This window comes from Foliimonas ilicis (assembly GCF_039939195.1).
Taxonomy (GTDB): domain Bacteria; phylum Pseudomonadota; class Alphaproteobacteria; order Rhizobiales; family Rhizobiaceae; genus Foliimonas; species Foliimonas ilicis.
In genome coordinates this window covers 57274-114944 of record NZ_JBDUUH010000016.1, presented here as the reverse complement: position 1 = coordinate 114944, position 57671 = coordinate 57274, and the positions used below count along the sequence as shown (strand labels likewise).

Here is a 57671-nt window from a genome sequence, read left to right as displayed (position 1 = left end):
GTTCTCACCGGAATCGTCACGCCGGAACGGATGCCGAAGTCCGAAGCATGTCGGAAGAAGTCCCGCTGCTCTTTGTCAAGGTGGCTCTTCTCTTCCTCGCTAGACCAGACGAATGCCCCGTTCAAGGATTTCCCACGCAGGACGATGGGATCGACGGTATGGTATTTTCTATCGAAGTATATGCCTTGCCCTTCAGGAGCATAGTTCGAAACCGCGATGGGCAGGAAGGCGTAGCCATCGAAACCGAGATTTTCGGTAAGACTGCCAAGCGCTCCCTTCAGCCTGGTCTCACTGGTTCCGATTGCAGTGACGTCGGTAAGCTTGTCCAGCCAGTCCTTCATGCGTTTTCCTCCTTAACGAACGATGACGATAGATGATACTCCCCGTGGCGGGTGTTTGTTGGGGGCCCTTTGCTCGGCTACTTTGCAAGCTCCGCGGCCCTGCTCATCGCGGCGGTGGTCACGACGAGGCTGGTTCCCCTCTTCAGCGCGCCGGTGGCGACGGTCGGGAACGAGACTGGCACGAGGCATCCGGCCAGCACGGAGGTCGAAAGCGCGCGCTCTGCCCGTCTGCTGGCCGCTGAAGTTCGATGGCGAACACCCGCTGGCCGGTCTGGCTGTTGCCCTGTTGCTGGCTGAAGGCGCAGCTCTTGCGATTGTCGACTATGGCGCAACTGACGCCACTCGCCGGGATGCGCTCTGCGCCTGGGATCGGCCGATAAACGGCGCTCCGCAAATCGGTTCTCCCAAGCCCGCACGATGCGTGCGGTAGTGTCGGGCGAAGCGTCGGAGCAGATCAGCCATGGACTCAATCGTCTTTGTCTTCGGGGACAGCCTCTCCCTCGGCGCGGCCCCTGCGCCAGTAAGCGACAGGCAGCACGTCTTTCTTGTCGAGCTTCAGTTTGTCCCGCCAATGGCGGCGGATTGCCTTGAACGCGGTGTATTCGACCCCCGCCATGGCATGGATGCGGGTGCCGGCCGGTGGCATCTCGACAGCCAGAACGGCATCGACGAGCAGGGACGTCGTTCCGGCCTCCGCCCCGTTGCGGTGCAGCCAGCGCAGCTCGATGTCGGCATCGAAATCGATAGATTGCTGTTCGCTCTCGTCCGCAACCTCGACGAGGGCGATACCCTTTGCGCTTGCCGGAAGGGATTCGAGGGTTCGCGCGATGACCGGCAACGCGGTCTCGTCGCCGACAAGCAGATACCAGTCCGCCTCCGGCACGGCTCGGCCGACCGGCCCTCGTACGCCGACGATATCGCCCGACTGCGCATTCAGCGCCCAGCGCGAGCCGACGCTGTGATCGCCATGCAGCACGAAATCCGCTTCGATGGTTCCGGCTGCCAGGTCGACGCTCCGCACGGTGTAGGTGCGAACCTTGGGACGCCTGTCATCGGCCGGCCAGACGGGCAATCCGTCCTCGCCGGGAACCGGCCATTCCGGTATGGCAATACCTTCTGGAGGCACAAACAGCTTGAAATGCTGGCCGCCGCTTACATATCGGTCAAGTCCCGGCCCGGATAATGTGATGCGGCGCATGTGCGGCGTGACATCGACGGCTCCCTCCACGGTCATCTCGTGCAGGTTCGGGAATTTTGTGATCCCGGCGCCGTCCCCTGTCCATGCGAAGCGCGGCCGCGCGCCCTCGACGAACTCGATCAGATGGCTTGCTGCTACCGTCTTCGTGCGCGCAAGCGTGGCCTCATCGTCAGCCGTCACGCTCATGGCGACCCCGTTCGGTCGCGCTTGCATGGAAATCTGGCCGAAGAAGAATGCAGCCGAGAAGCCGCGCTCAATGGACGTGATCTCAGCGTCGTGGTCCGCGAAATGATCGAACACCCGTTCAATGATGCGCTCCGGGTCCGCGATTGCGACTTCGGCTTCGGCCTGGAACGACGGTGTGGGCCGGGAATGTTCAGTTTGCATGACGTATCTCCGAAGGGTTTGCAGGCCCATCGACCATGATGTGGAGGCGGCCGCGCGAGCAGCGCTCGACGCGAGCCTCCACGCCGTAGACGGCCGAGAGGATGGATGGGGAAAGGGAATTCTCGGGCGTTCCTTCGGCGGCGACCGCGCCATGATCGAGCACGACGAGATGATCGGCCCATGTGGCGGCAAGCGTCAGATCATGCAGCACGACGACCACGATCCGGCCTTCGCGGGCGAGTGTCCGCACGATCGTCATCACGTCGAGTTGGTGACGCAGGTCGAGCGCGCTGGTCGGCTCGTCGAGCAGCAGCAGGTGCGGCGCACGCGCGATCGCCTGTGCCAGGCTGGCGAGCTGGCGCTGGCCGCCGGACAGGCGGCCGATGCCCTCCATCGCCAGGTCGAGGATACCGAGCCTGTCGAGCACGTCGACGGCGCGGTGCCGTGTCTCGGGGCCGCTGCCATCGAAATCCGCCAGCGGCGACGCCTTCAGCGCGCCGATCACGCCTTCGAGCACGGAGAGTTCCGCATTCTGTGGCAAGGTCTGCGGCATGTAGGCGACATGCTGCGCGCGTTCGGCCAAGGCCAGCGCTTCAAGATCAAGGTCGCCAAGCCGGATCGAGCCGGTCGCCCGAACCAAACCGGCTAGGCTGCGCAGCAGGGTGGACTTGCCCGCCGCGTTCGGCCCGACCAGCGCCGTAACTTTGCCGGGCTCGATCGGTGCGAGGCTCAAGTCGCGCAGGACAGGCCGGTTGCGATAGCCGGCCGACAGATTCGAGATCGTGAGCGCGCAGACAGCTTCCATCAAAGACGCTCCCGCCGCCGGAAGATCAGCGCGAAGAACACCGGCAGGCCGACCAGCGAGGTGACGATGCCGATGGGCACGATGACGCCCGGCGCGATGCTCTTGCTGGCGACATCGGCCAGCGACATCACGACCGCCCCCGTCAGCGCACTCGCCGGCAGGAAGAAGCGGTGATCCTCGCCAATCAGCAAACGGGCGATGTGGGGGCCGACCAGACCGATGAAGCCGATCGTACCGACGAAGGCGACCGAGGTTGCGGCGAGCAGGCTGATGCGGAACAGCGAGAAGAAACGCAGCCGGGCGACATCGACGCCAAAGCTTCGCGCCCGATCCTCGCCGAGACGCAGCGCCGTCAGCTTCCATGACGCCCGGAACGAGAACGGCAGCGTCAGCAGGATGACAAGACCGAGGATCGCGATCGACTCCCAGTTGGCCCGACCGAGACTCCCCATCCCCCAAAACACGAGTTGCTGGAGAGCGTCGGCCGAGGCGACGAACTGGATCAGGGCCACCAGCGCGTTGAAGGTGAAGACCAGCGCGATGCCGAACATGACGAGGCTGTCGGGGCCCGCCCCGCGCAGGCGCGTCAGGCTTTGCAAGAGCAGTACGGAGCCAAAGGCGAAGAGAAAGGCGTTGCCGGTGACGAGCCAGTTCGTTGACACATCGGGAATGCCGATGCCAAGCACGATGGCGAGTGCGGCCCCCAGCGATGCTGCCGACGACACTCCGAGCGTGAATGGGCTGGCCAGCGGGTTGTTTAGGATGGTCTGCATCTCCGCGCCGGCGAGCGACAGCGCAACGCCAACAAGCACCGCCATGATCGCCGCCGGCATGCGCACGTCCCAGACAATGACCAGCGTGCTTCGATCGGCAGCGCCCGGTGACAGGATCGCTCGTGCCGTGTCGGCAATGCCAAGGCTGGAAGGGCCGGTCGCGAGATCGACGAGGAAGGATGCGATAAGCACCGCGACGAGTCCGGCGACGACCACGATGCGGCGCAAGGTCTGCTGCTTATAAGCCGCGAGAACAGCTTCACGGCGGTCCGGAACCGGACCGTCCGATTTCACGACTTCCTCCGTCATGGGCGCTCGCCGGAGTGTCGGTCAGCATCCAGTTCGAGGCTTACCCAGAATGGCCCTTCCAGCGGCCTAGAAAGGAAGCGCCGGTTGATTTCGTCGAGCGTCTCCTGCGGGTCGATGTCAGCGAAAAGCTTGGGGTGAATCCATGTCGCCAAGGCCTCGAACGCCAGGATATTGAGCGGCGAGATCATAAGGTTATGAGTGATTGCATGGATGCGACGGCTGTGCATCGCTGAAAGATTACGAAAGCCGGGCTCCAGGCTTAGTTTCTCAAGAGAAGCGACGCCGTTCGCCAGAGTGCGGGGCTGTCCGAAAAGAGAATGTGGACCCACGGCTAAGTCATTGGCCACAAATATCTCCGGATCGCGCTCAATCACATATTCGAGGCTGAGCTGAACGGGTTGACCTGGTGTCGTGCCCTCGGCGATGTTGGTTACTCCGAGACCGCCAAAATATGTCGTCACCCCTCCGCTTGCCGACGAGAAGCAACACGGCAGATCCGGGCGACGAGACGTGATGAGAAGCTTTGGGCGGGCGGGATTGGCCGCTTTCAGCCGGTCCGTTATTCGGCTCACGCGCTCGCGGTAGAAATCCAAAAAATCGGCAGCCTTCTTCTCCTCGCCAATAGCCCGCCCGACAATTTCGATGCTCGGAGCAGTGTTCTTAGACGGGTCCGAGTGGAAGTCGATATAGATGATTGGAACACCGGCCTTCGCAAAAGCCTCCTCGATCAATGATGGCTGGCCACGTCCTGGCGGGGCTGCGATCAGCAGGTCGGCTTCAAGCTCAAGAGCCTTTTCGATAGAGAAGGTCCCAGCCCAGATGCTTCCAAGACGAGGTTTTTCGACCAGGTCTTGCAGCATTTCGATCTCGCTTCCGGCGTCGCGTCCGCTCGGCGCCGTACCGACACCAACGACCAGCTCGGCCGAGTTTTTGCTGAGCAGCGAAAGTACCGTGTAGTAGGCAGGCGCCATCAGCAGAATGCGCTTGGCCGGCGCCGGGAGTACAACGTTGCGCCCGGTTATATCTGTAAGCGATATCTCGGCGGATGAAATTTGGATGCTCGCCAGGAGGGCACAGAGGGACAGCACAAGCCGCAAGCAGAATGAGCGTGGTAAGGCGTGGAGGGTCTTCGGTTCCGTTGCTGTCTTTTTCGCAAATTCCTCGCGATGTAGATCACTCCGCATCAGAAATTTTCCACCTCTCAACATCAAAAGTTGAACGTGGTTGAAAGGCGGAAAGTACGGGGATTACTCCTGTAGATGTTTCCAACCACATGCATTACCTTCCAATAGCTTTCATCGAACACATTATCGACATCGAACCGTATGGTGACGGGTTTGGTGTTCCATGGTGAGTTGAAGGTATACCGGGCGCCGAGATCGACCTGTGTCCACGAAGGTACGGTAAGATCCGGTCTGCTGTTGGCGACCACCACATCGCTTGTGTAGGTGAGCCGTCCCGCCAGCGTGAGGCCTTCAATAAAAGACGTGTCCCATTCACCGCCTATCACCGCGCGAAATTCCGGCACGCCGGCGGCTCTCGTGCCGTCATAGGCGGCATTGCCAGTACTGGTCCGGCGCGCATCCAGGAAGGTAATGCCGCCAAGCAATCTGACACCGTCGAATAACTCGCCATAGGCGCTCAGTTCGATACCGCGGTTTCGTTGCTCACCGTCAAGCCTCATGGACGGTAGCCCTCCAGCAGCGTCGGGAACGGAAATAGTGCTCGGCTGGGCGATCTGGAACGCCGCCAAGGTCGTCGTCACAGTGCCCCAATCGACCTTGACACCCACTTCATACTGCTTACTCTTGTAGGGAGGGAATAACTCGCCAGTGTTCGTATAGCCACTGCCGACACTTGTGCCCGGCTGCAGATTCTCAATATAGTTGGCGTATAGAGAGACGTTGTCCCATGGCTTGGCGACTAGCGCGAAGGATGGGGACCAAGCTGATGCCTCATAGTTCGCAGTCTGGCCCACTATGCTGACCGAACCGCCGTAGTTTTGCGTCCTTATCTCTTGGTAGCGCGCGCCGGCGGTGAACTGGATGCGCTCATCCAGGAAGGACAGCGTGTCGGCGATACCGATGCTGGAGGCAGTGATCTTGTTGTTTTCGACAGGGCCTCCAGGATCGCCCGTCATCGGAACGATTGGAAAAACCGGGTTGTAGATGGTGCCTACAGGGACAATCGGGCCAACACCAGCACAGGCCCTGCATTGGTCCGTGAAACTGGCGGTGTATTCAAGCCGGGAAAGGTCGAGGCTGAGCGCATGAGCAATCGGGCCCGTATCCGCCGTGGCTCTGACGCCGCCCTGCATGGACAAGGCATCGAAGCGTTCGCGGTAATACTGTGATCGGAGACCGATCGCGCCGGACGAGTCGAGCAACGAAAGCGCTCCCGTATTGGCGTCGCTTTCGTATCTTTGTTTGCCGATAGCGCCATAGGCCGTCACATTGTCCAGAATGTCGACCTCGCCCTGCACCATGCCCAGTGTAATGTCGTGTGACGACCGCCCCCATGGGGGTGAAAAGGCAATGCTGTTGTTTGGTGCGTTTGGAACGTGGGTGAGATTTGGAAGGACGCCTGCGACGGCGCCAAGTCTCAGGGCGCCGTTGGGCGCAGTCAGATCTTGTGACTGATGTGCGAAATCGGCCGATAGACGGACGCGGTCGCCGCGGTAGTCAAGATTCAGCGCCCCCGTACCGAACTTCGCCCGCTGAGTGTCCACAGCGGTATCGCCGCGGTCGAGCGAGCCGTTGAAGCGGATGCCGAACTCTTTGTTGTCGCCGAAGCGCCGGCCAAAATCGACATGGGTGCCGAATTGCGAGTCCGACATATAACGGGTGGTCAATTGCGTCAGCGGCTCGTCACCAGCCTTCTTGGTGACGAGGTTGACGGAGCCTCCAAGAGCTCCGTGCCCCGCCAGGGACGCGCCCTTTAAAAGGGCGCCCGGTCCCCTCAGTACGTCAACGCGTTCTATATAGTCGGTGGAGGGAAATTGCATTGGCGACATGCCCTGCAATCCATTCAGACTGTGCCCACCCGTATAAGTCTGAGTCATAAATCCTCGAAAACTCCAAAACTCATTGGTGCCGCCCGTGGCACCGGAACTCATAACTACCGAAGGTTCATTGGCCAAGACGTCTGCAAGCGTTCGTGACTGCTGGTCTTTGATCGTCTTGTTCGTGTAGCTCGTCTGGCTGAACGGCGTGTTCATCACGTCACGGTTGCCGAGCATGCCGACTTGCCCGCCCGTCGCGACCTGCCCCCCGGCATAAGCTTCCGGCAGTTCCATCGTGGAATTGGGGTTGGCGCCTTGGATCGTGATCGTGTCGAGCACTAGCGAGCCGTCAGCGGCGGCGACGCTACCGTCATTCGCTGCGTTGGCGACGAGCGCTGCCGTTGAGGGGCCGGAAATCTGCGCATTCAGACCGGTTCCGGCGAGCAGGGTCTGCAAGGCTTGAGCGGGCGGCAGAGAGCCGTTGACCGCCGTCGAGCGCTTGCCCACGACAGTCGGCGAGTTGAAACCGACCTCCCAGCCGGTCGCGCGGATGAATGCGTTGATCGCCGAGGAAAGCGGTTGGGCCGGGATATTGAAATCGACCGTCTGGGCGGACCGCTGCTGCTGTGCATGGCCGATGGCGGGCATGTAGAGGCTGGCGGCGCCGAGGATAGTTGAAGCGATCAGAACGGAAAGAAGACGCCGTTTCTTCGCGCGCGTCGCCGTCAGTCTTGAATTATGCCCTGCGACAGCCTGCGCCTCGTGCCCCATCGGAAATCCCTCACTCGTCTAGATTCTGAGGGCCGCTGCGGTCGGATATGAACTCGGCCCCTATACTGTTGACGAATGGGCGATTCAAACCTCACAACGAAAGTTGAGTGTTTATCGCAGGATTAGGATTCCGCCCGGAATCCGGGTGACCGAGCCTCCGATCGTCGCGGCAAGCGAACGGATCGTCCGCTCGGGATTGTCGAGCCGATAGTTGCCGGTCACGCGCGCCCGGCCGACCCGATCGTTGGCGACGATGATCGAGTTGCCGTAATAGCGGCCGATTTCCTCAAGCACTTGCACGAACGGCTGGTTCTCGAACACCAGCCGGCCGTCGCGCCAGGATAACGCCGTCGCGGGATCCGCATTTCTCACCATCGAAAGTGCCGTTGCTGTCGCCGTAACGCTTTCTCCCGGTTGTAGGGCCGCCATGTCATTCCTCGCGGTGAGCCGCGTGACGTCGACAAGCCCGCGCTCGAGGACAACCGTATCCTTGTCCGAATCCGTCCGCACAGCGAAGGCGGTTCCCTTTACCTCGACCTTGGAGAAAGCTGCCGCAACGGTGAACGGTCTCGACGCGTCGGGAACCACATCGAAATATGCCTCCCCTTGCAGCAGCGTGACGGAGCGCATCTCGCCCTCGAAATCAAGCGAAACGGCTGACGCCGTGTTGAGCGTCATGAGCGAACCGTCTGGAAGGGTGATTTCCTCGCGTACGCCTGCCGCGGTCTGGTAGTCCGCGCGCCAGTTCAGCATCATGACGGGGTATTGCTGGATCCCGACGGCAACCATGATCACGGCGGCCGCCGCGATCATGGCGTGGGTCCACACATTGCGACGTGGCCGCGCGAACGGAACCAAAGCTCCGTCACCGGCGGTCAGAGGTCGGGCGACGGTGCTGCCGATGTCGTCCGCGATGACGTCGAGCTCCGCGAAGTCCCAGACGCCCGCGACTTCGGCGAAGGCCCGTGCGTTCGCAGGATCAGCTCGTCGCCATTTCTCGAAATCGGCCTTCAACTGCCTGTCGTCCGGATATCCTTGGAGCATCGCGAACCAGTTCAGCGCAGCATCCATCACCGGATTCGGAAGTGCAAATCCCTCGTCATTGTCGCTGGGGTCTGGTTTGTCGCTTTCCACTCAGGTCAGTCCGATAGGGTCATTCGCAATGCAGCGTCCTCATACATGAGACGTTCGGCAGGCGTGAATCTCACAAATAATCCCCTTCTTCGCCGGGATCGGGTCGTTGAACGTTTAAGGAGCATCCCTTGTCGGATCGAGCCGGATAGGCAGGGGACGCGAAGTGTTTCAGCTACGGTCGATCCTGGCCATCGCGGCAACGCAATGGCCGTGCGCGAGCTTGAAATCGTTGAAGACGGTATTCTGCGACACGCCCAGATGGCGGGCGATCTTCGGGTACGACCATTTCTCAACGCGGTTCAGATACCAGACCGTCTGCGCCCGTTCGGGAAGCTTCTTGATCGCCTCGTCCAGCAACCGAAGCCTCTCGGACTGGATGAGGCTTACTTCCGGGGAAGGCGTCGGCGCCGCAATATTTGCAACGTCTTCCTCCGGGACGTCATCGCGCTCGATGCTTCCATGCAGGTCCCGGCGGCGTCGGAAATCGATCGCGAGGTTGCGTGCGGTCTGGTGAAGAAAGGCCTCGATATGCTCGATCGGCCCGTGCTCCATCGCCTGGCGCGCCCGTATGAAAGTTTCCTGCGCGACATCTTCGGCGGTCTGCGGATCGCGCACGATGCGCATCACGCTCCAGACAAGGGACTTGCGCTTGCTCAGGAAGATGTTCGCGAGGGTTGCGGGCAATTCGCTACTCTCCCGGCTCGGCCTCAACACCGGAGAACCCCGAAGCGCACGCCGTTGGCCGGCTGCGCTGAAAGCAGCCAGTTATTTCCTTCGCGCTCATTCTGGTCGGTTCAGCTTCCAAGGTTGATGCACGTCCAAACTGCTATTCGCTCCGTGCTTAAACGGGCAGTATCCCTGTAGCAGATCGAAATTCCTATGCAAAGGCAATGAATTAGAAGAGCCCCAAAGTTTGCCGGCGAGGCCCGGTAAAGATGAGCAGGGAGAGCAAGTTTATGTTTGAATTCATTTGCGGACTCGCTGTCCGGCGACGGCCCGTCACGCCAGGGTCCTAATAGCGTTTCGCGGGTCTGCGTTGCAGATGTGCAACATCAGCCCGGCCAACTTGCCTCGCGGGGGTTGACGACGCGCCCGAGCGGATCAGTGATCGTGCTCATTTTCGGCGTCCTCAGTGTCTGCTCGTTGCCAGTAGGAGACGATGAGGCTTTCGTCCTTCTTCAGCATGCGCTCGTTTCGGGCGTAGGACCGGATCGCCTTGAAGGCGGCGAACTCGCACCCTCCCCATGCGAAAACCGACGATCCGTCCGACGGAAATTCGACGGCGCGCACCGCATCGATCAGCAGGGTCGTTGTCCCCGGTGCAGCGTCGTCGCGGTGCAGCCAGCGGATATCGATGCCCGTCCTGTTAATGATCGGCTGTTCCTCGGCGGCGTCCGCCACCTCGATCAGAGCGACGCCGCGCGCTGTCCTGGGAAGGGTTTCGAGGATGCGGGCGATTGCCGGCAATGCTGTCTCGTCGCCTGCCAGCAGATACCAGTCCCGGTCCGGTGGGGCGCAGCGACCGCCGGGGCCGCCCATGCCGATCACGGTACCAGGTTTGGCCCGGAACGCGAAATCGGAGCCGGGGCCGGCGTCTTCGTGCAGCACGAAATCCACGTCCAGCGTGCCGGCCGCAACGTCGATGCGGCGATAGGTGTATTTGCGGATCGCAAGAGTGTCTTCGGGCGGGTATTGCGTGACGCCATTCGGACTGACGCGCGGCCATTGCGGCGCGCCATCATCGTCGCGCGGAAACATCAGCCGCATATGGATGTCACCGAAGCCTGAGTAGCGGCCGAGGTCGCTGCCCTCGAACGTTATCCGTTGCATGTGAGGCGTCAGGCGCCGCGTCCCTACGACCGTCAGCAGGCAGAACCAGACAGGATGGGCCGGCTCGCCGGCGGCTCCCGACCAGACGATCCTGTCCGCGAGATCCGGGAAATGCTCGATAAAGTGCGAGGCGAGCGTCTCGGTCAAGACCGCAATGCCCGTCAGCGACGGAGCTTCGACCTTGAGCAAGGCATTGTCGCCCTCGACCGCGATCTCGCTCGTTCCGTGATACAAGGTCAGAACCGTGCGGTCGCCCGACCTGTCGATGGCAACCCCATGCGAACGAAGATGCTCGCACATGTCGTCGATGACGGCTCGCGCGCCCTTGAGCTCGAAACGAGCCTCTGCGGAAAATGTCGTCATAGCGATAAGCTTCTTCGTTTGTCCGTACGTTCCAAGGACCGCCCTTCGACCGCATCCGCAGGCCCGTCGACCATGATGTGGAGGCGGCCGCGCGAGCAGCGCTCGACGCGAGCCTCCACGCCGTAGACGGCCGAGAGGATGGATGGGGAAAGGGAATTCTCGGGCGTTCCTTCGGCGGCGACCGCGCCATGATCGAGCACGACGAGATGATCGGCCCATGTGGCGGCAAGCGTCAGATCATGCAGCACGACGACCACGATCCGGCCTTCGCGGGCGAGTGTCCGCACGATCGTCATCACGTCGAGTTGGTGACGCAGGTCGAGCGCGCTGGTCGGCTCGTCGAGCAGCAGCAGGTGCGGCGCACGCGCGATCGCCTGTGCCAGGCTGGCGAGCTGGCGCTGGCCGCCGGACAGGCGGCCGATGCCCTCCATCGCCAGGTCGAGGATACCGAGCCTGTCGAGCACGTCGACGGCGCGGTGCCGTGTCTCGGGGCCGCTGCCATCGAAATCCGCCAGCGGCGACGCCTTCAGCGCGCCGATCACGCCTTCGAGCACGGAGAGTTCCGCATTCTGTGGCAAGGTCTGCGGCATGTAGGCGACATGCTGCGCGCGTTCGGCCAAGGCCAGCGCTTCAAGATCAAGGTCGCCAAGCCGGATCGAGCCGGTCGCCCGAACCAAACCGGCTAGGCTGCGCAGCAGGGTGGACTTGCCCGCCGCGTTCGGCCCGACCAGCGCCGTAACTTTGCCGGGCTCGATCGGTGCGAGGCTCAAGTCGCGCAGGACAGGCCGGTTGCGATAGCCGGCCGACAGATTCGAGATCGTGAGCGCGCAGACAGCTTCCATCAAAGACGCTCCCGCCGCCGGAAGATCAGCGCGAAGAACACCGGCAGGCCGACCAGCGAGGTGACGATGCCGATGGGCACGATGACGCCCGGCGCGATGCTCTTGCTGGCGACATCGGCCAGCGACATCACGACCGCCCCCGTCAGCGCACTCGCCGGCAGGAAGAAGCGGTGATCCTCGCCAATCAGCAAACGGGCGATGTGGGGGCCGACCAGACCGATGAAGCCGATCGTACCGACGAAGGCGACCGAGGTTGCGGCGAGCAGGCTGATGCGGAACAGCGAGAAGAAACGCAGCCGGGCGACATCGACGCCAAAGCTTCGCGCCCGATCCTCGCCGAGACGCAGCGCCGTCAGCTTCCATGACGCCCGGAACGAGAACGGCAGCGTCAGCAGGATGACAAGACCGAGGATCGCGATCGACTCCCAGTTGGCCCGACCGAGACTCCCCATCCCCCAAAACACGAGTTGCTGGAGAGCGTCGGCCGAGGCGACGAACTGGATCAGGGCCACCAGCGCGTTGAAGGTGAAGACCAGCGCGATGCCGAACATGACGAGGCTGTCGGGGCCCGCCCCGCGCAGGCGCGTCAGGCTTTGCAAGAGCAGTACGGAGCCAAAGGCGAAGAGAAAGGCGTTGCCGGTGACGAGCCAGTTCGTTGACACATCGGGAATGCCGATGCCAAGCACGATGGCGAGTGCGGCCCCCAGCGATGCTGCCGACGACACTCCGAGCGTGAATGGGCTGGCCAGCGGGTTGTTTAGGATGGTCTGCATCTCCGCGCCGGCGAGCGACAGCGCAACGCCAACAAGCACCGCCATGATCGCCGCCGGCATGCGCACGTCCCAGACAATGACCAGCGTGCTTCGATCGGCAGCGCCCGGTGACAGGATCGCTCGTGCCGTGTCGGCAATGCCAAGGCTGGAAGGGCCGGTCGCGAGATCGACGAGGAAGGATGCGATAAGCACCGCGACGAGTCCGGCGACGACCACGATGCGGCGCAAGGTCTGCTGCTTATAAGCCGCGAGAACAGCTTCACGGCGGTCCGGAACCGGACCGTTTAACGAGAGCGCACCATCTTTCATGGGCGTCCACCGGACGGTGACTCGCCAGCATCAAGGCTCACCCAGAACGGCCCCTTGAGCGGTGACGACAGGAAGCGGTCATTGATTTCGTCCAACGTTGCCTGTGGATCGAGATCGGCGAAAAGTTTCGGATGGATCCACTTCGCGAAGACCTCGAGCGCGAGAATATTCAGAGGCGAATGCATCAGGTATGCATCCATGCCGTGAATGCGCCGGTTGCGTGTGGCGGTGAGATCCCGCAGGCCAGGCTCATTCGCCAATTCTTCCAGGACCGTCAAGCCATGAGCGACGGTTCTGGGATTGTCGAACAAGGAATTCGGGCCCATCGAATAATCGCCTGTAACGACGATCTCGGGATTGCTCCCGATGACGTATTCAATTCCGAGCTGACCGACAAAACCCGGAAGTGCAGCATCAGCGATATTGGTCACATGCAGCATATCGAAGTATTTGAGCATCCCCCATCGCGCCCACGACCAGCAGCACTTTTCGTTCACTCTGTGTGCGATCAACAAAAGTGCAGGCGGATCGGGCTTTGCCGCTTCCAGGCGATTGGCGACACGGCGCACTCGCTCACGATAAAAGTCGATGAACTCTTCGGCTCGCTTCTTTTCTCCAATAGCATCTCCGATAATTCCGATGCTGGCTTCGATGTTCGTGATCGGCTCGACGAAGAAATCGACATAGATGACGGGCACGCCTGCTTTCAGGAAGGCGGCCTCTACCGTTGCGCTCTGCTTCTGGCTCCCAAGGTTGGCAATCAGAAGATCGGGCTTCAGGGCCAAAGCGGATTCGATTGAGAAGGTTTGTGTATTCGTCCAGCCAAGTCGAGGCGTGTCCGCCAGAGATCCATAGGTTTCGGAGAAGCCGTCATTTGTTGTACCTCCCACCCCGATGACGATATTCTCGGCATCCCGGCTCAGAAGTGACAGCGCAAAGTAATGGTTCGGCATCTCCAGCAGAATACGCTTGGCCGGAGCAGCAATCGTGACTTTGCGGCCAGCAATGTCAGTCACCACAATCTCAGCCCGTGTCGGAAAACCTGTTGCAACCAACACTGCAAGTGACAACAGGATGAGGCCAAAAAGTCGACCCTGAAAGCGAGGGCAGGATTCTTTGCCTGCTCTTGGCTTTCGTGTCACATATTGCCGTTTACAAACCCACGACATCAGAAATCGAAAGTCGTGGAGAGACGGAATGTGCGTGGCGCGCTCAGGGAGAGGAAGGCGTAGTTATACGACCCTTTCCAATAACTCTCATTGAAGACGTTATCAACGTTGAAGTGTATCGTGATAGGCTTCTCGTTCCAGGGCGAGTCAAAGCTGTACCGGGCGCCAAGGTCGACTTGCGTCCAAGCCGGCAGTTTTAGATCCGGTCTGTCGTTGACTACCACCTGATCGCTCGTATAGGCGACGCGCCCGGTCAGCGTCAGACCTTCGACAAATGGCGTGTCCCATTCCGCCCCGATCACCGCGCGCACTTTCGGTACGCCAGCCGCTCTTTCGCCATCGAAGGCGCCGCTGGCCGTCTTGGTTTGACGAGCTTCGAGGAAGGTGACCCCGCCAAGCAGCCGTACACTGTCGAACACTTCGCCATAAGCATTTAGTTCGATGCCGCGATTCCGTTGCTCGCCATCAAGCGCCAGCGTCGGTAAGCCGCCGCCCGCGTCAGGCACACCTATCGCGCTCGGCTGCGCAACCTGAAATACGGCCAGGGTTGTCGTCACTGGACCCCAATCAACCTTCACCCCGGCTTCGTACTGCTTTGTGACGTAAGGTGCAAATACTTCGCCGGCATTGGCGTAGGTAGTTCCTACCGTAGTTCCCGGTTGTAGGCCTTCAATGTAGTTCGCATAGAGTGACACGTTCTCCCATGGCTTGACGACCACCCCGAAAGTTGGGGTCCAAGCATCGCTGTCGTAGCTCGATGTTTGCGCGCCGGTGATGTAATTGAAGCCCTCCGACTGAACCGTCTGATATCGAATACCAGCAGTTAGTTGGATCCGGTCGTCCAGGAAAGATAAAGTATCGGCTACGCCAATGCTCGTTACGCTTGTATCGGTAACCTTGTTCGGTTGGCCAGGGTCGACAAAGGAGGGAGCCGGTCCGAAGACCGGATTATAGATCGAGTCGACGATCGTACTGGAGCCAATCCAGATCGAGTATTTCTCGACATAACTTGTATGCGAAACATTCAGGCTGAAGTCGTGATCCACCGGACCCGTAGTAGCCGTCCCCCTGATCCCGCCTTGCGTGGAAAAGGTGTCGTATGTCGACTTCTGCGTCCATGGAGTTATGCTGTACCTGCCGGTGGCGTCGAGTAGGACCGCAGGAGCGGTGGCGTCGATGTCATCGCTAAATCGTTGCGCGCCGACGGCGGCGTAGGCCGTGAGGTTATCGTTAATGTCGAATTCGCCCCGAACCATCCCCAAGGTGCCGTAGCTACGCCCTTCATCCCAATATGGAAACAAGCTCGTGCGTGCGCTCGGCGCGCTTGGTACCACGGCGAGCGTTCCGAGAACCGGCCTGATTGAAAGCGTGCTCGATCGAGGGCTGAGGTCCTGAGACTGATGTGCGATGTCCGCCGACATGCGAAGGCGCTCGCCGCGGTAATCGAGATTGAGCGCAGCCAACTTATCCTTTGATGTCTGGATGTCTACTGGCGTATCGCCGCCGCTGAGAGATCCGTTGAAGCGGATGCCGAACTCATTGTTCGCGCCGAAGCGGCGGCCGATATCCGCATGGGCGCCAAATTGTGAATCCGAGATATAACGCGTGGTCAATCGCGTAATAGATTCATCGCTTGCCTGCTTGGTGATAAGATTGACCGAGCCACCAAGATTGCCGTTGCCTGCAGCCGACATCCCGTTGAGCAGGGCGCTCGGTCCCTTAAGCACTTCCACCCTTTCGATGTAATCGGTGGACGGAAAAAGCAACGGCGCCATGCCCGACAATCCGTTCAGGCTACGAACGCCGAAGTGGCCATAGGTCTGAAAGCCGCGAATGGTCTCCGCATCGCGATAAACGCCTTGGCTTGTGGCGATCACAGAGGGATCGTTGTCCATTACTTCATTAAGGGTCCGCGCCTGCTGATCACGGATCTTCTTGGCGGTATAGCTGGTCTGGCTGAACGGCATGTTCATCACGTCTCGATTGCCGAGCATGCCGACCTGTCCGCCGCGCGCCACCTGACCGCCGGCATAGACTTCAGGTACCTCGAACGTGGAATTTGGGTTCGCACCCTGGATCGTGATCGTGTCGAGTATGAGCGAGCCATCGGCAGCGACGCCACCATTTGCGCCTGCGGCGGTCGCATCGACTAACGCTGCGGAACCGGGTGCGCCGACCCGAACGGCGGCGCCGGTGCCCGCGACTAGCCGCTGCAGAGCGGTCTCGGGCGTCATCGATCCGGAAATTGCTGCGGAAGTCTTCCCGCGTGCAAGCGCCGAAGAATAGCTGATCTGCCAGCCGCTTTGCCGGATGAAAGCATTGAGCGCGGACGAGAGCGTTTGCGCCGGGATCTGGAAGTTCACCGTCTCGGATGCGCCGGCGGCGGGCCGGGCCTGGGCAGCCGTCGAGGCCAACGGAGACGCGCAGCCGAGGATGGTCGAGGCCAGCAGGATCGACGCGAGGCGCGTGTTCGCAGGCCGGCAAGTGGCGGATAATGTCTGCCCCGATTCCATTGTCGTCTAACCCTCTCTCAGAACTTGCGAGGGATCGGACGCATCGTGCTCAGCCGCACCCCTCTACTATCAAGGACGCGGCAGGGGCCCGGAGTCGGAAAAAAAAGTTGAGATGCTATCGCAGGATTATCAGACCGCCCGGAATCCGGGTCATTCCAACGCCGGCCGCATCGGCCAGGGTCCGGATCGCGCCCTCGACATTGTCGAGCCGGTAGTTTCCAGTGACGACCATGCGGTTCACGCGGTCGTCCATCACCACGATACGGCCGCTGTAGTAACGGCGCAGCTCGTCCAGAACGTCGCCGAGGCGGGCGGTCTCGAATGCGATGCGCCCTTCCCGCCATGCAAGCGTCTCGGAGCCCTCCTGCGCCCGGACAGGCGATACGGCGGATGCCGTCACGCTGACACCCTCACCCGGATGCAGTTCGACCTGATTGCTGCGGTCGCAGAGACAATAGACCTGCACCTTGCCGCGCTCGAGAAACACGTCGTCCTCCTTCGCGTCGGTGCGCACGGAAAATGCGGTGCCCCTGACCTCGACCTCCCCGAAGCTCGCCTTGACCACGAACGGTCGATGTAGATCGTGCTGCACGTCGAAGAACGCTTCCCCGCGCAGCAGCTGGACGCGTCGGCGCCCGTTCTCGAAATCGACGGCGACGGCGGAGGCGGTGTTCAGCATCATGGTCGAGCCGTCCGGAAGCTGAATCGTCGACTGATCCCCGGTCACGGTCACGTAGTCCGCTTGCCACGAGATGATCAGGGATGGGTACTGCCACACTCCGGCGGCAAGCAGCATGGCAGCGGCCGCGGCGGACCCGTGCATCGCCCACCGGCTGAAGCGGGGACGACGGATGCCGGGGTCGACCGGAAGCGACTTCACCGCCTTCAGGAAGGAGGACGACCCCCAGATCGCTTCGAGATTTCGGAATTCTTCTTCGTGCCGCGGGCTACGGTTCAGCCAGGATACGAATTCGCGCCGGGTGTCGCTATCGGACTCCCGATTGCGCAGCCGCGTAAACCAGTCCAACGCTTCATCGACGACCGGATCGTCGTGGACATAGTCGTCTTCCCGTTTCTCGCTGTCATCCGCGCCTTGGTGTCCCACTCAGCCTGTCCGTTCAAAAATGCATTGCGGGTTCCTATAACCTAGACGCACCAAGGCACGGAATCCGGCAAAAATGGTTTCGTGGCCCCGGCGGGCGCTGGGCGCCACGCTCGACAAGGCAATGGAAGTGGCGGAAGCCAGCGACGTCCGCGCCATCTTCCGGCCCTCACTTGCCGTCGAGGCGTGCCAGCGCGTCCCGGCAATGGGCCATGGCGAGCTTCAGGTCATTGAAGACCGTGCGCTCGGAAATGCCTAGATGCGTAGCGATCCTGACGTTCGACCATTCCTCGATCCGGCTCAGAACCATCACGGCCTGGGCGCGCTTCGGCAAACCGGAGAGCGCCTCGTTGAACCAGCAGAACGTCTGCCTCTCGATCAAGGCCTGCTCGATTGAGGGAACGTCAGCCGGGATTTCGTTGAGCGAAATGTCGTCGACCCCTTCGGCCTCGACCCTCGCCCTCGTGCTCTTCCGCCGAAGATGATCGAGCGCAAGGTTTCGGGCGGTCTGGTGAAGGAAACCCTCGAGATGCTCGATGGGACCGCTCTCGACCGCGCGCCGCGCCCGAAGGTAGGTTTCCTGAGCCAGATCCTCGGCCGTCTGCGGATCGCGCACGATGCGCATCACGCTCCAGAGCAGCGACCGGCGATGGATCTCGAAGATGGCGTTCAGCGCAGCCGGCATCGACCCCGCCTCCTCCGCCACCGCTTACATCCGAGATCGCGCGCAAGACCACCGGCGGATAACGCGGCGATGGCAGTCGTGCCGTCGTGCGTATTCGTGCGTGGTCGATCTACGGGCTTGTTCACTCTCTCGACGGTCCATAAGCGCAGTTTCTCTAGTCCGCCCTTATCTCAAGGCAAAAAGTCGTTCAAGGCCAATCGTTTAGAACCGGTCGAGGGTGATGTGCCACCGATCCGCTAAAACCTGACAATAGTGTACATGTTTCATGTTGATTTTGCTGTATTGTCTCAGGGCATGAACCCGTCGAGCCGACCGCAAATTCGTAGCACAATTCCGAGGCAGCGTTGCAGAAGTGCAACGATCTGGAATTTCATCTTCTTCGGAGTGCGTGACCAGAAACGCGAGATGAAGGACGGTCGAAAACAAAATAGCCGGCCGGTTTCGATCGAGCGGAACGGCGATATAGGTCGCGATCGAAAGCAGGTTCGGGGCCGAGGCTGTGTGAGAACTCACCGTCGCTCGTCGCGCAGGCTGCTGCCATGGCGCGCATTTGCTCCATTCATCCCGTTATTACTTTGAGGGTCGAGGCAACGCCGGCGACTGCGATGGCGCGTTTCATGTTGTAGGCCAGGATTGCCAAGCTGGCTTCGGTAGTGACGTTCCTGAGGCCACGCGTTCGGAAGTGGGTGCCGGACGTGCACAGGGGACGCGAGGGGCATGCGCTGCAGGCCTTCTGGTTGAAGTAGACGCTGATGAGCTTGCCGCCCTCCACTCGGGCGAAGCGCTTCTGCAACTGCTGGCCGGCGGGACACCGATAGGTGTCTGTCTCAGGCTCATGCACGAACATGGCCTTGCCCCAGAAGCCACGCGCCTGAGCTGGTGAGGTATTGGGCTTGGGAACCATCGCGATGATGCCAGCTTCGGCGCAGGAGCGAATCTGCTCGCCCTCGTAATAGCCGCGGTCAGCAAGGGCGATCATTTCTGGAGCGCCGGTCTCTGCCTGGGCGGCCTTGGCCATCTCCAGCAGGTGCGATCGGTCATGGCCCCGGTTCGTCACCGCATTGGCGACCACGATATGATGCTTGGTATCGACGGCTGCCTGCACGTTGTAGCCGACCACTCCGCGATGATCACTTCCGGTTGCCATGGCGCGCGCATCCGGGTCGGTGAGCGAGATCTGCTCATCTGGAGCGGCTTGCAGTTGCCGGCCAATCTCCTCGAGCTCACCAAGACGACCGCGCAGCGATGCCAGTCGCTCGGTGAGGTGATCGATGCGCGGCGTGGCTGGTCCGGTCTCCGCATAATCGGCTTCCTCAAGCTCGGCGAGATAGCGCGCAATGCTTTCCTCGACATGGGCCTTGCGACGCGCCAGCTTGCCCTTGGTGTAGTTCTTCTCGTGCGTGTTCACCGCCCGCATGCGTGACCCATCAATGACAACCATGCCACCGCCGACCAGACCAAGAGCGCGGCAGATGGCGACAAAGCGCTGACATGCGATCTGGATCGCATCGGCATTGTCGCGGCGGAAGTCGGCGATGGTCTTGAAGTCCGGCACCAGCTTGCCGATCAGCCACATTAGCTCGATATTGCGGCCAGCCTCGCGCTCAAGCTTCCGGCTCGACGTCAGCTGATGCAGATAGCCATAGACATAGAGCTTGAGCATCGTGCCGGGCGCATAGCCGGGTCTGCCGGTCGATGCCGGCTGCACGCGGGCAAAGCCGAGTTCGGCCAGCTCGAGTTCATCCACGAAGGCGTCAATGATGCGGACCGGGTTGTCAGCATCCACATAGTCTTCCAGACACGCCGGCAAAAAGCTCGCTTGGTCGCGGTCTGCAGCTTCAACGAAACGTCCCATGCGGCACCTCCGAAGCAGTGCCACATCATAGCATTATCAGGAGTTTTCACACAGCCTCGGCCCGCCAGCAGAAACAGCAGCCAAGTCTTTCGAGGCCTCCAGACCGCAATCAGCAATGTACAGGCCGCGAAGGCGGTGTTGAAAAGGTCGAGCACAATTCCCTTCTCCGTCCGGAGCAGCGTCGCTATCGATATCTTGCCGGAAACACGATGTCCTGATCGACGAGGACGTTGAACTTGTACCCCGGCGAATGTTTCCGCAAAATTCCGCCTCGCGGCGTCGGACGCAGTGTCTTGGGTGGCCAGCGTCGAGCCGTTGGGGAAGATGATATCGGTCCAGATGACGAGAACATGGGACCGGCCGAAGGAGACCTTGCTGTCGTAGCTGCCGAAGAGATTGGTCCCCTGCAGGGAGGAGGCGGTGGCCGGTGGCCGGTGGCACTGCCAAAGTCATTCTGGCTGACCTGCAGAGTGATGCGGCCGGGACGGTCGGAGTTGATGCCGGTGATGAGCGTCCCGGCGATCACCGAGCCGCGTTTGAGCTCGTAGGGTATTGCTGCGGCACGACTGGGTTCGGCAGATAGCCCAGGTCCCTATCGGCGTTGAAGAAGTCCTTCTTGGACTGGCCTTTCAGGTCGACGTTCTGTCCGCCGAGGTCGGCGCGAAGTGCTGCCGTGTTTGGTTCGGTCCGCTTTGCTACGACCAGGGAAATCGCTGCTCTCACTCGCACCGGGTCCAGTCTTCTGATCGACCGTGACGGGTGATCAAAAAACTGCTGTGCTATAATGGCTCGCCCCATCTGCTCACCATAGCGCCGACGCGAACGGGCTTGGGTGTTGGCACTATTATTCCTTCTAACCCCCAACCGCTCGGTGATCTGTATTGATGCCAAGAGTGAGAATGCAAAGATCGCCGGCCGCACCCGCGAAACGTTTGGATCCGTTCATATCCTCGATCCGCTCGGCGCGCATATCCGGACGGCCTCGATGTTGCCGAAGACGCTGGCACGCGCTGATACCCTCGTCCATGACGATCCCCGCACGGCGGCTGAGGCGCATTGGAACGAAGAAGCCAGGGCGCTTATTGCCGACTTGATCCTCCACATCGTCACCCATGAGCCAGGAAACAGGTGACACCCTCTCAACCTTGCGGGGGAAATCTGACTCTAGTGCCCGAAGCGTTTTTCGCCCTTCTGAAAGGGATAAAGCAGACAAATGTGCCAACGGACTGATCCCGCAAACCGCCATCTCGGAAAGCCCAACCGGGCGGCTTCATCGACATTCCTTTCGCTCACGGTCAGATTTCGTCATTAAATTTTCGTGATAATAATGCAGGTGTTGATGCAACAAAAAGAGCATTGCGAGAAAAAACCTACGTTATTTTAGCCCCACTATTGCGTCAACAGGCTATTTTTGTGGATTTTTCTGTTCGATTTGTAGATTGACGCAACATAACTTGCGCCGCATGAATAAGTCGTCGTGGATTGGAGAGCCTGCCTGCCACGTTCGCCGATGACACCTTTTCGTTTTCAATCGGTGGATTCTGAAGCTGGCATAACTTATTGATTTGAATGAACAGGAAATCGCCGGGATGCTCCAATCGATAATGAAATCCAGCCTCGACCATTTGCCGGAAAAAAAGCAGCGTGAGTTGGCGCGTATCCTGCAAATCCTGCTGGAGGAATTCGCAGATGTGCTCAAGGAGGGCTCTGCAGAATTCAAAAAGATGGGCAGAATCTTGAAAGTCATCCTGTTCGGATCATATGCACGCGGTGACTGGGTGGATGAGCCACATACAATGAAAGGTTACCGATCCGATTACGACCTGCTCATCATCGTCAACAACAAGAAGCTGACCGATTTCTCCACATATTGGTACAAAGCTGCTGACCGATTGTTACATGACCGGGGCGTCTCGACGCCGGTGAGTTTCATTGTCCACTCGCGGCGCGAGATAAACACCGCTCTCAGACAAGGACAATATTTCTTTTCCGATATCCGCCGTCAGGGCATCGCACTCTATGAGTTGGACGACGAGCCTCTTGCTGAACCCAAGCCAATGTCAGCTGCCGATGAATACAATGTGGCAAAGACGTATTTCGAAAAGCGGTTTCCGGCCGCAGCAGGATTTCTTGACACATCAAGATATGCGCTGAGCAAAGGTCGAAAAAGTGAGGCTGCGTTTCAGCTACATCAGTCAGTTGAACAATTTTACGCAGCTCTGCTGTTGGTTCTCACAAACTATAGCCCACCATCCCACAATCTCAAGTTTCTGCGCGCACTGGCCGAACAGCAAGACATGCGCCTTGTCGAGGCTTGGCCACGTGATCTCCAGCGCTACACCGCATGGTTTAACACCATCAATGAAGCCTATGTGAAAGCGCGCTATTCCGAACATTACGAAATCAGCGCTGAAGCTCTGGAATGGCTCGGAGGGCGTACATCTGCCCTCCAGGGGCTGGTTGCGGTTATCTGTCAGGAGCGTCTCAACGATCTCGCTGTCAAGGCAAAAATGGAATGAGCGATATTGGCGTCATCGCATTTGTTAGGTAGCTCCGAACTGGATTTTCTAACCGCCAGGGACCAGCACGAGTATCTAGACAAAGTTTGATCGTAATTCATGCTCCGTAAGCCAACGTCCGGCAAAAAATTTCAAACGCTGCATCGCATTTGCCGCTCGTTGCGAAGGTAAGGAAGACAATTATCGCTTCTGAATGAGCGTGTTCAAAAACGTCGCCGGAAAACGAACTGACGATTGTATTTACACTAATCCCGATGCCAAGCCTTAATCGTTCACCCGCTTCGGTGTCGGGCATCTTCATCAATTATTCAACGTGTGCTCATGTCTGGGAGCATTGTGTAATGCGTATGCATCGCGGTTCGGTTGATGGACAGCTAGCTGTGCGTCGACCCCGCTGGCTTCAATGGATGGAAACTCATGTCACAGACAACCGCGTTTTCGCTTGAGTTCAGCGTTGTCATTGTCAAGCCTCTCAGCAAGCAGCTTTTTCAAATGCTTATTCTCAGCCTCAAGCTCGTTGAGGTCTTAGTGCAGAACGTAAGGCGGCTCTTCGATCGAGCGGCTTGCCACTCACTGTCTACCGGTCACGTGGTTTGCTTTTCACGTCAGCGTGAGTCTTCGGCATCTCATCGGCATTCGTCGGATTTTGCATGCTTGCGACAGAGAGATCAACAATCTCGCTTGATGCCAAGAACCATTTCGTCGCGCGGCCTCACGGAAGACAGATGGAATTCGACTTAGATGAAGACTGGCAAAAAATGCCGTTGCCGAGGCTCTAGGAATTGATCCTGACACATTGGAACAACCTGATGATTAAGAAGGGACTGAAAACGCGGGAGACGACGGCCATTTTAGGATATTGCGTCACATTCTTAGAACCACTTTATGAACGAGGCAAGGTTGAGCGGTGTGCTTACATTCGTGCGGTTGCTCTCGCGGTTAGTGCTTGCCAACACGGACCCCGCCGGAGTAAGCACAAAAAGTGCCTATCAGCCCTTCGGAGCGACTTGCGCAGCAGACATGTCATTTGACACAGCAGAGTGCTGCGAATCATGAGATATTGTTTCGTGGCGTATTCGCTACAGGAGGCCCGGTACCTACTTAGCCCCCCAAAACCCGCCGGGCCTCACTAATTTCCCTCTTCCTAAATCTGCATGAGTATGCAATTTGGCGCGCGTTGCTTACCCGCAACACGAGGCCCGGTTCTACAGACCCACATCTCATGTGCTGGGCCTCACCTTAAGGCGTGCTGGCCGATTTTGTTTCATAAGATACGTCAAATTTTGTGTTCCCTTCCAAGAAGAAAAAAGACCGCCGAATATAACCATGCCTATGCATGCAGCAAAGCTCGGATTAACCCCATCTGGGATCATCGATACACCGCCAGTCGCTGCGCCTTTTCTCGTATTCTTCCCGAAGACACCTCCGGCCCGCCGAGCGAGCGAACTTCCTCCCTCTCCCTCTTGATTTCTCTTTCCATTCGATCGGCTTTAAGACACGCAAAGTTGATATACGACGAGTGAGTAGAACCGCCTAAATGGGCCGCTATAGTTGACTGAGGTCGCTCCCTTTGGGCTCAGCGCCCGGTCGTACGCTTCGCCTTCGACATGCCACCGTCCAATGCGGATCAACTCCCAGAAGGTGGCGTCACGACACGAAAGTGATGAATCTGTCCGACATTTGAGAACGCATGAAGAACTCACGCCGGTTTGACGGTGGGTGCGGCTCATTTTTCGGCTTTGAGGGCTTCGTAGAGCGCGGTCTTGCCGATTTTCACACGCGCGGCGGCTTCGCGAACATTGAGGCCGGCAGCCAGATGCTGGCGGGCCTTAGCGAGCTTCTCCGGCGTGACGACAGCTTGCCGGCCTCCGCGCCGACCGCTTTCCTCTGCTGCCTGTAGTCCGGCGCGGGTTCTTTCCCGGATGAGATCGCGTTCGAACTGGGCCAGAGCCCACGAACAGATGGAAGACCAGGCGACCGCCGGGTGTCGTGGTGTCGATGTTTTCGGTGATAGATCGGAAGCCGACACCTTTGGCCTCCAATTCCGTGACGATCTCGATCAGGTGCTTCATCGATCGGCCCAGGCGATCGAGCTTCCAGACCGTAAGCGTGTCGCCGTCTCGGGCATAGCGCACAGCTTCGGCGAGCCCCGGCCGATCGGTTTTCACACCCGATGCCTTGTCTTCGAACAGCTTCTCGCAGCCCGCCTTGCACAGCGCATCGAGTTGAAGCGCCGTATCCTGGTTGCCGGTGGATACCCTTGCGTAGCCGATCGAGGTCATGACGTGTGAAACATGGTGGTGCCAGGCAACAGCGCTCCCGGAGGACGAAAGAGAGATCGCCAAACATTACACGCTGGACCAGTCGGATCTCGATCTGATCATGCGGCAGAACCGTGCAGCGAACCGCCTGGGTCTGACCTGCGTTTTGGCGATTTTGCGTTTTCCAGGCAGGCCGCTCGCGGATGGTGAGATCCTGCCTTCCGGCGTCTTGCGGTTCCTGGCCCGGCAGATCGGCGCCGATCATCGCGAGATCGACCGATATTTCGAGCGCCCGCAGACACGCCGCGAGCACCTCGCCCTGCTTTTCGAGAAAATGAAGATGCGCCCATTGCGCCTTCGGACGTGCGGGCACTGACCGGCTGGTTGACGCCGGCTGCGCAAACCCTGCACCGGGCCGATGTTTTGGCGGATATGGTTGTGGAGGAATTGCGACGTCGGCGAATTCTCCTGCCGGCGAGCGGAGCACTCGAAGCCATCATCCACGTTGCAATCCGGCGTGGTATCCGCATCGCCCACCGGGCTCTGGCTGGCGGGCTTTCGGAAGGCCACAAACGTGACCTCGACAAACTTCTCGACCCGCGTGCGGGGACGAACGTGACCATCCTTGCTTGGGCGAGAACACCGGCATTGTCGCCTACCGCCATCAATCTCGACAGGATAGCTGAACGCGTTCAGCTTCTTCGGTCACTGAACCTGCCAATGGAATTGATGGAGCGCATTCCGGCCAAAGTTTTTGACGAACTCGCCGCGGAAGGGATGCGGATGAGCGCGCAGCATTTGCGCGACCTCAATCCCTAACGCCGGCACGCCGTGCTGGCAGCAACGGTCCTGCATCTTTCCCGCCATCTGACCGATTCCGCAATCGACGTGTTCAAAAAGCTAATCGGCGCCATGATGCGGCGAGCCGACAATCAGGCGACCGCCCGCATAAAGGCTGGATGCCGCTCATCCTGCAGGATGGCAAGATCGATCGCAGGGCCTATGAACTCTGCCTGTTCAGCGAATTGAAACGCCGCCTCGATGCCGGCGATGTCTGGGTGGAGGGCGCGAAGCGATTCCAGTCCTTCGAGAGCTTCCTCATTCCCGCGCCGACATTCGAGCTGATGCGCGAAGGTCCGCTTCCGGTCGCAGTCGATACCGATGTAGAAACCTATCTGAAGCAACAGCGCCAGACCTTGAACGACGGGCTGAGCGAGCTTTCCCGTCTGGCAGAAGCCGGTGAGCTCGACGATGTCGAATTGGCCGACGCGGGTTTCAGCATCACGCCGCACAAGGCCATGTTCCCGGACATCGCGAAGGCGCTGAAACCGAAGGTGGAAAACCGGCTGCCTGCCGTCCGCATCACCGACCTGCTGCTTGAGGTGGAAGCCCGCACGGGATTTTCGAATGCGTTCACCCTTCTGCGCACCGGGCGCACGGCCGACAACAAGCTTGCCCTGCTTACCGCCGTTCTGGCGGACGGCATCAACCTCGGACTCACCAGAATGGCGGATGTTTCCCCCGGGCTGACGATGCGCCAGCTCGCCTGGGCGCACGACTGGCATATCCGGGAGGAGGGTCACACCGGCGCGCATGCCATCCTCGTCAATGCCCAGAGGCAATTGCCTCTTGCAAGGCTGTGGGGCGACGGGACCACCTCATCCTCGGACGGGCAGTATTTTCCGGCAGGAGGGCACGCCGAGGCGATCGGCGACCTCAACGCCCGCTATGGTCCTAACCCCGGCGCCAAGTTCTATCGCTTCACCTCCGACCAGTATGGCGCGTTCCACATCATCGCCATGAACGCCAACGCGAGCGAGGCCATCTACGTTCTCGACGGTCTGCTCTATCATGGCAGCGATCTCGCCATCGAAACCCATTATGTTGATACCGGCGGGGTCAGCGACATGAGCTTCGCTCTTTGCCATCTTGTCGGTTTCCAGCTCGTGCCCCGGCTGCGCGGCCTCAAAGATCGCCGGCTCTACCTCTTCCCTGGCGACACACCGCCCCAAAACCTCGCCACGCTCTTCGGCGAACCCATCAATGTCGAGCGGATCAAGGCAAACTGGAATGACATCCTGCGTCTCGTTACCACGATCCGTTCCGGCCAGGTGCGGCCTTCGACCTTGCTGGCGAAACTGTCCGCATTCCCGCGCCAAAACGGACTGGCGCTCGCCTTGCGCGACATCGGACGCATCAATCGATCCATCTTCCTGCCGCAATGGTGGCAGAACCCTGAAATGCGCAGGAACGCCACCGCCGGCCTCAACAAGAGCGAGGCCCAGAACACCCTGGCCCGGGCGCTGTTCTTCAATCGGCTCGGAGAACTGCGGGACCGAACCTTCGAGAGCCAGTTCTACAGGGCGTCCGGGCTGAACCTGCTTATCAATGCCATCGTTTACTGGAACACATTATATCTCGAACCGACTTTCGCCGAGCTCAATCGCGAAGGCATTGCCACGCCTGCCGACGTGATCAAGCACATCACCCCGCTCGGATGGCAGCATATCAGCCTCACCGGCGACTACATCTGGACCCCGACTGACAGCCTCGATCTCAGACCAAGGCGACCGGTGCGGCACCAGTGAGCCCGCTTTCGGTCATGCGCTATGGCGGCTTCAACGACAAGGTCAATCGCCATTATCTGAGCACCTTCGGCTCGGCCGTCCTGCTAGCGATTATCGGGACTGGCATCGACATGGCCGTGCCGGAGAGCTCAACGCTCGCGAGGCAGGACACCGCATCCGATGCTGCGAGGCGGAATTTCGCGGAGACGTTCGGGCGCGTCGCCGAAAGAACCATCACCAAGAATCTCGATGTTCAACCCACCCTTCGTATCCGTCCGGGCTATATGTTCAATATTCTCGTGGATCAGGATTTGGTGTTTCCGGGACCTCAGGGTATGCGATGCGCAACAGGTCACGGGGGCTTGCCGGAATGCCGATCGGTCCCGGCATATCGGCTGCTGTCGCCGCAACACCGAGCAATTTCGAGCGGTTTGCGCGTGCTCGCGGCAAAGCGCTGCCGCCGGGATTCCCGGCTAATGCTTCTTCAGCACGCCAATCATCTGGTCTTCCGCAAGCCGGCTCCTCCTAATTTCCGTCTCCGTCGACAGAGTCCAGTTCAATCCAAGGGCATGCGGGGGGCCACGTCATTGGGAATGCCACTGGAGTATGGTGCGAAAGCCCCTAATGTCTATGTACACAAAATTCGTACACCTTGTTCGACTTTTTGCAATTTTTATGATGTTTGTTCCAGTGTATGAGAAACCTAGCTGCTCAGAGTAGGCCAGCCTCGCGCCACCGTTGACCGCACAGTTGCAGGCCTTTCGGAATTAGTCGTGATGCCGGTCGTGCCTTACGAGCATCGAGTGTTTCGAGGAGCGTTGCAGCATCGGCCGCAGTTGGTTTTTGACGTGCGGCCGACGTTAGGCTCGAACACCTGTCGCCCTTAAGGGCGATTGCCCGCAACTGCGCTCACCTGCCGGCATGGCGGTGAGCTTCGCGCTTGTGCCGGTGGATCATTCCAACGGAGAACAAAATGAGCGCCACCGTCACTTCCCTCAAGACCACTCACGAGAAGCCCGGCTTCGTTGTCGCCGATATCAATCAGGCAGCCTGGGGTCATCGAGAAATTCGGATTGCCGAGACCGAAATGCCCGGCCTGATTGCACTTCGTGATGAAGCAAAGGCCGAAAAGCCCCTGGAGGGCGCCCGCATCGCCGGCTCCCTTCACATGACGATCCAGACTGCGGTTCTTATCGAGACGCTAGAGGCGCTTGGGGCGAAGATCCGCTGGGCATCGTGCAACATCTTCTCCACGCAGGACCATGCCGCCGCGGCGGTCGCAGAGAACGGGATACCTGTTTTCGCGGTGAAAGGTGAATCCCTGGAGGAGTATTGGAATTATGCCCATCGGATACTCGAGTTCGACGGTGCGAAGGGAACCCCGGAAGAAGGCCCCAACCTTCTGCTCGACGATGGGGGTGATGCCACGCTCCTCCTGCATATCGGAACACGCGCCGAGTCCGACGCTAGCATTCTGGAGAACCCGAAAAGCGAGGAGGAGAAGTTCCTCTATGCGTCCATCCGTTCGACACTTGCCAAAGACCCGACCTGGTACAGCCGACGGTTAAAGAACGTCGTCGGCGTATCTGAACAGACAACGACCGGCGTGCTTCGGCTTCACGAGATGAGCGCGAGCAATACCCTCGCGATGCGCGCGATTGCCGTGAATGACTCGGTGACCAAGAGCAAATTCGACAACACCTATGGCTGCCGTGAGTCACTGGTTGATGCCATCAAGCGAGCAACCGACGTCATGATCGCCGGGAAGACCGCCGTCGTCGCCGGCTTCGGCGGGGTCGGCAAGGGATGCGCGCAAGCTCTCCGCGCGTTACATGCGCAGGTTTGGGTCACTGAAGTCGACCCAATCAACGCGCTGCAGGCGGCGATGGAAGGCTTCCGGGTCGTGACAATGGACAGGGCGGCTGACCAAGCCGATATCTTCGTCACCGCGACCGGCAATCGCGACGTGATAACGTTTGAGCATATGCTGCGCATGAAGGATCAGGCGATCGTCTGCAACATCGGGCATTTTGACAACGAGATCGATGTGGCCTCGCTATCCTCATGCGAATGGCAGGAAATCAAGCCGCAGGTCGACCACGTCATTTTCCCTGACGGCAAGAGGATCATTCTTCTGGCAAAAGGCCGATTGGTGAACCTCGGCTGTGCAACCGGACATCCAAGTTTCGTGATGTCGTCGAGCTTCTGCAACCACATTCTGGCCCTGACCGACATGTTCGCCAATCAGGACAAGTATGAACCCGGAACGGTCTACGTGTTGCCGAAGTCGCTCGACGAGCGGGTAGCGAGACTGCATCTTGACAAAGTCGGGGCTGAACTCAGTCACCTTACGATTGAGCAGGCGAAGTACATCGGCGTGAGCGTCAACGGGCCATTCAAAGCGGATTCTTATCGCTACTGATGAGGGCAGAGGGCGGCGTCAGCTGCCCTTCAAGCCACGTGCCTGCTCGCAGCACGGTTCAGCTTTCAGTTCATCTTGTCTATACTGAACAGAAAGAATGCGGGCTGCTTCTATCCAAAGAAAAATAGGAAACCATGCATACAATCATCAAAGAAGACGATCGCAAGTATTTCGTGCTTGCAGTCGACGGACAGACCTTCATCTCGCCGATAGCCGATCCCGGACAGAGAAACACTCTATTGTCGACGCTCGGCCGGCTCTGGATTTCCATGGCGTCAACTCGAGTGGAACGGCATTGGCTGAAAATCGCTAACCGGACGCGATGGCGGCCGCCGCGGCAAGCGTGCTGCGAGCAAGCCGAATTCGGCCCGAACTTTCCGCTTCGGCGACCCCAGCCATGGAACGGAGGAAGAGATGCAGCTTGAGAGACTGGTTTTCGACGCACCAAAGGCGGACTTGCACGTCCATCTGGAAGGCACCATCGAACCGGATCTGATCTTGAAACTGGCGAAGCGCAACGACGTCGCGTTGCCGTACGACACAGTTGAAGCGGTCAGGAATGGCTATCAGTTCCATGACCTCGCCCAGTTCCTCTCGATCTTCTATACCGGAATGCGTGTCATAAGAACGGAAGCGGACTTTCGCGATGTGACCATCGCTTTCCTCGAGCGGGCCGCTGCCGAGAATGTTGTCTACACGGAGCTCCACTTCTCACCCCAAAGTCATCTGGAGCGCGGTGTCTCCTGGGCTTCAATGATGGACGGCATTCTTGCCGGTGCGCATGACGCCCATCGGCAGTTCGGTATCGTCGCCCGGCCGATTCTCGGGCTTCAACGCCATCGAACGGAGGAGAACGCCCTTGAGACAATTGAACAGGCTCTTCCTTATCGCGAGAATATCATCGCGCTTGGATTGGCTGGCGCCGAGATCGGCAACCCACCGTCCCGATTCGTGAAAGCGTTTGACCGCGCGCGCGAGATCGGCTGGCGATGCACATGCCATGCCGGCGAGGAGGGACCTTCTTCCTACATCACTGAGGCGATCGACGTCCTCAAGGTCGACCGCATCGATCATGGCGTGCGCAGTGTCGACGATCCGGCGCTTGTCCAACGCCTCGCGGACGAGCAGATTCCCTTGACTGTCTGCCCGTATTCGAATCTCCGCCTCAACGTCGTGAAGGCGCTTGCAGACATCAAGCTGAGGCGCCTGCTCGAAGCAGGCTGTGTCGTCAGCGCCAACACGGACGACCCCTCCTATTTCGAGGCCAATCTCTCTCAGAACATCCTGGGAAGCGCAGAGGCACTGGATCTTTCGACCGCCCAAGTCGCCGAGGTGATCGAGAATGGCTTCAGGGGAGCTTTCTGTGACGACGAGACTAAAGACGGCTACCTCGCCAGCCTCGCAAAGCACTGGAACGGACCGGACCTGCGGACAGACACCGGTTGATGAGCAAGGATCGATAGCCAAATGGCACGCAGCGCAGACTCCGCCATCAATATCGACGAACTTCAATCTCGGGCCAGACGCTTCCTTCCAGGCTTGCTGTACGACTACCTAGCCGGCGGCGTGGAGGACGAGTGCGGACTGGCAGCAAATCGCTCGGCCTTCGAGCGTTGGCGATTCCTTCCGAAGTACATGATAGACACGACGGCGCGCTCCGGCCTAACGAAGTTGTTCGAACAAGAATTCTCCGTCCCGTTCGGCATTGCGCCGACAGGGTTCGCAGGCCTTCTCAATCCTGGCGCAGATCTGATGCTGGCCCGGGCTGCCGAATCCGAAGGTGTTCCATACATCATGTCCGGCGTCAGCAACGCTTCGCTTGAGATGGCGGCCGAGACCGCACCCACGGCCACATGGTATCAGCTCTATCTCGCCAGGGATGAGCACATTTCGCTCGACATGGCGAAGCGTGCCGGTGATGCCGGCATCAGGAACCTCGTTGTCACCATAGACCTGCCGGTGAACTCCAAGCGGGAACGTGACATGAGGAACGGTTTCAAGCTCCCTCCCCGCCTGAGTCCGGCGATCATTCTGGCCGGTTTGACGCACCCCCGATGGACCTTCCGATTCCTGACGAACGGAGGGATGCCGAACTTTGAGAACTGGGTGCCGTACGTGCAAGGTCCCGTGACCGCGCTCAATGTCGCCCAATTCGTGCGGACACAGTCGCCACCAGCCCAATCCTGGCAGCATCTGGCCAAATTGCGCGAAGCGTGGAACGGCAATTCTGATCAAGGGCATCCTGCATCCTGAAGATGCCGAACGCGCGCGGCAGGAAGGGGCCGACGGCATCATTGTTTCCAATCATGGCGGCCGGCAACTTGATCGAGCTGTCGCCAGCCTCGATGCTCTGCCTGCCGTGAGGAATGCCGTGGGACCTGACTATCCTGTTCTGCTGGACAGCGGTGTGCGCCGTGGGAGCGATATTGCGATCGGCTTGTGTCTCGGCGCCGATTTTGTGTTCTGCGGCCGCGCGATGCTTTATGGAGCCGTTGCCCATGGCGAGCAGGGCGTTCGCAGGAGCATATCCATCCTGGGCGAGGAGCTCCTGACGGTGATGGGTCAAATCGGCGCCACCCGAGTGGCTGATCTTCGACGCGAGCTGATCGTCGCCGCCGATTGATACTCCTGCCCAGCGGCTGTGGAACTCAGGCAGTGCCGAAGTCGTTGAACCACTGAAAACTCGATAGTGATGTCGCCGGGCAGGAAGCTGGTTGAGCTGCTATCGGCGAACGGTCGATGGCGCATCGGCTTCGGGGAAAATCAGCGGCGAGTGCGTTTCGCCATTAGCGTCATTTCAGGCTGAGCAGGCCGTTAATCGCGACTTGCGCGCTCCATGGCTGCTTTTGTGTGGTCGACGAAATGGCGCACTGCCACCGGAAGGTGGCGACCCGCGTGCACACATAGGCTGATCGGCCACTGCTCAACGCCTTTTCCACGAAGGGGGATGTATCGCAGCCCGCGGGGCACAGCGGTTACCCCGAAATATGGATTGACGATGGCGTTGCACAGACCGACGGCAGCCGCCTCCCGCATCAGCTCGAACGAATTCGTCACTAGAACGACATTCGGCGTGACACGCGCCGCACGGAACATACGCGCATAACTGTCGCGGATTGTAAGCGTGTCGTCGGGAACAGCCAATTCGAGACCGGCACACTCACTGACCTCGACGTAACGACGACTTGCAAACGGATGGGATTTCGCCACAAGCAGGCTTGGCCTGGTGAACGCTTGCGCCATCACCTGCACATCGAATGTTTCGGGCACCAGATATCCAAGGATGATGTCAATGTGGTCCTTGGTCAGTTCGTCGATAAGCTTGGCGCCCCCCGACGTTGAGACTTCGAATCGGATACCCGGAAATTTTGCGTGAAACTCCTGCATCAGCTCCGGCAGGAAATGGCGGGTGAACGATTCCGAAACGCCGATCCGGATGCTGCCACGTTCGAGTTTATCGATGGAGCTGATAGAGGCGCGGACCTGCTCGAGTTCATTGTCAATCATCCTGGCGTATTCCAGAACGACCTCCCCGGCGGGCGTGAGCTTGAGTTCCTTCTGACCGCGATGTCTTTCGAACAGTTGCGCTCCGAGGTCCTCCTCCAGTAGCTGCATCTGCCGCGAGATTGCCGATGCCGCGACGTGCAACTGCTCGGCAGCACGTCGGATCGAGCCCGCCCGCGCAACTCCCACAAAATATCTCAGGCCGACATTATTAATCACCGCGTCGCGCCTCTGCGGGCTGCGATCGCCGGCGATGTTGACGTATGGCACAGGCGCAGTTCTGTCATCAAATGCTCTGCCGACAATCTACCAACGGGACAATGTTAGACGCAATCCATTGCAGATTATCATGAATCTCGTGTTTCGACGCCCCAATACCGACGCCTGACCGATCGTGCTGTTTCATGGATAAGCCCGGACCAGATGAGGAGGCACGGTGATGGTCACCGAGCGGGCGAGCGCCATTCTCCGCAGCCTTACTTGAGGCGGATTGCTATAGCCGCGAGAGTTTGGATTTAGGATCCAAAATCGACGTGCCGGCTGTTACGGCGAAGGACGGCGGGCAATCCCGCCGTCCGCGCTATCGTGACCGATGATGGTCAGTATCCTTTACACTGCTGTGCCGCCTGGACAATCGGGTCGCGGTCGAAGTTGTTCACCCTTTCGAAATAGTCGGCACTGTCGATGAGCCAGGTGCCGCCCGGCAGCGTTCGCGTTATTTGGGCGGTGCTGAGAAGATAATCCTGAAAGCGCTCGATGGTGGTTGGCAAGATCTTGCCATAGAGTTCACCACCTCCGAGTTCGTAGCCCTTCTGGAAGGTGTCGAGCTGCCTATTCAAAAGATTCAGATCCCACCGTGCTGCGGTTTCATCGTTGGGCGCACCCGTTGGCTTGGTTTGCGGCCAAGTGGCCCATTGAATCTTCAGCGCGCATTCCGGGTTCGTGCTGGCGAAGAGGGTGGCCTTGGCAGCTCCGCGAGCGATCGCCTCGACCATTTTCGGATCGCGTTCCAGGGTCGGCTCCATTACCGTCAGTACGAAATCGGGATATTCCAGCCAGTTATCTCCGCGCATGTAGCGCAGATTGAGACCTGCATTCTCGAAACCCGCCATAGCAGTGCCCCAAAACACCAGCGCATCGACACGGCCACCCCTGAGCGCTTCCGCAGCCGGAGCCCCGCCGCCAACCGCGATGAGGGTTACATCCTTTTCGGGATCAATTCCCTGGGCCAGAAGTGCCGATTTCAGGAGGGGCACGCCCCCTGAGCCTAGACCGAATACGCCGACATTCTTGCCTTTCAGGTCTGATAGAGATTGATAGGGTGAATCGCCGAGCACAGCGACTGACCAGTCGATGACGCCGTTCATCATCGCAATCTTCACCGGTTCGTTGTGCTCTGTCCGGGACTGGACGGCAACTGAGGCGTTCACCTGTCCGATATCGGCCTGCCCGGCGATGAGCAACGTGATCGACTGCGCCGGCGGCGCGAGCGCAACAACCTCGACATCATAACCTTCCTCTCGCCAATATCCCAGTGCGACCGGGAGGTTGAGTTGCGGATAGCTGACATTGAGCGTACTAGTTCCCACTATGATACGCACTGGCTTGAGCTGATCTTGAGATATTGCAGGCTGTACTGCAAGAAACGAACCAATGATCGATGCTATTCCCATTGCGAGCTTGAACTTTATGTTCATCAGATTCCCCATTTTTGGTTGTTGCGGTTGACATCATGCAGTCTGCTTGGGTGAGCTATTTTCCTGAGGCTTCGCGCTTTTGTACCTCCGCATTCGAGCGGTTGACGTCTGACTGTCGCCCTGACACTAAGCTGGGCATCCTAGTGCCTAAAGTGTAGGCACCGGGGATCTACGCCCAAGTTCTGTCCAAACGAGAACTTGAGACCAACTAATTGTCAATGTGCGGAAATTAAGTATTATTCGACAAAGATGTTCGAATACTTCGAACATGAATTTGCAATCGCCTGTGCAGAGGTTAAGCGCCGCGACCGCCAACCTGCCGCCTCACCAGATCAGAACTGTGCAGTCTCGACCGCGCTGTGATGGTGCGCACCGCCCGACGTTTGCGGACGGTTGAACTGACGCCGGCAGTGCAGGACAAGATTATCGACGAGTTTGCTCAGGCGGGGTTCGTAAAATCCGCGTTGTCGATAGGCTACGAAGAGAGATGCGGATTTCAGGCTGAAGGGCGTTAACACCACAGCCAACGCGCCTTCATCAACCAGATGTTGAACCTCGAAGCGAGGCCGGTTGGCAATCCCCTTGCCCTCCAGTACCCAATCCGTCAGGACATCTCCGTCTTCGACATGGAACGGCGATGAGGTGCGTATCGATATCAAGCCCGCCGGTCCGGTGAACACCCATGGGCTCGTGGAGGGCGAAGGTCCATTCGGAACCAGACATCTGTGTGCGTTGCCATTGAGGTCGCGGGGATGGCGCAGCGCTGGACGTCGGCTGAGATATTCGGGCGAAGCGACCAGCAGCATTTCGCACTCTGCGATTTCCGTCGACGTGAACCCGTCCTGTTGCAGCGCCAGATAACGAAAGGCAACGTCGACCCCTTCAAGATCCATGTCGATGTCGTCGTTTGAAAGTCAGCGTTGAACGTGTATCCCTGTGTGCCGGTCGCAAAATTTTGGGATGGCCGGACCAATGATCCTTCGGCCGAGCCCTTGCGGAACGCTCAGGCGGATGGTTCCCGATGGTTGGCCGGACATATCGGCAACGGCGGCTTCTGCGGCAGCGACGTTGTCGATGATCTTCCCCGCAGCCGCATAGAAGACCATGCCATGCTCCGTCGGAATCAGCCTCCGTGTTGATCTGTTCAGCAATCGCGCCTGAAGTGTCGCTTCCAGACTGACAATCAATGTCGACACCCTTGCGGCATCCATCCGCAGATCGCGACCGGCGGCCGACAGGTTACCAAGCTCCACGACGCGCCTGAAGACCGTGACCGCGTTCAGGTAGTCCATCTGGAAGTTCTACGTTTTCGGGTCACTGGCTTGCCGTATCTCGACGCGCCGTCCAATGGCGGCGGTGCGGGGCGCAGCACAGCTGGGCCGCCTCTCGCCCGTTTCTGGTTGATCGGCGAAAAGGCTATGACAGGGCGGGAACGTCAGGAAGGCACCGAAATTAGCAAAGCCGGTTCCTCGAATTCGAACATAGACGCTGGCGAGCCCGTCAGCGCGATGACTATGTTCTAATTTTTCGCACACGGAACCCGCAAAACTGTGTTTGACTGCGACATTTACCACTCTACGGTTTGAAGCTGGCACGTCGCCTGAAATAAGCGGGCAAATAAACCGCACTCAGGCGACGCGCGACAATGGGAACAAAAATCGTCACAAGCAGCTCGAGCGGTGCACCTTGCATAAGTTATCCTCTCTATTGTCTCCTCGTTCTGTTGCCATCCTGGGCGCGTCTTCTCGTCCCGAAGCGCTTGGCAACACAGTGATCAAGAATCTGATCGCGAAAAACTATGCGGGGAACATCTACCCGGTTCATCCGACAGCGGACGAAGTGCTCGGGCTCCAATGCTACGCTTCGCTGGAGGCGTTGCCGGAGGCTGTCGACTGTGTCGTCATCGCCCTGAGCTACGACAAGGCGTTGCCGGCGCTGGAACAGATGAACGCGCTCGGCACGAAGAGCGCAGTCCTGTTTGCCAGCGGTTTCGCCGAAACCGGCGCCGAAGGGAAAGCCCTTCAGGACCGCATCGCCGCATTCTGTCTTGCAAACGATATCAACCTGTGCGGCCCTAATTGCCTTGGTCTCTACAGCGCACACGAAGGCGCAGCACTCTATAGCGCGGCACTTTCGGAAAGCCTGATCCCCGGCGATCTGGCGCTGATTTCGCAGTCGGGCTCAGCCTGCATCGCATTGAGCAGTCTCCAGCGCTTCGATTTCAGCTACCTGATCTCGCTCGGCAACGGCGCAGTCACTGACATCTCGGATTATCTGGATTTCGTCGCCCAGGATGAAGCAACGCGCGTCGCTGCGCTGTTCGTGGAGACCCTCCATGACCCGGATCGGTTTGCAGCGGCGGCAGCGAAGATGCGCAAGGCGGGCAAGCCAATCATCGCCCTGAAGGTCGGTCGGTCGACCTCCGGCGCGGCCGCCAGCGCTGCGCACACAGGCGCTATCGCCAGTTCGGACACGGCGCTGCAGGCATTTTTCCGGCGGAACGGCGTCATCCTTGTCGAGGACTACGACGAGCTGGCCGAAACCTGCGCGCTGTTTCTCGGTTGCCGGCGATCCCCTGAGGGCTCGGGATTGGGCGTGTTGAACGTAAGTGGTGGCGAACTGGCCATGACCTGCGACATCGCAGAGCGTTTTGGCCTTGAATTGCCAGCCCTCGAAGACACGACGGTCGCGACCTTGCAGGCTACGCTGCCAGCCTTTGCATCGCCCCGCAATCCGCTGGACGCTACAGGCGTCGCCGTCTTCGATACGAATATGTACAAGGCTTGCCTGCGCGCGCTGGCCGCTGACCCGGGCATCGCGCTGGTCGCCGTCTCGCAGGATTGTCCGTCCACCCTCGGAACGGATCAGGCTGCTACCTACGAGAAGCTGGCGATCGCAGTGAAAGAGGTCGCCGAGGACATCTCGAAGCCGGTTGTCTTCTTCAACAATCTGTCGACTCCGGTTCATCCTGACATTCTGCGGCCTCTGCGTGCCGCAGGAGTGCCGGTGCTCTCCGGAATGCGCAATAGCCTGAAGGCCCTTTCATACCTGTTTTCACAGGCGAGCCAGCTCGAAGGCAGTGATTCTGAAGCCGACCATTCCTTGCTGCGTCAGGATGCATGGGTCAGTCGGCTTGCGGACACAAGGCCACTTACAGAACGTGAGAGCAAGGCGTTTCTAGCCGCCCACGGGATTACCGTGACACGCGAATTCCTTGCGACAAGCGCTGATCAGGCGGTCGGCCACGCGGACAAGATCGGCTATCCCGTCGTGCTCAAGGTGGAATCGAAGGACCTTCCGCACAAGAAGGAAGTCGATGGTGTCATGCTGCGCCTCGCGAATGCTGAGGAGGTCAGCGCCGGCTTTGACCGACTGCTCGAACGGGTAAGGCGCAAGGCGCCGAATGCCGAGATCGAGGGCGTGCTTGTCCAGGAGATGGTCGACGGCGGGCTAGAGGCGATCCTAGGCGTTGTCAGCCATCCGCCGTTTGGTCCAGGCATTGTCGTGGGCGCCGGCGGTATGCTGGTCGAGATCCTCGAAGACAGCGCTTTCGAGCTCGCGCCCGTCGACCCCGACCTTGCGACCGAGATGATTGCGCAGACCCGTTTCAGCAAATTGCTCGCAGGCTTTCGCGGGGCACCTGCCGGGGACCGGCAAGCACTCGCCAACGCCCTTACCCGGCTATCGCAGATCGCGCAGGCCTACAGGCACGAGTTGACAGCCGTGGACCTGAACCCTGTCGCGGTGCGCAGTATTGGACATGGTGCCATCGTGCTGGACGCGCTCGTGATCCAGAAAAGCGTTCAAATCCAGGAGCCGCAATGACCTACGAAGCGATCGAACTCACTGTTGAGGGGCCCGTGGCCATGCTCACCTTGGCGCGGCCCGACAAGATGAACGCGCTGAACGACCAACTGCTCGAAGAGATGCAGAATGCTCTGGACAAGATCGAGCGGAATAGGGAGGTGCGCGTCGGCATCATCACCGGGAAAGGCAAAGCCTTCTGTGCAGGATTCGATCTCGCACCGAGAGATGAACCCTTCACAACGGTTCAGGATTGGCGCGAGCACGTCAAACTCGGCAACGACACTTGGTGGAAAATCTGGAAGTCGCGCCTTCCCTACATTGCGGCGGTCAATGGATACGCGCTCGGCGGCGGCTGCGATCTCACGATGGTCTGCGACTACACGCTTTCTGCATCTTCAGCCACTTTCGGCGAACCTGAAGTCCAGTTCCAGTCGGCTCCCCCCTTCAACATCACCCCGTGGATCATGGGGATGAAGAAGGCTAAGGAATTCCTTCTCCTTGGAGATCGCGTCGACGCGGAGCAGGCCGAGAAGCTTGGCCTCGTCAACCGGATTGTCGCACCAGAAACCCTGCTGGACGAGGCAAGGAGCCTGGCCCTGCGCTTTGCCCGGTTGCCCCCTCCCGCCGTGGAGCTCAACAAGGCCGGTCTCAATCGGGCATTCGAAATTCGTGGGTTCAGCTCGACGATCGAGTACGGCGCGGAAGTCTTCACGCAGGTCCTGATGTCCGATTCGGCAGAGGCGACGGAATTTTTCCAGCGGATCGACCGCGACGGCCTGAAGGCCGCGTTCAAATGGCGCGACTCCCAGTTCGCAGACGATGCCACGGCGCGAAAATGAACACCGCAACTCCTGACGACGGGGGTAAGTCGTGATTGAAGTATCCGGCCTGAACAAGATTTACGAGACGCGCGAAGGCGAGGCCATTCGAGCGCTGCACGAGGTGAACTTCTCCATCGCCGAAGGGGAGTTCGTAACCGTTGTCGGACCGAGCGGCTGCGGCAAGACAACGCTCCTGAAAATCCTTGCCGGGATTCTGAGGCGAACATCGGGAGACGTCGTTCTCAATGGCAAGCCTACCGACGGCCCAAGCCGGCAGGTTGGCGTGGTCTTCCAGGCCCCGGTTCTGCTGCCGTGGCGCACTGTGATCAAGAACATCCTGCTGCCAAGCGAACTGCACGGGAAGGTGTCCAACGAGCGGATCGACAGGGCCAGGGGACTTATCGAGATGGTTGGGCTGAAGGGGTTCGAGCAAAAGTACCCCAACGAACTTTCCGGCGGAATGCAGCAACGTGTCGGCATAGCGCGCGCACTGGCGCACGACCCATCCTTCCTCCTGATGGATGAGCCCTTCGGCGCGCTCGACGCGATGACCCGGGAGAACATGAATCTCGATCTGCTGCGTATCCGCTCGGAAAGCGGGAAGACGATCTTTCTCGTCACTCACAGCATCCCTGAGGCGGTGTTTCTTGGTGACCGTGTGATCGTCATGTCGCCCCGGCCAGGTCGGATTGCCGAGATTCTCGACGTCGATGTTCCGAAGCCGCGACGCCTGGAGATGATCAATTCGGAGCGCTTCGGACAGATCGTTTCGCGCATACGCACACACTTTAACTCGCAGACGGGGCTGGACTGATGAGCAGTACGACCGCAAGCAAGAAACCCACGAGGTTTTCGCCACCGACCTACACCTTGGAGTACACGGTATCGCTCGTCTTCTTCCTCGTCGTCATCGGCGTTTGGGAGTGGTCGGTTCAGTTCTTCGGTGTGTCACCTCTGGTCTTCCCGACGCCGTCAGCCACGCTGAGCTCATTATGGCGCACGATCGCGGACGGGACCATGACCTACCATTTCCTCGTCACTGCATTCGAAACGCTGGCCGGCTTTTTCGTCGGGGCCATACTGGGTTTGCTGCTGGGTGGGATCATTGGTCAGTCTGCATTCATAGAGCGGGTGTTCTACCCTTATGTCATTGCTTTTCAGACGATTCCAAAGGTGGCGATCGCGCCCCTCTTCGTGATCTGGTTTGGCTTCGGTATGACGTCGAAGGTCGTCATCACCGCGACGATCGTGTTCTTTCCCGTACTCGCCAACACGATCGTCGGGCTCCGCTCAGCACCGCAGGAGCAGCATGATCTACTGACTGCGTTCGACGGTTCTCGCTGGCAGGTTTTCAAGTACATCAAGATACCCAATGCGCTGCCCTACGTCTTCGTCGGCTTCGATGTTGGCATCGTTCTCGCTATTATCGGCGCCATCGTCGGCGAGTTCGTCGGATCACAGGCCGGGCTCGGCTACCTCATCCTTCAGCGCAATTTTTCCATGGATACGGCTGGCGTCTTCGCGATCCTGATCGTGCTTTCGCTGATGGGAATCGGCCTGCACGGCATCATGCAATTCATAAAGCGGCGCGTTGTTTTTTGGGTTAACCACGACGCTGATCAGGTATCCGGCGCATGACCTCCGGAGCCCACCTGCGCGCTGTCATTTCATAAGCAACAACCGTTCGGGGAAGTACTATGACCGAGATTGAAACTGGGGCAACGACAACCACTATCCTTACCGTGGAGCAACAGCATCTGGCCGAGCAATTGGCGCTGGAGCCTGGCGAAAGCTTCCCCGCCGTGTTTTCGACGCCGTGGCTCCTCGCGCAGATCGAAAGGACGGCAGCGAAGGCGCTCCACCCTCTCCTGCAGGACGGACAGCTTTCGGTTGGAGCCCGCGTATCGCTCGAACACGTTGCCCCTACACGCGTTGGGGGCGAGATCACGGCATATGCGCGGTTCGTAGGAACCGAGGGGTCGCTTTTCCTCTTCGACGTGTGGGCGGAGGACAAGGCGGGCCTTATCGGCAAGGGGACTCATGCGCGCGCGATCGTCCCGAAGGCGGCTGTCGAAAAGAGCGCTGGAAAAAGACATAGCCTTACTTCCAACAACTAACGGACGGCCAAGAGGAAAAACCGATGAAAATGAATCAGGATTGGAGTGACAGCAACACCGAGCAAGGAGCTCGAGAGGATCTCGCCGCAGCCTATCAGCTAGCGGCGCTCTTTGGTTGGGACGACAGCATTTATACACACTTCTCTATGCGAGTGCCCGGCACCAAGGATCACTTCCTCATCAACCCGTTCGGCCTCCTTTTCAGCGAGATCACGGCATCGTCTCTCGTCAAGATCGATACCGAAGGAAACAAGGTCGAGGCCTCGGACTACGACGTCAACCCGGCCGGGTTCACCATACACAGCGCGATTCATATGGCGCGGCACGACGCTGCCTGTGTCATCCACACTCACACAATCGGCGGCGTTGGTGTCTCATCCCTCGAACAGGGCTTGCAGCCGACCAACCAGTGGGCGTTCCAGTTCTACAACCGGGTTGCCTACCACGATTTCGAGGGCCTCGCTCTCAATCTCGAAGAACGGGAACGTATCGTCCAAAGCCTTGGGCCGACGTCTCGCTCGCTGATCCTGCGCAATCATGGTCTGCTGACTGTCGGTCGCACAGTCTCGGAAGCTTTTATCCTCATGCACAATCTCGAGCGCGCCTGCCGGGTTCAGCTCGCCATCGAGGCGACGGGACAGCAAGTGCGGCAAGTGTCCCTCGAAACACGCGAGCACACGGCAAGGCAGTTCGAGCGCGGCGGCTCGAACGAAGGCCAGGCCGATCCGCTGGCTCGAGAGTGGTACGCGTTTCGCCGCCAGCTTGAGATGCGGTTTGGCACCTCCTACCTATCCTGAGACGGACGTCAGATGATGGCCGGAACCTTGATCAATGACGCCGAACTTGGGCAGGTGCAGGCGTCGATTGTGTTACTTGGCAGCGATGCGGCCAATCTCGCGGCGGCTTTCAGAGATCGCTATCCGAATATTGATCTCCGCTTTAGTGATCAGTTGGGCGATGCATCCGACATTGAGGCCGCAGTGTGCTGGCGACCGCCGACGGGCATTCTGGGCGGACTTACCAACCTGCGTTTGATTCAGTCTTCCGGCGCGGGCGTCGATCATCTGTTGGCAGACCCCGAATTGCCGCCCGAGGTGACGGTTTGCCGGGCGTCGGATGACGACATGGGGCGGGGCATGGCCGCCTATGTCTGTTGGGCGGTCGTCAGCCATCAGCGCCAGCTGGACGACTATGCGGACGACCGGGAGTTAAAGAGCTGGCATCAACGCCCCGTGCGTTCGACCGCGACCCATACCGTCGGGATACTCGGGACCGGCAATCTTGGCTCCGTTTGCGCGCAGGCCCTCACCACCTTGGGGTATCCTGTTCGTGGCTGGCGGCGCCGATCGAGCAGGCCAGCGCCACATTTTTCCAGCCTCTTTCAGGGGCGGGAAGAACTGGAAAGTTTCCTCCGTGATTGCCATTGCCTGGTCTGCCTTCTTCCGCTTGCCAGTTCGACCCGCGGATTTCTCTCCTCGTCCCTCTTTGCCCACCTGCAGGACGGCACCCACCTAATCAATGTCGGGCGGGGCGAGCACCTGATAGAGGCAGATCTTTTCGACGCTCTCTCCGCCGGCAGCATTGCCGCCGCGACGCTCGATACGTTCATCCAAGAACCGCTGCCACGAGAACATCCTTTCTGGGGCGAGCCTCGCATCCGCATCACGCCGCACATTGCAACGCGATGCACGCCTGCGTCAGTTGCGGATCAGACCTTGAGGAATCTCCTCTCAATACGCAACGGCAGAAAACCGCAGCAAGCAGTCGACCCTTTAACCGCACAGTGAGGGCGCGTCGTCAACGCGTGAGGACATGAGAATGAACAATATACAGGACTTCATCCGAGGAATCCCGAAAGCTGAGTTGCATATGCACATCGAGGGCTGCATCGAGCCTGACATGATGTTTGCGCTCGCCCAGCGCAACAGGATACCGCTGCGCTGGGATTCCCCTGATGCGCTGCGCTCCGCCTACCAGTTCGACGATCTGCAATCGTTCCTCACTCTCTATTTCGAGGGGTGCAAGGTGCTCGTGCAGGAGCAGGACTTCTACGATGTGACCTACGACTATCTCGTGAAGGCGCACGAGGAGAACGTTGTGCGGGCGGAACTGTTCATCGGTCCGCAGAGCTTCACCGAGCGCGGCACCCCTCTGACCGAGCTGATGGAAGGTGTGTTGGGAGCAATTCGGGATGCCGAGAAGGCGTTGGGGATTAGTGCCGGACTGATCGTCAGCACCCACCGGCACAGGTCGGAGGCCGATGCCTTGGAGCTGCTCGACACCATCATGCCGTGGCAGGACAGGATTTTGGGCATCGGTATGGGCGGTGCGGAGCTGCCCAACCCGCCATCGAAATTTGTCAACTACTTCCGAACATGTCGCGAACGGGGTTTCCGCACCTGCATCCATGCCGGCGAGGAAGGGCCGGCCGACTATGTGCGCCAAGCGGTCGACTTGCTCAAGGTGGACCGGATCGACCACGGAAACGCCTGCCTTTCGGATCCGGCCCTTGTTGCGGAACTGGTTGAAAAGCAAATCGCGCTCACAGTGTGCCCGGTGTCAAACCTGAAACTCAGTGTCGCTTCGTCGCTTGATGCCCATCCGTTGCGCAGACTGCTCGACGCCGGGTTGAAGGTGACCATCAACTCTGATGACCCGCCGTACTTCGGCGCCTACGTGAACGACAATTTCCTTCAATGCCAGACGGCACTCGATCTGTCGGGCGAGGAGATCATTGCTCTTGCCCGAAACAGTATCACCGGCTCGTTTCTTCCGGCGCATGAGATGCGCGTCCTGGTCTCGAAGTTGGACGAATATTGCGCCGGCTTCCAGACGCGCGGAACCAATTGAATGTTTGTTGAACTGCGTCGGAGGAACGGATGACTGGGACGTTTCGAGCACTTATGATCGTGGATCACGATGGCAAGCCGAAGGCCGAGTTTCGCCAGTGGGGTCGTTTGCGGGAGGGGGCGGAATCCTACGCTAAGGCTTTGGCCAACGATATTCTCCGGTAAGATTGATGTGCTCCCATCCAAGCGGCGAGACATGGGCCAGCAGATCGGGCAATAGCAATTTTCCCTCGCGTTTCTGGTTGGCGACGACTTCGCCCAGCTTCATGGTGTTCCAGAAGATGATGATCGCGGCGAGCAGGTTCATACCGGCGATCCGGTAATGCTGGCCTTCGGCGGAACGGTCGCGGATTTCACCCCGGCGATGGAAGCTGATTGCTCGCTTCAGCGCATGATGCGCTTCGCCCTTGTTGAGCCCGATCTGGGCGCGGCGTTGCAGGTCGGCGTCCAGAATCCAGTCGATCATGAACAGGGTTCGCTCGACGCGGCCGACCTCGCGCAAAGCCGTGGCAAGTTCGTTCTGCCGCGGATAGGAGGCGAGCTTGCGCAGTATCTGGCTGGGCGCGATGCTTCCGGCCGCAATGGTGGCGGCGATGCGTAGGATGTCGGGCCAGTTGCGCTCGATCATGGCCTGGTTGATCTTGCCGCCGATCAAGGCCCGCAAGTGCGCCGGGGCGGCCGATGGATTGAAGGCATAGAGTCGCTTGGACGGCAGATCCCGGATGCGAGGGGCAAACCGGTAGCCGAGAATGGCGCACGCGGCAAAGACGTGATCGGTGAAGCCGCCCGTGTCGGTGAACTGCTCGCGGATATGGCGGCCAGCGTCATTCATGAGCAGGCCGTCGAGGATATAGGGGGCTTCGCTCGCCGTTGCAGGAATCACCTGGGTGGCGAACGCCGCATATTGGTCGGAGACGTGGCTATAGGCTTTCAGGCCCGGGGTATTGCCGTATTTCGCGTTGACCAGGTTCATGGCTTCGCCCTGCTCTGTGGCGGCGAAGAACTGGCCGTCGCTCGAAGCCGAAGTGCCCATGCCCCAGAATTGGGCCATGGGTAACGCTGCCTGCGCCTCGACCACCATAGCCAGCGCCCGGTCGTACGCTTCGCCTTCGACATGCCACCGTCCAATGCGGATCAACTCCCAGAAGGTGTGGGTGTTTGTGGCGTCAGCCATCTTGCGCAGGCCGAGGTTGATCCCCTCCGCAAGGATGACGTTCATCAGCCCGATCCGGTAAAGCCGGTCGCTGCATCCACTTCCAACAAGAGATCGGTGATGCGCGTGGACGGTACATGCTTATAGAGATCGAGCACCAGATCTTCGGCGCCGGTCGGCGCGGCGGCTTCGAGCTTCTCGATATGCAGAACGCCGTTTTCGATCGACCCGCCGGGAATTGTGCCGGTGCGCGCGGCGCGGCCCAGTTCGCGCAACCGGATATCGAGGCGAGCTTGCCGGTCCGTTAGCCATTCTTCCGGCCGCAATGGCACGGCGAGACGACCGCCTTTCGCCACTGCCTGCGCAGGAACGAGAGCCTGTTTCAGATCACCATAGCGTCGGGATCTGGCCAGCCAGACATCCCCGGAACGGAACGCATCGCGCAGATGGAACAGCACCGCGATCTCCCAGAGGCGGGTGTCGCCAGACGCCTGGGCACGAAGGTGGCGATGCCATTTCGAGCTCGGCCGCAGGAAGCAGGTCAGCGCTGCATCGTTCAAACCAGTGCGCAGAACCATCACCGCTTCCAGAAGCGGCAGCGCGACTGGTGCGGCCCGAAGTTCGAGCAGACGCAACATACGGGGAGCATAGCGGCGGAAACGATGATAGCCATCGAGCACGTGGTTGAGTGGATCGCCAGACATGGTCGCAGTCAGACTGATCGCGGTGGCAACAAGGGTTTTGAAGCCGTCCCAACCCGATGCGCGCGCAATGACGTCGTCCAGAGGCTGGCCATCATCCTGTGCATCGACCAAGGCTCCGCCGATTTCGGCGAAGGATCTCAAGGTGTCGCGCACCGCGTTCGCTTCATCCGCGACCTTCGCCTGGCAAATGCGCTCCGAAGCACGGTAGAGCCTGCCTACGATCCGGTCATGGGTTTCGACCACGACGTCGGCGAGCATCGCCTGCCATTCTGATGCGCACACGGCCAGAATCGCAAGCCGCCTGTCCTCCGGGAGATCACGCATGCCGTCGGCGTAATACCGCTCGCCCTGCCTGCGCAGACGTGTCACCCGATGGGCAGGAACACCGGCCAGCAAATCCTCGGGAAGATCGACACGTTGCAGGTATTCCAACCGGTCGAGCAGCCGGTTGGCCGACGAAGAGTTCGAGCTAGGCTCAAACTGCCGCAGCACACGAAGCGGGTCACCCGATCGTCCGTCGTCTCCTCGAGCAATGCCAGTAACTGTTCCCGGATCGGCATGGACAACCGGCTGGCGATCCTCGTCTCGGTCCGCCGCTCGGCGTCGATCAGGGCCGTGGCGCAAAGCCGCTCGATCGTCGATGTTGCAGGAAGGACCGTGCGAGTTCGACGGCACTCGACCACGAAGCGACGGGCGACATCCTCGTTCGACACCGCCAGTTCGGCCTCCCGGAACAACCAGTCCCTCAGCTCGCGCGCACCGCGTCCGGAGAAGGTGCGGAATCTGTAGAGCGCCCGCAACTCGGCTAGATGCTCGTGCCGTGTCTCCTCGCGAGCGGCATAGTCAACGAGATCGTCGGCATTCAAGCCGAGTTGCGCTCCGATGAACTCGACGACCTCTGCCAGTATCAGCTCGCCCGGAGCCAGCACTCGACCAGGATAGCGCAGAACACACAATTGCAGGGCGAAGCCGAACCTGTTGTGAGCGCGGCGGCGCTGTCTGATGTGCCCGAGATCCTCGTCACTCAGGGTATAGTGTTTGAGCAAATCCGCCTGCGAGGTCGGCAGGCGCAACAGCACATCCTTCTGCCGATCGGTTAAAGTGACGCGACGCGGCATCGATGTTCCTTTTTCAAATGGGGGGTAGTGTTCAAGACGCTTTGTTTATGAAGCTGGTTGAGATACGTTTCCAGTGGTCGATGCAATCGCGGCCAAAGCACCGCCTCAAACCAACGTTTAAGAAACATGCTGATCGGATATGCCCGCGTCTCAAAAGCCGACGGCTCGCAGTCCCTCGATCTGCAGCACGACGACCTGCGCGCTGCAGGCGTCGAACAGGACAACATCTATGAGGATCGCGCTTCCGGCAGTCGGGATAATCGGCCTGGTTTAGCCGCTTGCCTCAAATCTTTGCGCGACGGCGACGTACTGGTGGTCTGGAAGCTTGATCGCCTCGGACGGTCGCTTGCCCATCTGGTCAACACTGTGAAGGACCTATCAGAACGGAAGATCGGCTTACGTGTGCTGACTGGAAAAGGCGCTCAGATCGACACCACGACCGCATCCGGCCGCATGGTGTTCGGTATCTTCGCTACCCTCGCCGAATTCGAACGGGATCTGATCCGCGAGCGGACGATGGCCGGCCTCGCCGCCGCTAGAGCGCGCGGACGAAAGGGCGGGCGAAAATTTGCCCTCACCAAAGCTCAGGTGCGCCTCGCGCAGGCCGCCATGGCGCAACGCGACACGTCCATTTCCGATCTGTGCAAGGAACTCGGGATCGAGCGCGTCACCCTCTACCGCTACGTCGGCCCGAACGGCGAACTCAGGAACTACGGAAAGCGTGTCCTCGGCTTAGAGTAGGATTTCGCCCTCTCCCGCAAACGACCCCATGTTGTGATTGTCTACGCGTCCTGCGAGAATTGCCGGTTATTTCGCCGCCGGGAAACGAATGATGATGGTTGTGCCGTTTGAAGTGTCGGTTTCCAGTGTACCGCCTATCTGAGCGGTGAACCCGGCAATCAGCTTGCTGCCCATTCCCTTTAGTGTTTGTTGCGGGACGTAACCGGGTCCATCATCGCTGATCAGCAGACTAGCTGCTCCGGCGTCCGCAGACAGTTGCACCAGAAGGTGGCCCTTCCCTTTGTTGAAGGCGTATTTGAAGGCGTTCGATACTGCCTCGTTGACGATGAGACCGAGCGGAAGACCGTGGTCCCGCTCTATGCTGACCGGTTTCATTTTAAACTCGATCTCGATGTCGCCCGGAAAGCCCGTAGCAATATCCCTCACCAGCCGCTTGATATATGAAGCGAAGTCAAGCTGGTCAAACTGGTCAAACTCATAAATTTGTTCGTGGACAGCAATCATTGCGGCGATGCGACGAGACATGTCTGCCTTGCTTTCCTCCGGTAGCGGCTGCAGCCGCAAAAGCGAGGCAACAGCCTGAAGATTGTTCTTCACCCGGTGATGAATCTCACGAAGCAGGAAGGCATTCCGCTCCAGCGCTTGCTCAAGTTGCTCGCGTCGCATGACGTCACTGCGAAGAAGGCTCGCGATCCACAGCGTACCAAGCACCATAAGCGCGATACTTGGCAGACTAACCACCAGCCCGCCGACAAGGTTGCCGCGAAAATACCGGAGGACCTCGCCCCGCTCGACCCCGGTCGTCGCCACGAGCGGCCAATCCTCGACCTTGTGATAACCGACAATCCGGGAAATGCCGTCGGCGGGAGATACCGCGCTGTGATAGAACCCGCTCAAATGTTGATTTAGATATTCGGTAAACAAAGGCGTTCCGCTGAAATCCATCGGCCGGTCGAGTTGGGGATGGCGGGCGATCAGCCAACCATCCGTGCGGATGGCGGAAACCGTCGAGTTGGGGCCCAATTCCATTGCGCTCCAAAACTCGTCCATAGTTCGCGTGGGGATGGCAATGCTGGCTGCGCCATGGAACCTCCCGCCGCGCGAGATGCGGCGTCCAATGACGAAGACTTGTTCCCCGCTGAGGCGTTCTTCGAGTTGCGGCGAGATGACGATCATTTCACCACTTTCCAGTCGCTTGAAATATTCGCGATCGGAGACATCGATTCCGACAGCCTCCGGGACACTCGACAGCCTCAGCCGCCCGGTTTCGTCGTAAACCGAATACTGGAACCCTTCAGGAAGATCGCCGACTGCCTGACTGATGTCGGCGATGGCGCTGACGGAATCCCGGACCGGATCGTTTCCGAGAGCAGAGTCGATGCGACGAAGAGCCTGATCGCTCGCCTCGATCATCCACTCCAGATGCGCAGCCACAATCTGTGCTGACGAGGCCGCCTTGGCCTCCCCGGCTCTCAGGGCTGACGAATAACTCTGCCAGATCATGAGACCTGCGAGCGCGAGGATGGCTGTGAGCAGAAATATCGCGAATCCAATCGCGGCCAGTGGGGTGCTGATCGAAAAGCCCAGTCTCATCGGGCGACCATTTGCAATTATCACACGTCCCCCAAACTGGTGCACCTGAACTGCGCGTAATATATTGATGTATTCCTATTATCGATCCAGCGAAAGGATATCGTGGCATAACTTCATGCAAAAGCTGCACCCGGCAAAGGTGTGTTTCCGGACGCAGTTGAGGATCAAGGAGGATTGATAATCGATCTGGCAAACAAAGCCTCCTATTCTGACTTGGGCTACCCTTATTGGAGGCCTCGCCCTGGATTCGAACCGGGGCTTTGGAGATTTGCAGTCTCCCGCGTAACCACTCCGCCACGAGGCCATTAGGTAATACAACCCTTGCCAGAAGATTCAAAAACTTCGCAAAAAGCAATTAAGGTCGTCTTAAGAATGTGACAACACTGCGGGCCAGCTGTTATAAAACCATCCCCTTCTCATCTTTTGGCATGTGCTGTACGGCGTGCCGGCCACCTGTGAAAACGCCATAAAGGGGAAGCCTTGGCGGTTGCGAACGACCCGTCAATGAAGAAACAAGGGCTCAGCAGTTGTTGCCGATACATCGTGATGGGCCACTAGTGGATTGATCGGGACGGAAGCGTCCTGTCTGGAATTTCCGGCGTCGGTACGACATGCGACAGTGCGGGACGCGTACTGGTATCAGCATCAGCATTACGGTTTCGGACAGAGCTCGGCTTGAGCCGATCCCGACGAGATCATCGCAGTCGTCAGACGCGGGCACCAAACGTTGGAATCAATACACTAGTGGTTCTGCATATAGAACTTAAGTGGTCTGACAGAGTGGCAGTGTCGCTTCAGACGAGTGAATGAAGGGTCAAGCTCGGGGTTCTGGTGCAACCAGCAGACTAACTCTGTTTGGCGCATGACGCCACTTGCATTTTAGGGAGCTGTTCGATGATCATTCGTCGTCGCTTTAACCTGGTAATAATCCTGCTGTACGCAAGGTCGCCACGAGCCCAAGTTCCGCCAGGTCACGCACCTGTTGGGCAAGCCCACCCAATTTCACTGAGTCTGAACCGAAGATCATTGCGGCCTTTCTTTCCATATCTGTCCAGGTTGCCGGCGAGAAGCGCGTTCCCTTCAATTGCTCCACCTTCGCCGTCAGTGACCTACCGTCATTGGTTGTTAAATAAAGATGCGCCTTGTTGCGACTACCACTGCGCTCAACTGGGTTCATATCGTCGTCATGGACTAGTGTTACTTTGCGCATTAATTCGCCGCCGCGATTTCGATCCAGACGCTCCTGATCATGAGAGTTGGCGAAAGTAAGCTCCCCATCTTCAAGCATGGTCGCTAGAACAAATTGTAGCGAGATTGGAGGCATATCGCGGTCATCAACGATATATGCCTTCTGGGACGGGAGATGGCATCGAACTGTTTGCACCTCATTCGCGCGAATTCCTGTTGAAAGAATCTCGTCCATCGCCTGTGCTGCGGCCTGAATCGGCAACCCTACGGGGTAAAGCTTGATGTCAGCCTCAAATACCCCGCCTTTCGGCGACTCGATCAATTCCATTAAACGCTCGGGTGTCGACAGCCCTTCAAAGCTATCAAAGAAGTTGATGTTGCGATCCAGAACATCGGGCACTCCGGTAAAACCCAAGCTTGCCATCAGCGCTGCACGGACGCCCTGTTCGGCAGGCATTCCCCCGAAGACGTAGGCCTTTTCAACATGACTGCGCTCACGATAAAGCGAATTAACGCCGGAACAAAGTTGGGCCGCATAAGACAACGCATATGCCGTGGCCCGAGTATCCAACTTCAATATGGCGCTGCAAGCCGCCACGGAACCCATCACCTGGCCAGCATTATGGGTCGCCCGGGCCGAATGCATTCTAGCAGCATCCTCGGCCCAGATCGCCTTGGGAAACGCTATGCCAACCTGGTAACCGATCAGGACTGCGTTCACTATGTCAGCCCCATTGCTGCCAAGGTGGTCAGCGAGCGCCAAAACTGCGGGAATAATCGATGCGCCGGGATGCATACGGGCAGTCTCGGAAGTATCATCGGTTTCATCGGCATGGGCAAACATCCCATTGACCATTGCCGCGATCTCTGGCGAGGCGAAAAGATCCGTCCCCACGATTCTTGCTGTACCGCTGCTGCAGAAAGCCTTTTGATATGACAGTGCCTTTTGGCCGGCGATAAGGTGTCGACCCGAAAGCATCGCAAGCAGGGTGTCATAAATGTGGATACAGACCTTATCGCGTGCATCGTCGGTCCAATCAGCCAGTTGCCGCTGAACGATATATCGCGCCACGTTTTCTGTTAGCGTTGTCATCATAGTCGAATCCATCATTCCCAGCCCATCCGCATTGACTTTGCAACTGCCATCTCATTGAACTCGAATCCGAACCCTGGTTCTTCGCTTAACACCATGCGTCCGCCTTCGATTAATAGCGGTCGATCAAGCAGGTTCTGCAAATTCACGATGCGATCATCGGAAAAATACTCGACAAACATTGCGTTGGGTGCGGACGCCATAAGCGGCGCATGAAAGTCTTGCCAAGCATGCGTGCATACTGGAATACCTGCGGCGTCGGCGATCGTTGCGATTCGACACCACTCGCTGACACCGCCACACGCAAACATATCTGGTTGCGCGATCTGAACAGCGCCGCGCTCAATCAAATCACGGAACCGCCAGCGTCCTGCTTCGATTTCTCCGCCTGCAATCCCAATACTAGTTCTAGTGGCCAAGCGTGCATGGCTTTCAATGTCGTCAGGCAAAAACGGCTCTTCGATCCAGAAGGGATTGAATTCCTCTACAAGGCTTAAGAATTGCATAGCGGTTGCGACATCGGGCCATGCATTGTTTGCATCCATCATGAGGCGAACATCAGGTCCGATTGCTTCACGTGCGGCGCGGACGCGATCACGATCTACGGAAGGTGACGCGCGTCCCACTTTCATTTTCACAGCGTCAAACCCGAGTGAAACATAGCCCGCGAATTCAGCCTGTAGCTGATCGACGTCGCGTTCAGGATAATAGTATCCACCCGATGCATAGGCTGGTACGGAGCCGGACATGCACCCTCCGAGCATTCGCCAGATGGGAAGGCCGACAGCTTTGGCATTGCGGTCCCACAAAGCGATGTCGATCGCCGAGATCGCCCGCAAGACAGATCCGGCGCGCCCTTGCAGCAAGGCGTGCCGATACATCTTTGACCACAATGCTTCAGTGAGCGACGGGTCTTCGCCGATAACTTGTCGGGCCAGAAGACTGCGCACTGCAGCGACGGCAATTTCACCACCTTCATCACCAACATACGCCGCTCCGATGCCTGAACATCCATCACTAGTTTCCACACGTACAAGGAGGTACTGACGCGACGTAACCGTTCGGGTGGCGAATACGGCGGGATTATTCAGCGGCACATCGGTCAAACAACTCTTGACTGAGGTTATTCTTGCACCGGCCATGGGCGCTGAGTGTTTTTTAGATTTTAGTTGCATAATCTTCCACCACTGTGATGCCGTTTTTTGGTATTCCGACGAAGATCGTGTCTCCATCTGCGTGTCGCTGAGGGGCAAATTGCTGGATGCGTAGCGACAGGTCGCCAGCCTCCAGCTTCACCAGATAATCAATGATGTTGCCGTTATAGAGTGCCTCGACAATTCGCCCACGATGGCGTCCTTCACCGGGATCCTGCCAGAGTTCGATCGATTCCGGCCTGACAAGAAGCGCAAATCTACCGTCCGGCTTCTCATCCGATGCCAAGTGAGGAGCAAGGCTTTCGATCTTGCCAATAGGCGTCTCCAGGGTGGCGAAGTTGCCACGTATTGCGGTGACGCTGCCGGGGATAATGTTGGATAATCCAACGAATTCGGCCACCATCCTAGTACGAGGTTTTTCGTAGAGATCGTGCGGTCCGCAGAGTTCGATCACCCGCCCTTGGCTCATAACCGCGATCTGATCCGAAAGAAGCAGAGCTTCCTCCTGATTGTGGGTGACGAAGATCGCAGTGATACCCAGTTTCCGTTGCAGTCGCTTCAACTCGATGCGCATGGATTCGCGCAATTTAGCGTCAAGATTTGAGAGCGGCTCGTCAAGCAACAGAATGCGTGGCTCGGTCACCACCGCTCTTGCCAGGGCAACGCGCTGCTGCTGTCCGCCTGATAGCTGACTCGAGAACTTCTGCTCCTGTCCCTTGAGACCAACGATTTCTATAGCTTCATTCACGCGACGCTTCAGTTCCGCATCAGCGGTCCGCCGCGTGCGCAATCCATAGGCCACGTTTTCGAAAACAGACATATGGGGCCAGACAGCATAGCTCTGGAACACCATACCCATTTGTCGTTTTTCTGCAGGCAAGACGAAGTCTGCGCTTGAGACGACTTCGCCATCGACTTCGATTTCACCAATCGTTGGGTGGATAAAACCTGCAATCATCCGAAGCGTGGTCGTCTTACCGCAACCTGATGGGCCAAGCAGTGAAAGAAAGGATCCGGGCGGAACGCTCAGGTTCACGTCCTCAACCGCTCGAAACGTATTATAGTGTTTGTGCAGATTGCTGATAGTCAGCTGGCCAATAGCCATACTCATCTCCCAAAATCTTGGTCCGTTAGTTTGGATTTACGCTGCGCCAACTGGGCGAGCAGCGCGATTGCGACCATCGTCACGAATATGCAGACAGCGAAAGCTGACGCTTGCTGATAGCCGCCGCCCGAGTCCCAGATGTCGAGAATCGCGGTCGAAACAGTGTCGGTTCCGATATGACGGAGAATGATGGAGGCAGAAACCTCTGTCAGCGATGCCAGGAAAACAAGCACTGCACCAGCCAGGATACCAGGCAGGATCAGCGGCACGATAATGGTTCGTGTGGAATGCAACCATGAAGCGCCGGCAAGGCGTGCGGCCTCCTCCAGTTCGGGAGAAAGTTGCATGATCGTGGTTTGTATGGGACGCACCGCCAGTGGAAAGTTGCGGATAAAATAAGCGATGAAAAGCACCCACAATGTTCCATAGAGGGAGAGCGTTGCAAATGGTGCGTTGGTTACGGTCAAAATAATTGCAACCGCCAGCGCCGTACCTGCGATCCCTGTGGGCAGGACGGAAAGATAATCCAGGGCCGAGGTCAGAATATTGCGTCGTCGTACGATCAGATAGGCAATAACCAGCGCAAGCAGCGAAGCGACGACTGCTGTCGAAATTGACAACAACATGCTGTTTATGAACGAACGGAACGCTAGGTCATCACGAAACAGAATGTTGTAGTAGTGCCGCGTCGTCAGGTTATCTACGGAGAACCCACGACCCAGACTGCGAAGGAATGACACCATTACCAGTCCGGCGACAGGTACGATTATGGTCACACACACATAGATTACTGCAAAGGCATTGAACGCCCAACGCCATGCTCCAATGTCGATTTTCTTAGGTTGGTACCCTTTGCCGCCGACAATGGCAAAGTTGTTTCCACGGATTGAACGACGGTAGAGAGCGAGTACGAAAATAGAAAACGCCACGAGAAGCATTGAAACTGCTGCAGCGCCCGCAAAATCTCCACCCAACATATACTCGCGGATCCGCAAGGTCAGAACGGTGTATCCCAGCATGTGCGGTACGCCATAATCAGTGAGCGCACCTGCCAGAGAGACCAGTGCGCCTGCGTAGATGGCGTTGCGAACAAGTGGCAGGGTGATGCGTGTAATGGTCCTCAGCCGACCGGCACCGGTGATTTCTGATGCTTCCTCGAACTCTGGATTCATCTTGGCTAATGAAGCCGACGTTACCAAAAATACAAAAGCAACCGCACTCTGCGTACCCAGGAGCAGTACGCCAGGTAGGGAGAAAATGTTGATCGGGCCTTTGCTGATGCCGAGCCCAAACAAGTCTCGCAGCCAGACATTGATGACGCCAGCGTTGGGGCCAAGAAGATTTACATAGGCCATTGCCATGAGAAATCCTGGCGTGACCACTGTTGCTATAATCGAGAGGCGCAACAACTTGGCCGCCGAAGGTGCGATATTTACACGTTCCACCAAGAACGCTAACGGCACACCAACTATAACGCTCAGTGCACTAACACCGCCTACATAGATCAAGGTGTTGACCGCTGCGCGCACCGTTCCAGGGGTGGATAAGGTGCGGACGTAGTGCCCGAATATACCTGACTCTCCAGTTATGGAGGCTGCCAGGAGATAGGCTAGCGGGATCAGAATTGCGGCTACAACGAATACAATAACTGCTGCCCACAAGATATATATCGGCTCAAATTTCCGTAAAGCGTTCATGGGGATTCCAAGATTGCGCGCGTAGAGAACAGCGACGTCGCTCGCAGCTGACTCATTGGATCGACGCCACCGCCAGCTTAGTTGGCTTCCACTGCAGCGATTAGCTTTTTGGTGTTCTCGTCGCGCATTGCAGGGGGGATGGACACAAGTTCACGTTTTACGGTGTCGAGTGTCCTTCCATCAGGCGCTTTAAAGGGTGCTTTCGGATTCGAAGGCGTGTGACCAACAACCTCTGACAGAAATGTCTGGCCCCCAATAGATGCGAGAAACTCATGCATCTTGACCGCCGAGTCGTGATTTTTGGCGCCCTTAACAATTGCTGCCGCAATGATGTTTCCAGGTGATCCCTCTTCAGGCCAGACGATCTTGACGGGCTCGTTGTTTTCGTAAGCTGTCTTAAGATTGGCTATTCCAATGGAAGCCGCAATCCAGACTTCTCCGGTCACGACAAAGTCCGCAAGTTGGGGATGACCGGTCGTGAGGACCAAATCCTGAGCAGCGAATTTGTTAATGAAGTCCCAACCAAAAGGCGGCTCGCCAAAGCGTTCACGAAGGTTCTCGGTCCAGTAACGGATCGGGATCTGTGCGCCTCCCGCTAAACGTGGGTCGGCCATTCCGATCTTGCCTTTCCACTTCGGATCAAGCAGATCCTTCCACGCCTTGGGCGCGTCGGCTTCAGAGACGAACTTGGTATTGTAGACCATCACATAGGGTGAAAAATCAATTGGCACCCAATAACCGTCAGGATCAGTTGCCTCTGGCACCAATTCGTCGACAGAAGACGGTCGGTTTGCTTCCAGGTAGCCTGCATCTTTGAATTGCTCCATGAAGTCGACGTCCGACGTAATATAATCGGCCCGTCCTACATCCTGCTCCATCTCGGTCGTAAAGATTGTAGCTAATGCAGCATTTCCTGAACGAAAGTACTGAACATTCACCTCAGGATGCACTTCATTGAAAGCCTTGACCAGCGCTTCAATCCGCTCTCGCGGCCAATGAGAGTAAATCGTCAGATCTTCCGCAAGCAGCGGTGTCACGGCGGCGGCAGAGAATGCGAGTGCTGTTAGTACTGTCTTTAATCGAAGCATGTTCTCCTCCATTCAGCTTCATTTCATTACGACGAACCCATCGTTAGGAATCAGGTGTCGGCGACTCCATTCGCAGGATAAGCCGTACAGGCAATCGGAACGCCTAATCCGGGCGCTTGCGGTACGGCAATTTCACCAGCCTCGGGCACAGGAAGAGGCGTTTCGAAAAAGTCAACAAACGGATTATCCAGATACATATGCTCGTGCATGAAGGTCCCAGGTAGGGAAGATGCCAGCTGCAAAGTTGCGGCCATGCATACAGGCCCAGATGCACCTGTGTGAAGCGCGATAGGTAGATTGAACGCGTGCGCTG

Annotated in this window: 43 protein-coding genes, 1 tRNA gene, 7 pseudogenes and 1 riboswitch (2 of these 52 only partly in view); of the genes and pseudogenes, 17 read left to right on the top strand and 34 right to left on the bottom strand. The window is 58.7% G+C overall.

Features of this window, described 5'->3' with window-relative positions; all coding sequences use genetic code 11:
- From ABFT80_RS25885 to ABFT80_RS25800, 18 genes and pseudogenes are all read right to left on the bottom strand, one after another.
- Positions 1-341, bottom strand: partial view of an autoinducer binding domain-containing protein gene (locus ABFT80_RS25885; protein WP_347974831.1) — the 5' portion only. It extends 61 nt beyond the left edge of the window; only the first 341 of its 402 coding nucleotides appear in the window; its start codon is at positions 339-341; the stop codon falls past the left edge of the window.
- Between the two features lie 77 nt (positions 342-418).
- Entirely contained in the window at positions 419-811 is a 393-nt protein-coding gene (locus tag ABFT80_RS25880) for a hypothetical protein (protein ID WP_347974830.1), read from the bottom strand.
- The gene (locus ABFT80_RS25875) at positions 808-1926 is read right to left on the bottom strand and encodes a siderophore-interacting protein (RefSeq protein ID WP_347974829.1); all 1119 of its coding nucleotides are present in this window, start codon (positions 1924-1926) and stop codon (positions 808-810) included. The genes ABFT80_RS25880 and ABFT80_RS25875 overlap by 4 nt, the downstream gene beginning before the upstream one ends.
- A complete protein-coding gene (locus tag ABFT80_RS25870) occupies positions 1916-2731 on the bottom strand; it encodes an ABC transporter ATP-binding protein (protein WP_347974828.1) in 816 nt (271 codons plus the stop codon). Before ABFT80_RS25870 ends, ABFT80_RS25875 begins: the two co-directional genes overlap by 11 nt.
- A complete protein-coding gene (locus tag ABFT80_RS25865) occupies positions 2731-3813 on the bottom strand; it encodes a FecCD family ABC transporter permease (RefSeq protein WP_347974827.1) in 1083 nt (360 codons plus the stop codon). Before ABFT80_RS25865 ends, ABFT80_RS25870 begins: the two co-directional genes overlap by 1 nt.
- A complete protein-coding gene (locus tag ABFT80_RS25860; RefSeq protein ID WP_347974826.1) occupies positions 3810-4997 on the bottom strand; it encodes an ABC transporter substrate-binding protein in 1188 nt (395 codons plus the stop codon). The genes ABFT80_RS25865 and ABFT80_RS25860 overlap by 4 nt, the downstream gene beginning before the upstream one ends.
- Before the next feature lie 23 nt (positions 4998-5020).
- Entirely contained in the window at positions 5021-7585 is a 2565-nt protein-coding gene (locus ABFT80_RS25855; RefSeq protein WP_347974825.1) for a TonB-dependent receptor, read from the bottom strand.
- Positions 7586-7696: 111 nt separating this feature from the next.
- Positions 7697-8656: a FecR family protein gene (locus tag ABFT80_RS25850; RefSeq protein ID WP_347974824.1), complete on the bottom strand. Its 960-nt coding sequence runs from the start codon at positions 8654-8656 to the stop codon at positions 7697-7699.
- A gap of 231 nt (positions 8657-8887) precedes the next feature.
- On the bottom strand, positions 8888-9403 hold the full coding sequence (locus tag ABFT80_RS25845) for an RNA polymerase sigma factor (RefSeq protein WP_347974823.1): 516 nt from the start codon (positions 9401-9403) through the stop codon (positions 8888-8890).
- A 417-nt stretch (positions 9404-9820) separates the two neighbouring features.
- The gene (locus ABFT80_RS25840; RefSeq protein ID WP_347974822.1) at positions 9821-10912 is read right to left on the bottom strand and encodes a siderophore-interacting protein; all 1092 of its coding nucleotides are present in this window, start codon (positions 10910-10912) and stop codon (positions 9821-9823) included.
- Positions 10909-11754: an ABC transporter ATP-binding protein gene (locus tag ABFT80_RS25835; RefSeq protein WP_347974821.1), complete on the bottom strand. Its 846-nt coding sequence runs from the start codon at positions 11752-11754 to the stop codon at positions 10909-10911. Before ABFT80_RS25835 ends, ABFT80_RS25840 begins: the two co-directional genes overlap by 4 nt.
- A complete protein-coding gene (locus ABFT80_RS25830; protein ID WP_347974820.1) occupies positions 11754-12836 on the bottom strand; it encodes a FecCD family ABC transporter permease in 1083 nt (360 codons plus the stop codon). The genes ABFT80_RS25835 and ABFT80_RS25830 overlap by 1 nt, the downstream gene beginning before the upstream one ends.
- Entirely contained in the window at positions 12833-13852 is a 1020-nt protein-coding gene (locus ABFT80_RS25825; protein ID WP_347974819.1) for an ABC transporter substrate-binding protein, read from the bottom strand. The genes ABFT80_RS25830 and ABFT80_RS25825 overlap by 4 nt, the downstream gene beginning before the upstream one ends.
- Before the next feature lie 152 nt (positions 13853-14004).
- A complete protein-coding gene (locus ABFT80_RS25820) occupies positions 14005-16518 on the bottom strand; it encodes a TonB-dependent receptor (RefSeq protein ID WP_347974818.1) in 2514 nt (837 codons plus the stop codon).
- A 115-nt stretch (positions 16519-16633) separates the two neighbouring features.
- Positions 16634-17623, bottom strand: coding sequence for a FecR family protein (locus ABFT80_RS25815; protein ID WP_347974817.1), 990 nt, complete (start codon positions 17621-17623; stop codon positions 16634-16636).
- A 166-nt stretch (positions 17624-17789) separates the two neighbouring features.
- Complete coding sequence (locus ABFT80_RS25810; RefSeq protein ID WP_347974816.1) at positions 17790-18305, bottom strand: RNA polymerase sigma factor; 516 nt, start codon at positions 18303-18305, stop codon at positions 17790-17792.
- Positions 18306-18864: 559 nt separating this feature from the next.
- Positions 18865-20160, bottom strand: coding sequence for an IS1182 family transposase (locus tag ABFT80_RS25805; RefSeq protein WP_347974815.1), 1296 nt, complete (start codon positions 20158-20160; stop codon positions 18865-18867).
- Positions 20161-20344: 184 nt separating this feature from the next.
- Positions 20345-20832: pseudogene (locus ABFT80_RS25800) on the bottom strand (TrbI/VirB10 family protein); the annotation flags it as partial.
- Between the two features lie 163 nt (positions 20833-20995).
- Here ABFT80_RS25800 and ABFT80_RS25795 point away from each other — a divergent pair.
- Positions 20996-21292 (top strand): type IV secretory system conjugative DNA transfer family protein, encoded by a 297-nt coding sequence (locus tag ABFT80_RS25795; protein WP_347974814.1) that lies wholly within the window; start codon positions 20996-20998, stop codon positions 21290-21292.
- A 472-nt stretch (positions 21293-21764) separates the two neighbouring features.
- Complete coding sequence (locus ABFT80_RS25790) at positions 21765-22679, top strand: nucleotidyltransferase and HEPN domain-containing protein (RefSeq protein WP_347974852.1); 915 nt, start codon at positions 21765-21767, stop codon at positions 22677-22679.
- Between the two features lie 97 nt (positions 22680-22776).
- Here the strand turns inward: ABFT80_RS25790 and ABFT80_RS25785 are convergent, their stop codons facing one another.
- Positions 22777-22980, bottom strand: a complete 204-nt coding sequence (locus ABFT80_RS25785; RefSeq protein WP_347974813.1) for a hypothetical protein — start codon at positions 22978-22980, stop codon at positions 22777-22779.
- 1389 nt (positions 22981-24369) lie between these two features.
- Here ABFT80_RS25785 and ABFT80_RS28190 point away from each other — a divergent pair.
- Complete coding sequence (locus tag ABFT80_RS28190) at positions 24370-24579, top strand: hypothetical protein (RefSeq protein WP_455190012.1); 210 nt, start codon at positions 24370-24372, stop codon at positions 24577-24579.
- A 9-nt stretch (positions 24580-24588) separates the two neighbouring features.
- On the opposite strand, the pseudogene ABFT80_RS28185 reads toward ABFT80_RS28190, so the two are convergent.
- Both ABFT80_RS28185 and ABFT80_RS28180 read right to left on the bottom strand, forming a co-directional pair.
- Positions 24589-24708, bottom strand: a pseudogene (locus ABFT80_RS28185) (hypothetical protein); the annotation flags it as partial.
- Positions 24695-24961 (bottom strand): annotated as a pseudogene (locus ABFT80_RS28180) (recombinase family protein); the annotation flags it as partial. The pseudogenes ABFT80_RS28185 and ABFT80_RS28180, both read right to left, overlap by 14 nt.
- On the opposite strand from ABFT80_RS28180, the pseudogene ABFT80_RS28175 reads away from it, so the two are divergent.
- The 5 genes and pseudogenes from ABFT80_RS28175 (at position 24960) to ABFT80_RS25745 (ending at position 32552) form a co-directional block, all read left to right on the top strand.
- A pseudogene (locus ABFT80_RS28175) lies at positions 24960-27528 on the top strand (Tn3 family transposase). The pseudogenes ABFT80_RS28180 and ABFT80_RS28175 sit on opposite strands and share 2 nt — an antisense overlap.
- A 20-nt stretch (positions 27529-27548) precedes the next feature.
- A pseudogene (locus ABFT80_RS25760) lies at positions 27549-27833 on the top strand (TrbI/VirB10 family protein); the annotation flags it as partial.
- A gap of 478 nt (positions 27834-28311) precedes the next feature.
- Positions 28312-28425, top strand: a riboswitch (S-adenosyl-L-homocysteine riboswitch).
- Between the two features lie 55 nt (positions 28426-28480).
- Positions 28481-29929, top strand: coding sequence for an adenosylhomocysteinase (ahcY, locus tag ABFT80_RS25755; RefSeq protein WP_347974811.1), 1449 nt, complete (start codon positions 28481-28483; stop codon positions 29927-29929).
- A gap of 456 nt (positions 29930-30385) precedes the next feature.
- Entirely contained in the window at positions 30386-31375 is a 990-nt protein-coding gene (gene add, locus ABFT80_RS25750; protein ID WP_347974810.1) for an adenosine deaminase, read from the top strand.
- A gap of 21 nt (positions 31376-31396) precedes the next feature.
- A pseudogene (locus ABFT80_RS25745) lies at positions 31397-32552 on the top strand (alpha-hydroxy acid oxidase).
- 191 nt (positions 32553-32743) lie between these two features.
- Here the strand turns inward: ABFT80_RS25745 and ABFT80_RS25735 are convergent.
- The 4 genes from ABFT80_RS25735 to ABFT80_RS25720 form a co-directional block, all read right to left on the bottom strand.
- Positions 32744-33703: a LysR family transcriptional regulator gene (locus ABFT80_RS25735; RefSeq protein ID WP_347974807.1), complete on the bottom strand. Its 960-nt coding sequence runs from the start codon at positions 33701-33703 to the stop codon at positions 32744-32746.
- Between the two features lie 329 nt (positions 33704-34032).
- Positions 34033-35130 carry an ABC transporter substrate-binding protein gene (locus ABFT80_RS25730; RefSeq protein WP_347974806.1) on the bottom strand — a complete coding sequence of 366 codons (1098 nt, stop codon included), beginning with the start codon at positions 35128-35130 and terminating at the stop codon, positions 34033-34035.
- Positions 35131-35462: 332 nt separating this feature from the next.
- The gene (locus ABFT80_RS25725) at positions 35463-36023 is read right to left on the bottom strand and encodes a LysR substrate-binding domain-containing protein (RefSeq protein WP_347974805.1); all 561 of its coding nucleotides are present in this window, start codon (positions 36021-36023) and stop codon (positions 35463-35465) included.
- Between the two features lie 21 nt (positions 36024-36044).
- Positions 36045-36422, bottom strand: coding sequence for a LysR family transcriptional regulator (locus ABFT80_RS25720; RefSeq protein ID WP_347974804.1), 378 nt, complete (start codon positions 36420-36422; stop codon positions 36045-36047).
- 262 nt (positions 36423-36684) lie between these two features.
- On the opposite strand from ABFT80_RS25720, the gene ABFT80_RS25715 reads away from it, so the two are divergent.
- Genes ABFT80_RS25715 through ABFT80_RS25680 form a run of 8 tightly spaced genes read left to right on the top strand, consistent with a single transcriptional unit; the run spans position 36685 to position 44725 of the window.
- The gene (locus tag ABFT80_RS25715) at positions 36685-38955 is read left to right on the top strand and encodes an acetate--CoA ligase family protein (protein ID WP_347974803.1); all 2271 of its coding nucleotides are present in this window, start codon (positions 36685-36687) and stop codon (positions 38953-38955) included.
- Complete coding sequence (locus ABFT80_RS25710) at positions 38952-39776, top strand: enoyl-CoA hydratase/isomerase family protein (RefSeq protein WP_347974802.1); 825 nt, start codon at positions 38952-38954, stop codon at positions 39774-39776. The genes ABFT80_RS25715 and ABFT80_RS25710 overlap by 4 nt, the downstream gene beginning before the upstream one ends.
- A gap of 31 nt (positions 39777-39807) precedes the next feature.
- Positions 39808-40572 (top strand): ABC transporter ATP-binding protein, encoded by a 765-nt coding sequence (locus tag ABFT80_RS25705; protein WP_347974801.1) that lies wholly within the window; start codon positions 39808-39810, stop codon positions 40570-40572.
- Positions 40572-41396 (top strand): ABC transporter permease, encoded by an 825-nt coding sequence (locus tag ABFT80_RS25700; protein WP_347974800.1) that lies wholly within the window; start codon positions 40572-40574, stop codon positions 41394-41396. The genes ABFT80_RS25705 and ABFT80_RS25700 overlap by 1 nt, the downstream gene beginning before the upstream one ends.
- 59 nt (positions 41397-41455) lie before the next feature.
- Positions 41456-41875 carry a thioesterase family protein gene (locus ABFT80_RS25695; protein WP_347974799.1) on the top strand — a complete coding sequence of 140 codons (420 nt, stop codon included), beginning with the start codon at positions 41456-41458 and terminating at the stop codon, positions 41873-41875.
- Between the two features lie 23 nt (positions 41876-41898).
- Entirely contained in the window at positions 41899-42672 is a 774-nt protein-coding gene (locus ABFT80_RS25690; RefSeq protein WP_347974798.1) for a class II aldolase/adducin family protein, read from the top strand.
- A 12-nt stretch (positions 42673-42684) separates the two neighbouring features.
- The gene (locus tag ABFT80_RS25685) at positions 42685-43662 is read left to right on the top strand and encodes a 2-hydroxyacid dehydrogenase (RefSeq protein ID WP_347974797.1); all 978 of its coding nucleotides are present in this window, start codon (positions 42685-42687) and stop codon (positions 43660-43662) included.
- Between the two features lie 31 nt (positions 43663-43693).
- Complete coding sequence (locus ABFT80_RS25680) at positions 43694-44725, top strand: adenosine deaminase (RefSeq protein WP_347974796.1); 1032 nt, start codon at positions 43694-43696, stop codon at positions 44723-44725.
- A gap of 132 nt (positions 44726-44857) precedes the next feature.
- Here ABFT80_RS25680 and ABFT80_RS25675 read toward each other — a convergent pair.
- Positions 44858-47699: pseudogene (locus tag ABFT80_RS25675) on the bottom strand (Tn3 family transposase).
- Between the two features lie 126 nt (positions 47700-47825).
- On the opposite strand from ABFT80_RS25675, the gene ABFT80_RS25670 reads away from it, so the two are divergent.
- A complete protein-coding gene (locus ABFT80_RS25670; RefSeq protein WP_347974795.1) occupies positions 47826-48440 on the top strand; it encodes a recombinase family protein in 615 nt (204 codons plus the stop codon).
- A gap of 66 nt (positions 48441-48506) precedes the next feature.
- Here the strand turns inward: ABFT80_RS25670 and ABFT80_RS25665 are convergent, their stop codons facing one another.
- The 8 genes from ABFT80_RS25665 to ABFT80_RS25630 all read right to left on the bottom strand — a co-directional run.
- The gene (locus ABFT80_RS25665; RefSeq protein ID WP_347974794.1) at positions 48507-50033 is read right to left on the bottom strand and encodes a sensor histidine kinase; all 1527 of its coding nucleotides are present in this window, start codon (positions 50031-50033) and stop codon (positions 48507-48509) included.
- Positions 50034-50261: 228 nt separating this feature from the next.
- Positions 50262-50337, bottom strand: a tRNA-Cys gene (locus ABFT80_RS25660).
- Between the two features lie 609 nt (positions 50338-50946).
- The gene (locus ABFT80_RS25655) at positions 50947-52332 is read right to left on the bottom strand and encodes an MmgE/PrpD family protein (protein WP_347974793.1); all 1386 of its coding nucleotides are present in this window, start codon (positions 52330-52332) and stop codon (positions 50947-50949) included.
- On the bottom strand, positions 52329-53489 hold the full coding sequence (locus ABFT80_RS25650) for a mandelate racemase/muconate lactonizing enzyme family protein (protein WP_347974792.1): 1161 nt from the start codon (positions 53487-53489) through the stop codon (positions 52329-52331). The genes ABFT80_RS25655 and ABFT80_RS25650 overlap by 4 nt, the downstream gene beginning before the upstream one ends.
- Positions 53473-54573: an ABC transporter ATP-binding protein gene (locus ABFT80_RS25645; protein WP_347974791.1), complete on the bottom strand. Its 1101-nt coding sequence runs from the start codon at positions 54571-54573 to the stop codon at positions 53473-53475. Before ABFT80_RS25645 ends, ABFT80_RS25650 begins: the two co-directional genes overlap by 17 nt.
- Before the next feature lie 2 nt (positions 54574-54575).
- On the bottom strand, positions 54576-56270 hold the full coding sequence (locus ABFT80_RS25640; protein ID WP_347974790.1) for an ABC transporter permease: 1695 nt from the start codon (positions 56268-56270) through the stop codon (positions 54576-54578).
- Between the two features lie 77 nt (positions 56271-56347).
- Positions 56348-57358, bottom strand: a complete 1011-nt coding sequence (locus tag ABFT80_RS25635; RefSeq protein WP_347974789.1) for an ABC transporter substrate-binding protein — start codon at positions 57356-57358, stop codon at positions 56348-56350.
- Positions 57359-57408: 50 nt separating this feature from the next.
- Positions 57409-57671, bottom strand: the 3' portion of a protein-coding gene (locus ABFT80_RS25630) for a mandelate racemase/muconate lactonizing enzyme family protein (protein WP_347974788.1). The gene runs 850 nt beyond the window's last position; the window shows 263 of its 1113 coding nt (coding positions 851-1113); its start codon lies off the right edge, out of view; its stop codon occupies positions 57409-57411.

Excerpts from the sequence above, each read along its gene's own strand:
- ABFT80_RS25665 (WP_347974794.1), bottom strand. The coding sequence starts at position 50,033 with ATGAGACTGGGCTTTTCGATCAGCACCCCACTGGCCGCGATTGGATTC.
- ABFT80_RS25850 (WP_347974824.1), bottom strand. The coding sequence starts at position 8,656 with ATGGATGCTGCGCTGAACTGGTTCGCGATGCTCCAAGGATATCCGGAC.
- ABFT80_RS28190 (WP_455190012.1), top strand. The coding sequence starts at position 24,370 with ATGAAGAACTCACGCCGGTTTGACGGTGGGTGCGGCTCATTTTTCGGC.
- ABFT80_RS25830 (WP_347974820.1), bottom strand. The coding sequence starts at position 12,836 with ATGAAAGATGGTGCGCTCTCGTTAAACGGTCCGGTTCCGGACCGCCGT.
- ABFT80_RS25820 (WP_347974818.1), bottom strand. The coding sequence starts at position 16,518 with ATGGAATCGGGGCAGACATTATCCGCCACTTGCCGGCCTGCGAACACG.
- ABFT80_RS25640 (WP_347974790.1), bottom strand. The coding sequence starts at position 56,270 with ATGAACGCTTTACGGAAATTTGAGCCGATATATATCTTGTGGGCAGCA.
- ABFT80_RS25650 (WP_347974792.1), bottom strand. The coding sequence starts at position 53,489 with ATGCAACTAAAATCTAAAAAACACTCAGCGCCCATGGCCGGTGCAAGA.
- ABFT80_RS25860 (WP_347974826.1), bottom strand. The coding sequence starts at position 4,997 with ATGCGGAGTGATCTACATCGCGAGGAATTTGCGAAAAAGACAGCAACG.
- ABFT80_RS25865 (WP_347974827.1), bottom strand. The coding sequence starts at position 3,813 with ATGACGGAGGAAGTCGTGAAATCGGACGGTCCGGTTCCGGACCGCCGT.
- ABFT80_RS25655 (WP_347974793.1), bottom strand. The coding sequence starts at position 52,332 with ATGATGGATTCGACTATGATGACAACGCTAACAGAAAACGTGGCGCGA.
- ABFT80_RS25695 (WP_347974799.1), top strand. The coding sequence starts at position 41,456 with ATGACCGAGATTGAAACTGGGGCAACGACAACCACTATCCTTACCGTG.
- ABFT80_RS25805 (WP_347974815.1), bottom strand. The coding sequence starts at position 20,160 with ATGGGACGTTTCGTTGAAGCTGCAGACCGCGACCAAGCGAGCTTTTTG.
- ABFT80_RS25785 (WP_347974813.1), bottom strand. The coding sequence starts at position 22,980 with ATGAAGATGCCCGACACCGAAGCGGGTGAACGATTAAGGCTTGGCATC.
- ABFT80_RS25870 (WP_347974828.1), bottom strand. The coding sequence starts at position 2,731 with ATGGAAGCTGTCTGCGCGCTCACGATCTCGAATCTGTCGGCCGGCTAT.
- ABFT80_RS25710 (WP_347974802.1), top strand. The coding sequence starts at position 38,952 with ATGACCTACGAAGCGATCGAACTCACTGTTGAGGGGCCCGTGGCCATG.
- ABFT80_RS25855 (WP_347974825.1), bottom strand. The coding sequence starts at position 7,585 with ATGGGGCACGAGGCGCAGGCTGTCGCAGGGCATAATTCAAGACTGACG.
- ABFT80_RS25810 (WP_347974816.1), bottom strand. The coding sequence starts at position 18,305 with ATGCCGGCTGCGCTGAACGCCATCTTCGAGATCCATCGCCGGTCGCTG.
- ABFT80_RS25635 (WP_347974789.1), bottom strand. The coding sequence starts at position 57,358 with ATGCTTCGATTAAAGACAGTACTAACAGCACTCGCATTCTCTGCCGCC.
- ABFT80_RS25670 (WP_347974795.1), top strand. The coding sequence starts at position 47,826 with ATGCTGATCGGATATGCCCGCGTCTCAAAAGCCGACGGCTCGCAGTCC.
- ABFT80_RS25790 (WP_347974852.1), top strand. The coding sequence starts at position 21,765 with ATGAAATCCAGCCTCGACCATTTGCCGGAAAAAAAGCAGCGTGAGTTG.
- ahcY (WP_347974811.1), top strand. The coding sequence starts at position 28,481 with ATGAGCGCCACCGTCACTTCCCTCAAGACCACTCACGAGAAGCCCGGC.
- ABFT80_RS25840 (WP_347974822.1), bottom strand. The coding sequence starts at position 10,912 with ATGACGACATTTTCCGCAGAGGCTCGTTTCGAGCTCAAGGGCGCGCGA.
- ABFT80_RS25725 (WP_347974805.1), bottom strand. The coding sequence starts at position 36,023 with ATGGATCTTGAAGGGGTCGACGTTGCCTTTCGTTATCTGGCGCTGCAA.
- ABFT80_RS25835 (WP_347974821.1), bottom strand. The coding sequence starts at position 11,754 with ATGGAAGCTGTCTGCGCGCTCACGATCTCGAATCTGTCGGCCGGCTAT.
- ABFT80_RS25720 (WP_347974804.1), bottom strand. The coding sequence starts at position 36,422 with ATGGACTACCTGAACGCGGTCACGGTCTTCAGGCGCGTCGTGGAGCTT.
- ABFT80_RS25875 (WP_347974829.1), bottom strand. The coding sequence starts at position 1,926 with ATGCAAACTGAACATTCCCGGCCCACACCGTCGTTCCAGGCCGAAGCC.
- ABFT80_RS25690 (WP_347974798.1), top strand. The coding sequence starts at position 41,899 with ATGAAAATGAATCAGGATTGGAGTGACAGCAACACCGAGCAAGGAGCT.
- ABFT80_RS25730 (WP_347974806.1), bottom strand. The coding sequence starts at position 35,130 with ATGAACATAAAGTTCAAGCTCGCAATGGGAATAGCATCGATCATTGGT.
- ABFT80_RS25700 (WP_347974800.1), top strand. The coding sequence starts at position 40,572 with ATGAGCAGTACGACCGCAAGCAAGAAACCCACGAGGTTTTCGCCACCG.
- ABFT80_RS25645 (WP_347974791.1), bottom strand. The coding sequence starts at position 54,573 with ATGGCTATTGGCCAGCTGACTATCAGCAATCTGCACAAACACTATAAT.
- ABFT80_RS25685 (WP_347974797.1), top strand. The coding sequence starts at position 42,685 with ATGATGGCCGGAACCTTGATCAATGACGCCGAACTTGGGCAGGTGCAG.
- ABFT80_RS25680 (WP_347974796.1), top strand. The coding sequence starts at position 43,694 with ATGAACAATATACAGGACTTCATCCGAGGAATCCCGAAAGCTGAGTTG.